The sequence below is a fragment of the Duganella caerulea genome, assembly GCF_040362985.1.
Lineage (GTDB): Bacteria > Pseudomonadota > Gammaproteobacteria > Burkholderiales > Burkholderiaceae_D > Rugamonas > Rugamonas vulcania.
This window is the reverse complement of the sequence record NZ_BPWJ01000002.1, coordinates 843,067-900,737: the sequence shown is the minus strand read 5'-3', so window position 1 is coordinate 900,737 and position 57,671 is coordinate 843,067. Positions and strand designations below refer to the sequence as shown.

Annotated in this window: 47 protein-coding genes (2 of these 47 only partly in view); 24 read left to right on the top strand and 23 right to left on the bottom strand. The window is 66.8% G+C overall.

Features of this window, described 5'->3' with window-relative positions:
- From ACUJB0_RS08945 to ACUJB0_RS08910, 8 genes are all read left to right on the top strand, one after another.
- On the top strand, positions 1–260 hold the final stretch of the coding sequence (locus ACUJB0_RS08945) for a PEP-CTERM sorting domain-containing protein (protein WP_444844903.1). 325 nt of this gene lie to the left of the window's left edge; the window shows 260 of its 585 coding nt (coding positions 326–585); the start codon falls outside the window, past its left edge; it ends in the stop codon at positions 258–260.
- 28 nt (positions 261–288) lie between these two features.
- On the top strand, positions 289–3,858 hold the full coding sequence (locus ACUJB0_RS08940; protein WP_444844902.1) for a pectinesterase family protein: 3,570 nt from the start codon (positions 289–291) through the stop codon (positions 3,856–3,858).
- 95 nt (positions 3,859–3,953) lie between these two features.
- Positions 3,954–5,627 carry an alkaline phosphatase family protein gene (locus tag ACUJB0_RS08935; RefSeq protein ID WP_444844901.1) on the top strand — a complete coding sequence of 558 codons (1,674 nt, stop codon included), beginning with the start codon at positions 3,954–3,956 and terminating at the stop codon, positions 5,625–5,627.
- A 92-nt stretch (positions 5,628–5,719) separates the two neighbouring features.
- The gene (locus ACUJB0_RS08930; RefSeq protein WP_444844900.1) at positions 5,720–6,436 is read left to right on the top strand and encodes a PEP-CTERM sorting domain-containing protein; all 717 of its coding nucleotides are present in this window, start codon (positions 5,720–5,722) and stop codon (positions 6,434–6,436) included.
- A gap of 110 nt (positions 6,437–6,546) precedes the next feature.
- Complete coding sequence (locus ACUJB0_RS08925) at positions 6,547–8,076, top strand: carboxylesterase/lipase family protein (RefSeq protein ID WP_444844899.1); 1,530 nt, start codon at positions 6,547–6,549, stop codon at positions 8,074–8,076.
- Positions 8,077–8,189: 113 nt separating this feature from the next.
- A complete protein-coding gene (locus tag ACUJB0_RS08920; RefSeq protein ID WP_444844898.1) occupies positions 8,190–10,559 on the top strand; it encodes a M1 family metallopeptidase in 2,370 nt (789 codons plus the stop codon).
- Positions 10,556–11,050 carry a DUF6702 family protein gene (locus ACUJB0_RS08915; protein ID WP_444844897.1) on the top strand — a complete coding sequence of 165 codons (495 nt, stop codon included), beginning with the start codon at positions 10,556–10,558 and terminating at the stop codon, positions 11,048–11,050. The genes ACUJB0_RS08920 and ACUJB0_RS08915 overlap by 4 nt, the downstream gene beginning before the upstream one ends.
- On the top strand, positions 10,992–13,064 hold the full coding sequence (locus tag ACUJB0_RS08910; protein WP_444844896.1) for a TonB-dependent receptor: 2,073 nt from the start codon (positions 10,992–10,994) through the stop codon (positions 13,062–13,064). The genes ACUJB0_RS08915 and ACUJB0_RS08910 overlap by 59 nt, the downstream gene beginning before the upstream one ends.
- Before the next feature lie 114 nt (positions 13,065–13,178).
- Here ACUJB0_RS08910 and ACUJB0_RS08905 read toward each other — a convergent pair whose 3' ends face one another.
- Both ACUJB0_RS08905 and ACUJB0_RS08900 read right to left on the bottom strand, forming a co-directional pair.
- Positions 13,179–14,900, bottom strand: a complete 1,722-nt coding sequence (locus tag ACUJB0_RS08905) for a methyl-accepting chemotaxis protein (protein WP_444844895.1) — start codon at positions 14,898–14,900, stop codon at positions 13,179–13,181.
- 152 nt (positions 14,901–15,052) lie between these two features.
- On the bottom strand, positions 15,053–17,326 hold the full coding sequence (locus tag ACUJB0_RS08900) for a TonB-dependent receptor (protein ID WP_444844894.1): 2,274 nt from the start codon (positions 17,324–17,326) through the stop codon (positions 15,053–15,055).
- A 91-nt stretch (positions 17,327–17,417) separates the two neighbouring features.
- Between ACUJB0_RS08900 and ACUJB0_RS08895 the strand changes: the two genes are divergently transcribed.
- Positions 17,418–17,615 carry a hypothetical protein gene (locus ACUJB0_RS08895; RefSeq protein ID WP_444844893.1) on the top strand — a complete coding sequence of 66 codons (198 nt, stop codon included), beginning with the start codon at positions 17,418–17,420 and terminating at the stop codon, positions 17,613–17,615.
- Between the two features lie 14 nt (positions 17,616–17,629).
- Here the strand turns inward: ACUJB0_RS08895 and ACUJB0_RS08890 are convergent, their stop codons facing one another.
- Entirely contained in the window at positions 17,630–18,367 is a 738-nt protein-coding gene (locus ACUJB0_RS08890) for a Crp/Fnr family transcriptional regulator (RefSeq protein ID WP_161085614.1), read from the bottom strand.
- Between the two features lie 169 nt (positions 18,368–18,536).
- Complete coding sequence (locus ACUJB0_RS08885; protein ID WP_161085615.1) at positions 18,537–18,779, bottom strand: hypothetical protein; 243 nt, start codon at positions 18,777–18,779, stop codon at positions 18,537–18,539.
- 126 nt (positions 18,780–18,905) lie between these two features.
- Between ACUJB0_RS08885 and ACUJB0_RS08880 the strand changes: the two genes are divergently transcribed.
- The gene (locus ACUJB0_RS08880; protein ID WP_444844892.1) at positions 18,906–19,859 is read left to right on the top strand and encodes an MBL fold metallo-hydrolase; all 954 of its coding nucleotides are present in this window, start codon (positions 18,906–18,908) and stop codon (positions 19,857–19,859) included.
- Positions 19,860–19,876: 17 nt separating this feature from the next.
- Here the strand turns inward: ACUJB0_RS08880 and ACUJB0_RS08875 are convergent, their stop codons facing one another.
- From ACUJB0_RS08875 to ACUJB0_RS08840, 8 genes are all read right to left on the bottom strand, one after another.
- Positions 19,877–22,837, bottom strand: a complete 2,961-nt coding sequence (locus ACUJB0_RS08875) for a TonB-dependent receptor plug domain-containing protein (RefSeq protein WP_444844891.1) — start codon at positions 22,835–22,837, stop codon at positions 19,877–19,879.
- A 109-nt stretch (positions 22,838–22,946) separates the two neighbouring features.
- Entirely contained in the window at positions 22,947–23,435 is a 489-nt protein-coding gene (locus ACUJB0_RS08870; RefSeq protein ID WP_444844890.1) for a gluconokinase, read from the bottom strand.
- A gap of 298 nt (positions 23,436–23,733) precedes the next feature.
- The gene (locus tag ACUJB0_RS08865; protein WP_161090356.1) at positions 23,734–24,420 is read right to left on the bottom strand and encodes a hydrolase; all 687 of its coding nucleotides are present in this window, start codon (positions 24,418–24,420) and stop codon (positions 23,734–23,736) included.
- A 131-nt stretch (positions 24,421–24,551) separates the two neighbouring features.
- Positions 24,552–25,673 carry an alpha/beta hydrolase fold domain-containing protein gene (locus tag ACUJB0_RS08860; RefSeq protein ID WP_444844889.1) on the bottom strand — a complete coding sequence of 374 codons (1,122 nt, stop codon included), beginning with the start codon at positions 25,671–25,673 and terminating at the stop codon, positions 24,552–24,554.
- A 64-nt stretch (positions 25,674–25,737) separates the two neighbouring features.
- Positions 25,738–26,118 carry a GFA family protein gene (locus ACUJB0_RS08855; RefSeq protein WP_444844888.1) on the bottom strand — a complete coding sequence of 127 codons (381 nt, stop codon included), beginning with the start codon at positions 26,116–26,118 and terminating at the stop codon, positions 25,738–25,740.
- A 59-nt stretch (positions 26,119–26,177) separates the two neighbouring features.
- Complete coding sequence (locus tag ACUJB0_RS08850) at positions 26,178–26,552, bottom strand: hypothetical protein (protein WP_444844887.1); 375 nt, start codon at positions 26,550–26,552, stop codon at positions 26,178–26,180.
- 140 nt (positions 26,553–26,692) lie between these two features.
- Positions 26,693–28,105, bottom strand: a complete 1,413-nt coding sequence (locus ACUJB0_RS08845) for an ATP-binding protein (protein WP_444844964.1) — start codon at positions 28,103–28,105, stop codon at positions 26,693–26,695.
- On the bottom strand, positions 28,098–28,787 hold the full coding sequence (locus ACUJB0_RS08840) for a response regulator transcription factor (protein WP_161092876.1): 690 nt from the start codon (positions 28,785–28,787) through the stop codon (positions 28,098–28,100). The genes ACUJB0_RS08845 and ACUJB0_RS08840 overlap by 8 nt, the downstream gene beginning before the upstream one ends.
- A gap of 159 nt (positions 28,788–28,946) precedes the next feature.
- Here ACUJB0_RS08840 and ACUJB0_RS08835 point away from each other — a divergent pair, with 159 nt between their 5' ends.
- From ACUJB0_RS08835 to ACUJB0_RS08825, 3 genes are read left to right on the top strand one after another with little or no spacing between them, the layout of a single operon-like run.
- Positions 28,947–30,068: an efflux RND transporter periplasmic adaptor subunit gene (locus ACUJB0_RS08835; protein WP_444844886.1), complete on the top strand. Its 1,122-nt coding sequence runs from the start codon at positions 28,947–28,949 to the stop codon at positions 30,066–30,068.
- Positions 30,061–33,180 carry an efflux RND transporter permease subunit gene (locus tag ACUJB0_RS08830; RefSeq protein ID WP_444844885.1) on the top strand — a complete coding sequence of 1,040 codons (3,120 nt, stop codon included), beginning with the start codon at positions 30,061–30,063 and terminating at the stop codon, positions 33,178–33,180. The genes ACUJB0_RS08835 and ACUJB0_RS08830 overlap by 8 nt, the downstream gene beginning before the upstream one ends.
- Positions 33,170–34,456: a TolC family protein gene (locus ACUJB0_RS08825; RefSeq protein WP_444844884.1), complete on the top strand. Its 1,287-nt coding sequence runs from the start codon at positions 33,170–33,172 to the stop codon at positions 34,454–34,456. The genes ACUJB0_RS08830 and ACUJB0_RS08825 overlap by 11 nt, the downstream gene beginning before the upstream one ends.
- 182 nt (positions 34,457–34,638) lie before the next feature.
- On the opposite strand, the gene ACUJB0_RS08820 is transcribed toward ACUJB0_RS08825, so the two are convergent.
- The 4 genes from ACUJB0_RS08820 to ACUJB0_RS08805 all read right to left on the bottom strand — a co-directional run bounded on the left by ACUJB0_RS08820 (position 34,639) and on the right by ACUJB0_RS08805 (position 38,087).
- A complete protein-coding gene (locus tag ACUJB0_RS08820; RefSeq protein WP_444844883.1) occupies positions 34,639–35,499 on the bottom strand; it encodes an alpha/beta hydrolase in 861 nt (286 codons plus the stop codon).
- Between the two features lie 72 nt (positions 35,500–35,571).
- The gene (locus ACUJB0_RS08815) at positions 35,572–36,579 is read right to left on the bottom strand and encodes an NADP-dependent oxidoreductase (protein ID WP_444844882.1); all 1,008 of its coding nucleotides are present in this window, start codon (positions 36,577–36,579) and stop codon (positions 35,572–35,574) included.
- A 24-nt stretch (positions 36,580–36,603) separates the two neighbouring features.
- Complete coding sequence (locus tag ACUJB0_RS08810; protein WP_444844881.1) at positions 36,604–37,410, bottom strand: oxidoreductase; 807 nt, start codon at positions 37,408–37,410, stop codon at positions 36,604–36,606.
- A gap of 68 nt (positions 37,411–37,478) precedes the next feature.
- The gene (locus ACUJB0_RS08805; RefSeq protein ID WP_444844880.1) at positions 37,479–38,087 is read right to left on the bottom strand and encodes a TetR/AcrR family transcriptional regulator; all 609 of its coding nucleotides are present in this window, start codon (positions 38,085–38,087) and stop codon (positions 37,479–37,481) included.
- Between the two features lie 80 nt (positions 38,088–38,167).
- Between ACUJB0_RS08805 and ACUJB0_RS08800 the strand changes: the two genes are divergently transcribed.
- The 4 genes from ACUJB0_RS08800 to ACUJB0_RS08785 all read left to right on the top strand — a co-directional run bounded on the left by ACUJB0_RS08800 (position 38,168) and on the right by ACUJB0_RS08785 (position 39,738).
- The gene (locus ACUJB0_RS08800; protein WP_444844879.1) at positions 38,168–38,605 is read left to right on the top strand and encodes an ArsR/SmtB family transcription factor; all 438 of its coding nucleotides are present in this window, start codon (positions 38,168–38,170) and stop codon (positions 38,603–38,605) included.
- Positions 38,506–38,949 carry an SRPBCC family protein gene (locus ACUJB0_RS08795; RefSeq protein ID WP_444844878.1) on the top strand — a complete coding sequence of 148 codons (444 nt, stop codon included), beginning with the start codon at positions 38,506–38,508 and terminating at the stop codon, positions 38,947–38,949. The genes ACUJB0_RS08800 and ACUJB0_RS08795 overlap by 100 nt, the downstream gene beginning before the upstream one ends.
- Position 38,950: 1 nt before the next feature.
- On the top strand, positions 38,951–39,298 hold the full coding sequence (locus ACUJB0_RS08790) for a GFA family protein (protein WP_444844877.1): 348 nt from the start codon (positions 38,951–38,953) through the stop codon (positions 39,296–39,298).
- Positions 39,299–39,360: 62 nt separating this feature from the next.
- Positions 39,361–39,738 (top strand): gamma-glutamylcyclotransferase family protein, encoded by a 378-nt coding sequence (locus ACUJB0_RS08785; RefSeq protein ID WP_444844876.1) that lies wholly within the window; start codon positions 39,361–39,363, stop codon positions 39,736–39,738.
- Between the two features lie 10 nt (positions 39,739–39,748).
- Here ACUJB0_RS08785 and ACUJB0_RS08780 read toward each other — a convergent pair whose 3' ends face one another.
- Positions 39,749–40,465: a hypothetical protein gene (locus ACUJB0_RS08780; RefSeq protein ID WP_444844875.1), complete on the bottom strand. Its 717-nt coding sequence runs from the start codon at positions 40,463–40,465 to the stop codon at positions 39,749–39,751.
- Positions 40,466–40,790: 325 nt separating this feature from the next.
- Positions 40,791–43,022 (bottom strand): NADP-dependent isocitrate dehydrogenase, encoded by a 2,232-nt coding sequence (locus ACUJB0_RS08775; RefSeq protein ID WP_444844874.1) that lies wholly within the window; start codon positions 43,020–43,022, stop codon positions 40,791–40,793.
- Positions 43,023–43,403: 381 nt separating this feature from the next.
- On the opposite strand from ACUJB0_RS08775, the gene ACUJB0_RS08770 reads away from it, so the two are divergent.
- The 7 genes from ACUJB0_RS08770 (at position 43,404) to ACUJB0_RS08740 (ending at position 49,014) form a co-directional block, all read left to right on the top strand.
- A complete protein-coding gene (locus ACUJB0_RS08770) occupies positions 43,404–45,104 on the top strand; it encodes a methyl-accepting chemotaxis protein (protein ID WP_444844873.1) in 1,701 nt (566 codons plus the stop codon).
- Between the two features lie 15 nt (positions 45,105–45,119).
- Positions 45,120–45,749, top strand: a complete 630-nt coding sequence (gene cysC / locus ACUJB0_RS08765) for an adenylyl-sulfate kinase (protein WP_161087598.1) — start codon at positions 45,120–45,122, stop codon at positions 45,747–45,749.
- A gap of 7 nt (positions 45,750–45,756) precedes the next feature.
- Positions 45,757–46,743 (top strand): hypothetical protein, encoded by a 987-nt coding sequence (locus tag ACUJB0_RS08760; protein WP_444844872.1) that lies wholly within the window; start codon positions 45,757–45,759, stop codon positions 46,741–46,743.
- Positions 46,744–46,745: 2 nt separating this feature from the next.
- Positions 46,746–47,855 (top strand): sulfotransferase family protein, encoded by a 1,110-nt coding sequence (locus ACUJB0_RS08755; RefSeq protein ID WP_444844871.1) that lies wholly within the window; start codon positions 46,746–46,748, stop codon positions 47,853–47,855.
- A 72-nt stretch (positions 47,856–47,927) separates the two neighbouring features.
- Positions 47,928–48,164, top strand: coding sequence for a hypothetical protein (locus tag ACUJB0_RS08750; RefSeq protein WP_444844870.1), 237 nt, complete (start codon positions 47,928–47,930; stop codon positions 48,162–48,164).
- Positions 48,165–48,205: 41 nt separating this feature from the next.
- A complete protein-coding gene (locus ACUJB0_RS08745; RefSeq protein WP_444844869.1) occupies positions 48,206–48,550 on the top strand; it encodes a zeta toxin family protein in 345 nt (114 codons plus the stop codon).
- A gap of 23 nt (positions 48,551–48,573) precedes the next feature.
- A complete protein-coding gene (locus ACUJB0_RS08740) occupies positions 48,574–49,014 on the top strand; it encodes a hypothetical protein (protein ID WP_444844868.1) in 441 nt (146 codons plus the stop codon).
- Positions 49,015–49,038: 24 nt separating this feature from the next.
- On the opposite strand, the gene ACUJB0_RS08735 is transcribed toward ACUJB0_RS08740, so the two are convergent.
- The 5 genes from ACUJB0_RS08735 to ACUJB0_RS08715 form a co-directional block, all read right to left on the bottom strand.
- Positions 49,039–51,558 carry an ATP-binding protein gene (locus ACUJB0_RS08735; RefSeq protein WP_444844867.1) on the bottom strand — a complete coding sequence of 840 codons (2,520 nt, stop codon included), beginning with the start codon at positions 51,556–51,558 and terminating at the stop codon, positions 49,039–49,041.
- Between the two features lie 9 nt (positions 51,559–51,567).
- On the bottom strand, positions 51,568–52,590 hold the full coding sequence (locus ACUJB0_RS08730; RefSeq protein ID WP_444844866.1) for an ABC transporter substrate-binding protein: 1,023 nt from the start codon (positions 52,588–52,590) through the stop codon (positions 51,568–51,570).
- A 69-nt stretch (positions 52,591–52,659) separates the two neighbouring features.
- Positions 52,660–53,880: a hybrid sensor histidine kinase/response regulator gene (locus tag ACUJB0_RS08725; protein WP_444844865.1), complete on the bottom strand. Its 1,221-nt coding sequence runs from the start codon at positions 53,878–53,880 to the stop codon at positions 52,660–52,662.
- 69 nt (positions 53,881–53,949) lie between these two features.
- A complete protein-coding gene (locus ACUJB0_RS08720) occupies positions 53,950–57,204 on the bottom strand; it encodes an EAL domain-containing protein (protein WP_444844864.1) in 3,255 nt (1,084 codons plus the stop codon).
- Positions 57,205–57,323: 119 nt separating this feature from the next.
- On the bottom strand, positions 57,324–57,671 hold the 3' portion of the coding sequence (locus tag ACUJB0_RS08715; RefSeq protein ID WP_444844863.1) for a putative bifunctional diguanylate cyclase/phosphodiesterase. Its footprint extends 1,548 nt past the window's final position; only the last 348 of its 1,896 coding nucleotides appear in the window; the start codon falls outside the window, past its right edge — the gene reads right to left on this strand; the stop codon is at positions 57,324–57,326.

The following is a 57,671-nucleotide window of genomic DNA, read 5'->3' as shown; positions in this document are numbered from 1 at the left end:
ACTTCGGCGCCACGCTGGACGCGCCCATCGCCGGCTTCCGCGTCATCGACAGCGGCGCCACCAGCGGCACGCCGGTCCTGACCATCATCGACAGCCACACCATCGCCATCGACCTGAGCGCGGTGAACTGGAACGGCGACTTCAGCCCGCTGCAGACGGCGATCACGCCGCAGGCCGCGCCGGTGCCGGAACCGGCCGCCGCGTGGATGCTGCTGGCCGGCATGGGCGCGCTGGTCCGCCGCCGCAAGCCACAGCGCTAAACCGCCCTCACCTCTCAAGGAGCACCATATGAAACGCTACGGTTTCAGGGCGGCGCTACGCCTGTCCCTTTGTTTATCGCTGTCGATGACGGCGGCACTGGGCGGCCAAGCGGCCGCCGCCGACACCGCGCTGCAGACCGCGCCCGCGGACGGCTTCGCCGCGCTGGCCGGGGGCACCAGCGGCGGCGCGGCCGCGCTGTCGTCCAACATCTACACCGCCACCAACCGCGTGCAGCTGCTGGCCGCCATCAAGCATGGGGGCATGGCGCCCAAGATCATCAAGTTAAGCGGCACCATCGACATGAGCGAGGGCGTCCCCTACGCGAACACCGGCGACCAGGCGATACGCGGCCTGATACGCCTGCCCAGCAACACCACGCTGATCGGCGACGGCGCGGCGTCCGGCATCGTCAACGGCCATATCGTCGTGGCCAACGTCTCGCAGGTCATCATCCGCAACCTGAAGATCGTCAATCCCTGCGACGTCGGCCCGATCTGGGATCCGAACGACGGCCCGCTGGGCAACTGGAACTCGGCCTACGACGGCATCGGCATCACCGGCTCGGACCACATCTGGATCGACCACAACACCTTCACCGACGGCGCCATGACCGACGACCTGCTGCCGATCGAGAACGGCCAGCCGAAGCAATGCCACGACGGCGCGCTGGACATCACCAACGCCTCCGACTACGTGACGGTGTCGTACAACGTCTTCGGCCAGCACCGCAAGAACAACCTGATTGGTTCGAGCGACAGCGCCACCGCCGACAGCGGCAAACTGCACGTCACCTTCAGCAACAACGTGTTCCGCGACGTCGTCAGCCGCGCGCCGCGCGTGCGCTATGGCCAGGTCCATGTGGTCAACAACTACTTCGTCGGCAGCAAATCGCATCCGGCCTACCCGTACGAATACAGCATCGGCGTGGGCCAGGCGTCGCAGATCCTGTCCAACAACAACGTGTTCGAGATCGCCGGGGTCTCGCGTTGCGACGATGTGGTCGAGCCGATCGGCGGCACCGTGCCCGGCGCCTTCCGCGACACCGGCTCGATGCTGAACGGCGCGCCGCTGGCCGGCTGCTCGGCGCCGAGCAGCGTCGCCTACACCGTGCCGTATGCGTACACGGCGCGGCCGCTGGCGCTGGTCAAGGCCAACGCACTGGCGCAGGCCGGCGGCGGCAAGCTGACCACCGCCATCACCGGCAGCGGCAACGTCACGCCCGATGTCGGCTTCACGCTGACCTGCCCACCCTCCGGCCTGTACTTCTGCGACGACTTCCAGAACGGCAGCGCGGCCAACTGGAACCTGCTGCCGGTGGCGGGACCCAACGGCAGCTTCAGCGTCAAGCCGGAGACGGTCGGCGGCACCAACGTGGTGATGCAGTACACGGCGGCCACCACCGGCGGCGTGCTGGCGCTGCTCAAGCCCGCGGCCATGGCCAACGTGCCGTCCGCCGATTACTACGTCGAGGCGCGCATCAAGCCGCTGACCAACAGCACCACCGGCAACAAGCAGCTGTACCTGGTCACGCGCTACAAGGACGCCGCCAACTGGTACGGCGCCGGCCTCAATGTGCAAAGCAGCACCGCCAGCACGCAGGTGGAAATCGCCAAGATGCTGGCCGGTTCGCTGTCGCGCCCCAGGCAGGTGAAGAAGCCCATCGCGCTGGACTCGCAGTTCTACACGGTGCGCTTTGAAATGATCGGCAGCGCGCTGACGGTCTACCTCGACGGCGAATCGCTCGGCACCGTGACCGACGCCGCCTTCGCGGAGCGCGGCCAGGTCGGCCTGTACACCGCCAACAAATCGTTCCAGATCGACGACGTCCGCATCGGCGATCCGGCGCTCAAGCCTTCGCAGCTGACGCTCAATCCTTCGTCGCTCAGCTACACGGCGGAGGTGGGCGACGCGCCGCTCAGCATCGGCGTCACGGCCCTCAAGCCGGACGGCACGCTCGACACCTTCAGCGCCAGTTCCAGCAATCCGGCGGTGGCGGCGGTGGCGGTCAACGGCACCACGCTGACGGTCACGCCGGTGGGCGCGGGCAGCGCCAATATCATCGTCACCAGCGATTCCGATCCGACCTTGCAGCGCGCGATCGCGGCCACCGTCGGCGCGCAGTTCCAGCAGCCGACGCAGACCTACCCGCTGACCGGCGCCACCCTGCCCGCGCAAGCCGGCGGCGCCAACATCGATGTCTCGCTCAAGCTGACCTTCGACACGCCGCCCACGCTGGGCAGCATCGGCAGCATCCGCATCTTCCGCAAGGCCGACGATGCGCTGGTCGACGTGATACGCCTGTCCGGCGAGACCGACATCCTTGGCTATGCCGGCCAGCCGGTGATCCGCAAGGTCAACACCACGCCGGTCAGCATCAGCGGCAATACGGCGACGATCAAACCGCACAGTAACAAGCTGGCCTATGGCACCGAGTACTACGTCGCCATCGCCAACGGTGTGTTCAACGGCGCCACGCTGGGCGGCGTGCCGTTCGCCGGCATCGGCAAATTGGGCGACTGGTCGTTCACCACGCGCGCCGCCGGCCCGGCAGCGGGCAGCACCAGCTTGACCGTGGGCGCTGGCGAAGATGCCGACTTCAATACCGTGCAGGCGGCGCTGAACTACGCGATGAAGGAACTGGGCGCCAACGATCCGGTCACCATCACCGTGCGCAATGGGGTCTACAACGAGCTGCTTTACCTGCGCGGCAAGAACAATGTCACGCTGACCGGGGAGAGCCGCGACGGCGCCGTGATCCAGTACGCCAACTACGACACGCTCAACACCGGCTCCGGCGCCAGCCAGGCCAATGGCGACAGCGCCACGCCATCCGGCGGACGCGCGGTGATGCTGGTCGAAGCTGCCGACATGCTGACCATCGATACGCTGACGCTGAAGAACACTACGCTGCGTTCGGGCGCCATCTCGGCGCAGGCGGAAACGATTTACTTCAATAGCGATGCCGGCCGCCTGCTGGCGAAGAACGCCAACTTCTACAGCGAACAGGACACGCTGAACCTGAAGGGCTGGTCGTGGTTCTACCACTCGCTGGTGGCCGGGAATGTGGACTTCATCTGGGGCGGCAGCCACGCCGCCTTGTTCGAAGAGAGCGAGATCCGCTCGGTCGGCGACACCGCCAACGCGGCCAGCGGCGGCTACGTACTGCAGGCGCGCGTGCCCAGCGCCGCCGACAAAGGCTACGTCTTCCTCAACAGCAGCCTGACGCACGGCCCCGGTCCCGGCCCGCTGCACGGCGACGTGCCGGCCGGCGCCACCTACCTGGCGCGCAGCCCTGGCGGCACCGCGACCTGGGACAACGTCGCCTTCATCAACACCCGCATGGACACGCACGTGGCCACGGTGGGCTGGGCCGGCGCCGGCGTGAACGGCCAGCCGGCGCCCAACCCGGTGGTGCCGACCGCCGCCAGCGGATGGCGCGAATACGGCAGCACCACGCTGGCCGGCGCGCCGGTCAACCTGGCGGCGCGGGTGGGCGGCTTCCAGTTGAGCGCCAGCGACGTGGCGGCCGGTTTCGCCGACCGCGCCAAGGTGTTCGCGGCGTTTAATGGCGGCGCCGGATGGAACCCGCAACCGTAGGCTGTCATCGAGCCGTCACAAGGTTGGGGTAGGATATCGCGGGCGCATGGTAGGCTGTGCGCCCACGATCCCTCACAACCAGACGACGAACCAACATGACCAAGAAACTGTCCCTGCCCGCACTCGTAATCGCCACCTCCTGCCTTGCGCTGCAAGCCGTGTATGCAGCCACCCCGGCCGCCAACCCGGCCGAGGCGACCCAGCCCAAGCTGGTGGTGGTGCTGGTGGTGGACGGCCTGCCGAACGAACAGGTGCTGCGCTACCGCGACCAGTTCGGCCAGGGCGGCCTGCGCCGCATGCTGGACCAGGGCGCGTCGTTCAACAACGCCCACCAGGCGCACGGCATCACCGTCACCGCGATCGGCCACAGCGCCGTGCTGACCGGCGCCTATCCTTATGTGCACGGCGTGATCGGCAATAACTGGATCGACCCGATCACCAAAAAATCCGTCTACTGCACCGAAGACACCAACTACACCTACATCGACGAAGAGACCAAGCCTAGCGACGGCACCGCGCCGACCCGCCTGAAGGTCGACACGCTGGGCGACCAGCTGCGCTACGCCACCGGTGGCCGCAGCAAGGTGGTCACCGTGTCCGGCAAGGACCGCGGCGCGATCCTGTTGGCCGGCAAAACCGGCACCGCCTACATGTACATGGACAAGAGCGGCAACTTCGCCAGCAGCACCTTCTACATGAAGGCGCATCCGGCCTGGGTCAAGCAGTACCAGGCCACCAAGCCGCAGGACCGCTACTACGGCAAGTCGTGGACGCCGCTGCTGCCCGAAGCGGCCTACGCCAACGACGCCAGCGAGGACCTGAACCAGGTCAAGGCCGGCACCCACAACCGCCTGCCCTACGCCTACTACAGCGAAAGCGGCGGCATCGACGCCGACTACTACAACCGCCTGAAGACCGGCCCCTTCCTCGACCAGCTGACGCTGGACTTCGCGCGCGCCGCGGTGGAAGGCGAGAACCTCGGCCGCAATCCGGCCGGCGTGCCGGACCTGCTGGGCGTGAGCCTGTCGGCGCACGACTACGTCAACCACGCCTTCGGCCCGGAAAGCAAAATGTCGCACGACCACCTGCAGCGCGTGGACCGCATGCTGGCCGACTTCTTCAACTACCTGGACAAGCGGGTCGGCATGGACAATGTGCTGGTGGTGCTGACCGCCGACCATGGCTTCCCCAACACGCCCGAGTTCTCGCGCACCCAGCACATCGATGCCCAGCGCATCGATGGCGACAAGCTGATGGCCGCGCTGGACAAGCACCTGTCGGACAAGTTTGGCGGCGCCAAGCTGCTGAGCGCCTGGTCGCTGCCCAACATCCACCTGGACTACGCGCAGATCGACAAGAGCGGCCTGAAACGCGAGGACGTGGAAAACGCCGCCGCCCGCTACCTGCTGGCGCAGAACGGCATCGTCGAAGCCTACACCCGCACCCAGCTTGAAAACGGCGCGGCCAACACCACCCGCATGGCCACGCTGATGCGCCGCGCCTGGAATCGCGAGGAGTCGGGCGACCTGATGGTGGTCACCAAGCCTTACTGGTACTTCGGCACCGGCACCAGCGGCACCTCGCACGGTTCGCCCTACGCCTACGATACCAACGTGCCGCTGCTGATCATGGGCAAACGCTGGATCAAGCCGGGCGCCTACGGCCAGTACGCGGAAGTGGTCGACATCGCGCCGACGCTGGCCAACCTGCTGCACGTGCGTCCGCCGGCCGGCGCCGAGGGCCGCGTGCTGACCGAGACGCTGCGCTAAGTAAATATCATATTGATATTTAAAAATAATATATTGGCAATATTGTTAAACGGTGGTAGCTTGTCATTTCTCACAACAAAGATGGGGAAATGATGAAAAAAATCGCATTCGCAGTACTCGCTTTGGTTGCCGGCGTCGCCAACGCCGGCGTGTTGTTCAACAATGGCCCGGTGGTCGATGGCGACGGCAAGTCCATCCTGGCGCCGGACGCCTCGACCCTGGGCTACGGTAACCAAAGCGACGCCGGCAATTTCGTCGCGGACGACTTCGATGTCACGGCCGGCAAAAGCTGGAACGTCTCCAGCCTGAGCTTCTACGGTTACCAGACCAACGCCGGAAAATTCACATTTACCTCGGCCACCTGGAGCATCGTTTCCGGCGACGACGTCAACACCGGCAAGGTGGTGGCCTCGGGCACCAGCGCGGTCACCAACGGCGGCCTGGCCGGCTATCGCGTCACCGACACCACTCTGGACAACAAGCAGCGCGGCATCTACCAGATCAACGCGGATATCGCCGACGTCACGCTGGGCTCCGGCCATTACTGGCTGACCTGGGGCGTGACCGGCACCGCCGCTTCCGGCCCATGGCAGCCGCCGACCTCCGACGCGCGTGAAGGCAACGCGGCCCAAGCCGGCGCCGGCCTTCCGTTCGTGACCCTGTTCGACGACAACAACGGTCTGACGTCCGAACTTCCGTTCACCGTCAACGGCACCGTCTCCGCCGTGCCGGAGCCGGAAACCTACGCCATGATGCTCGGTGGCCTGGGCCTGATCGCGCTGGCACGCCGCCGCGCGCGCCGCGGCTGACCTCCAGCCTCGCTTTGCGGGCGCCGCTCCGGCGTCCGCAAATAAAGTATCGCCAGTGGAAGTGCTTCCAGCTATAGTAGGCGTCGACATTCAACTTCCGCGATGACGACATGCATAAATACGGTTTGCTGCTGGCTGCCTTCGGCGCAATAGCCGCCCCCTCCTTCGCGGCCGCGCCGCGCGCCACCACCGCCACCGGTGTGGTCGAAGGCACGCTGGAAGCTTCCGGCGTCGCATCGTACAAAGGGATACCGTTCGCGGCGCCGCCGGTCGGCAATCTCCGGTGGAAGGCGCCGCAGCCGGCGCAGAAGTGGCGCGGCGTGCGCAAGGCCGACCACTTCGGGCCGCGCGCCATGCAGCTGCCGCTGTTCGGCGACATGGTATTCCGCTCCGACGGCGTCAGCGAGGACTGCCTGTACCTGAACGTGTGGACGCCGGCCAAATCGCCCAAGGACAAGCTGCCGGTGCTGGTCTACTTCTACGGCGGCGGCTTCGCGGCGGGCGACGGCTCCGAGCCGCGCTACGACGGCGCCAGCATGGCCGCCAAGGGCATCGTCACACTGACCGTCAACTACCGCCTGAACATCTTCGGCTTCCTCGCCCACCCCGAACTGACGGCCGAATCGCCGCACAAGGCGTCCGGCAACTACGGCCTGATGGACCAGGCGGCGGCGCTGCAATGGGTGGCGAAGAATATCGCGGCTTTCGGCGGCGACCCCGCGCGCGTGACCATCGCCGGCGAATCGGCCGGCTCATGGTCGGTCAGCGCGCAGATGCTGTCGCCATTGGCCAAGGGATTGATCGCCGGCGCCATCGGCGAGAGCGGCGCGCTGCTTGGCCTGGAGCCCCCGCAGCCGCTGGCGGCCGCGGAAAAGAAAGGCGCCGCCTTCGCCGCACAAATCGGCGCGCCGACGCTGTCCGCGCTGCGCGCCATGCCCGCCCAGCAGCTGCTGGACACGATGAAGCGGCCGGACGCCCCATGGTTCTCCGCCATTCAGGACGGCTACGTGCTGCCACGCAGCCCGGTCGACATGTACGCGGCGGGCGAGCAGGCCAAGGTGCCGCTGCTGGCGGGATGGAATTCGCAGGAGGGCTACTACAAGCAGGTGCTGGGCGAAGCCGAGCCGACGCCGGAGAACTTCGGCAAGGCGCTGCAAACCATGTACCGCGACCGCGCCCCGGCCGCGCAGCAAGCCTACAGCGGCGACGTGCTGCAGGCCGCGAACGACCTGGCCGGCGACCTGTTCATCGCCCACGGCACCTGGAAATGGATCGACACGCACGCGCGCACCAGCGGCCAGCCGGTCTACCGTTACTACTATTCGCGTCCGCGTCCGGGCCAGACCGGCGCCGGGCATTCGGTCGAAATCGAATACGCGCTGGGTAACCTGCCATCGAATAAAGTGTATTCATGGACCGCCGACGATTTCGCGCTGTCGGCGCGGATGCAGGACTACTTCGCCAACTTCATCAAGGCCGGCAATCCCAACGGCGCGGGCCTGCCGGAATGGCCGCGCGCCAGCAGCGGCAAGGGTTCGCGCCTGATGCGGCTGGACGTGCCATCGGCAGCGATGACCGCCACCGACGACGCCCACCACGATTTCCTGGAGCAGCAGCGGCAAAATCAAATAAGCAAATAAGCAAAAATGGAAACCGCCACTTAGTTTGTATTTTTTTGTATCACCCGGTAATTCTTTGAAAAGTTGCTATACACTAGCTCCCTTTATTTGGCCAAACATCGGGAATGCAAACTATGCGCAAAACTTTCGGCTTCGTGGTTCTTTGCTTTACGGCGTCCGCGTTCGCGGCGGAGCCATTCGACGACAAGTTCCGCCAGCTGGACGAGATACTCCCCACCGCCAACTCCTACCGCACCGCATCCGGCGCGCCCGGCGCCGCCTACTGGCAGCAGCGCGCGGACTACACGATCCGCGCGTCGCTCGATGAAGCCAGGCGCGCCATCACCGGCAGCGAGCAAATCAACTACCACAACAACTCGCCCGATACGCTCAGCTACCTGTGGGTGCAGCTCGACCAGAACATCTACAAGAAGAATTCCGACGCCCGCATGATGCTGACGCAGCCCTCGCGCGAAGCATGGGCCAAGGCGCACACGCCGGAAGACGGCTACAAGTTCGAAGGCATGCGCGGCATCCTGGCCGGCCGCGAGTTCGACGGCGGCTACAACATCAAGACCGTGAGCGCCGGTGGCCAGCCGCTGAAGTACACCATCAACCGCACCATGATGCGCATCGACCTGCCGGCGCCGTTGAAGCCGGGCCAGAGCTTCGCCTTCAACATCGACTGGTCCTACAACATCAACGAGCAGCAGGTGCTGGGCGGGCGTTCCGGCTACGAGCACTTCGAGGACGACAAGAACGACCTGTTCGAAATCGCCCAGTGGTATCCACGCATGGCGGCCTACTACGACGTGATGGGCTGGCAGCACAAGCAGTTCCTGGGCTCCGGCGAGTTCACGCTGGAATTCGGCGACTACGACGTGCAGCTGACCGTGCCGGCGGACCATGTGGTGGCCTCCACCGGAGAACTGCAGAACCCCAACGAGGTGCTGAGCGCGGCGCAGCGCGACCGCCTGGCCAAGGCCAGGACCGCGTCCGCGCCGGTGGTCATCGTCACGCAGGAGGAAGCCGAGAAGGCCGAGAAGTCGGTCAGCACCGCGTCGAAGACCTGGCACTTCAAGGCCGCCAATGTACGCGACTTCGCCTGGGCCTCCAGCCGCAAGTTCATCTGGGATGCGCAGGGCTTCAAAAAGGATTCCACCAACGTGATGGCGATGTCCTACTATCCGAAGGAAGGCAATCCGCTGTGGGGCAAGTACAGCACCCAGGCCATCATCCACACCATCGACCAGTACAACAAGTACAGCTTCGATTATCCGTATCCGACCGCGATCTCGGTCAACGGCCCGGTGGGCGGCATGGAGTATCCGATGATCTCCTTCAACGGCCCGCGCCCCAGCAAGGACAAGAAGACCGGCGCCCTCACCTGGTCGCAGCAGACCAAGTATGGCCTGATCGGCGTGATCATCCACGAGGTGGGCCACAACTACTACCCGATGATCATCAACTCGGACGAGCGCCAGTGGACCTGGATGGACGAGGGCCTGAACACCTTCGTGCAGTACCTGGCCGAGCAGGCGTGGGAAGACAACTACCCGTCGCGCCGCGGCGAGCCGCGCAACATCGTCGACTACATGCGCAGCCAGAACCAGGTGCCGATCATGACCAACTCGGAGTCGCTGCTCCAGTTCGGGAACAACGCCTACGCCAAGCCGGCCACCGGCTTAAACATCCTGCGCGAGACCATCCTGGGCCGCGAGCTGTTCGACTACGCGTTCCGGGAATACGCGCGCCGCTGGAAGTTCAAGCGCCCCACCCCGGCCGACTTCTTCCGCACCATGGAAGACGCTTCCGGCACCGACCTTGACTGGTTCTGGCGCGGCTGGTTCTACACCACCGACGCGGTGGACATCAGCATCGACGGCATCAGCGAGTACGGCGTGAGCACCAAGGATCCGGAAAAGGAAAAGGCATGGAAGAAGGCGCAGAAGGAGGCGCAGCCGATTTCGATCTCCGAGCAGCTCAACAAGCCGCTGCCGAAGCGCCTGGACGCGCATCCGGAGCTGAAGGACTTCTACAACGAGCATGACGAATTCACCGTCACCAACAAGGACCGCAACAGCTACGCCGAGGCGATCGAGAAGCTGGAGCCGTGGGAGAAAAAGCTGCTGGACCAGGGCAAGCACCTGTACCTGGTGGACTTCTCCAACCTGGGCGGCATGGTGATGCCGCTGATCCTGGAGATTGAACTCAAGAGCGGCAAGAAGTACATCGAGCGCATTCCGGCCGAAGTATGGCGCTATTCGCCGAAGAAGATCACCAAGTTGATCGTCACCGACGAGCCGATGGTGGGCCTGACCCAGGATCCGTTCTGGGAGACCGCCGACATCGACACCAGCAACAACGCCTGGCCGCGCAAGGTGACACAGTCGCGCCTTGAGCTGTTCAAGACCGACCGTGACCGCAACAACCTGATGCGCGACTACAACACGCCGCTCAAGGGCAAGGGCGACAAGTCGTCCAAGGACTCGTCGGCCGAATGATGGTGCGTGCCCTGCGACTGGCCGCGGCGGCGGTGCTGGCATGCGCCGCCGCGGCGGCCGGCGCCCATAATTTTCACATGGGCATAGCGGACATCAGCTACAACGCCCGCACCGGCAACACCGAGATCGTGCATACCTACACGGCGCACGATGTCGCCACGCTGCTGACGAATCTCTACGGCCGCAATTTCGACCTGGGCCAGGCGGACAGCGAAGCCCCGCTGCGCCGCTACGTGGAGCGCCAATTCTACCTTGAGGGCCCGGACGGCAAGCGCCTGCCGCTGCACTGGGTAGGCATGAAGGCGGATGCCGACAGCATCGTCATCTTCCAAGAGGTGGAAGGCAGGAAGCTGGCGCCGGCGACGCGCATCCACAACGCCCTGCTGGTAGACTTCCTGCCATCCCAAAAGAACACCGTGAACCTGCAAGCCGATGGCCCCGTCCAGACTCTCATTTTCGATCAAGGCAGCGTCGATCAAGCCATCCACTAAGTACCTGCTGCTGTTCGCATTGGGCTCGGCGCAGGCCGACGACCAGATCCTGCAACGGGTGCTGGTCGATGGCTCGCGCGTCAACCAGTTGGGCGTGGCCGATGCCGCCAGCGCGGGCAGCGTGTCGCAGCAGGAGCTGGCGGCGCGCACCGTCTACCGCCCCGGCGAGATCCTCGAAGCGGCGCCCGGCCTGATCGTCAGCCAGCATAGCGGCGAAGGCAAGGCCAATCAGTTCTATCTGCGCGGCTTCAACCTGGATCACGGCACCGACCTGCGCACCACCGTCGACGACATGCCCGTCAACCAGCGCAGCCACGCGCACGGCCAGGGTTGGACCGACCTCAATTTCCTGATCCCCGAGCTGGCGGTGCGGCTCGATTACAAGAAGGGTCCCTACTCCGCCGCAGAAGGCGACTTCGGCTCGGCCGGCACGGCGTCGGTGGTGTACGCCAACCGCCTGCTGCAAGGCGTGGCCTCGGCGTCGGCCGGCCAGCACGGCTACGGCCGCGCGCTGCTGGCCGACTCGCTGGAGGTCAGCAGCGGCAGCCTGCTGTACGCGGTGGAGGCGCTGCACAACGACGGCCCCTACACGCATCCCGACGACTACCAGAAACTGAACGCGGTGCTGCGCTACAGCCAAGGCTATGCCAACAACGGCTTCAATGTCAGCCTGATGGCCTACCGCGCCGACTGGAATGCGACCGACCAGATTCCGCTGCGCGCCGTGCGGGACGGCCAGATAGCCCGCAACGACGCCGTCGATCCGACCGACGGCGGCAAGTCGCACCGCTACAGCCTTTCCGGCGCGTGGCGCCGCACCAATGACGACAGCGCGTCCAGGGTCAGCGCCTACATCATCGCCAACCGGCTGGACCTGTTTTCCAACTTCACCTACTTCATGGACGATCCGGTGCACGGCGACCAGTTCGCGCAGCCGGACAAGCGCGTGACCAGCGGCGTCAACGCAAGCCACAGCTGGCACCAGCACACGGAGAACGGCAACAGCGCCACCACCATCGGCATCCAGCTGCAAAACGATAATATCTTTAACGGCCTGCTGGCCACGCAGGCGCGCGAGCCGCTGTCGGTGACGCGGCGGGACCACATTGTCGAATCGAGCATGGGGCTCTACGTCGAGAACAACACGCGCTGGAACGGCGCCTTCCGCACCGTGGCCGGCGCGCGTATCGACAGCTACCGCTTCGACGTGCGCAGCAGCCTGGCGGCCAATTCCGGCAAGGCCAGCGACCATCTGGTGAGCCCGAGCCTGAGCCTGATCTACGGCCCGTGGCAAACGGCGGAACTGTACGCCAACATCGGCAACGGCTTCCACAGCAACGACGCGCGCGGCGCCACCATCCGCATCGATCCCAGGACCGGCGCGGCTGCCGACAAGGTGGCGCCCCTGGTGCGCTCACGCGGCATGGAGCTGGGCGCGCGCGGCAACTGGCTGCCAGGCTTGCAGACATCGTTGTCGGTGTACCGTCTGGATTTCGATTCGGAGCTGACCTTCGCCGGGGACGCCGGCACCACCGAGGCGGGACGCCCGAGCCGTCGCCATGGCGTGGAGATTTCGAACTACTACAAGCCGCTGAAATGGCTGTCGGTCGATTTGGACCTGGCCTACTCGCGCGCCCGTTCGCGCGACGCCGCGCCGGAAGGCGATTACATCCCCGGCGCCATCGAAGGCACCGGCCAGCTGGCGCTGACCGTGGACGACGGCGGCCCCTATTCCGGCTCGCTGAAGCTGCGCTACTTCGGCCCGCGCCCGCTCATCGAGGACAACAGCGTGCGCTCCAAACCAAGCCTGACGCTGAACGGTCGCCTCGGATGGAAGCTCCGCAAGGGCCTGACGCTGGAACTGGAAGCCTTCAACCTGACCAACCGCCGCGATTCCGCCATCGACTACTACTACCCTTCGCAACTGAAGGGCGAAGCAGCGCCGGTCAACGACATCCACTTCCACCCCATCGAATCACGCTCGCTGCGCGCGACGCTGGTCAAGAACTTCTAGCCATCGTCGCTCAGGTGGTCACAGATTGTGACCACCTCTCCAGGCTGAAATTCTCAAAAGCGCTGCTATTCGCGTTCACCGAACACGGCGCGATCCAAGTCGCCAATGTATTGATTAGAACTCTTCCCACTCGTCGTTGCTCGCTGTGCTGGCCTTGAGTTTTTTCGGCGCGGGTGCAGCCGGCTTGGCGGCCGGTTTCGGACGAGCGGCGGCCTTCGGCAGCGACGCGACCACCGGCGCGGCGGCGCGCACCAGCACCGGACGGGCCGCCGGTGCGGCTTGCGCGGCATACGAGGCGTTGATCTTGAACGCGCTGACCACCCGTTCCAGCTTGTCGGCCTGCTCGCGCAGGGTCTGCGCGGCGGCGGCGGTCTGCTCCACCAAGGCGGAGTTCTGCTGCGTGGTCTGGTCCATCTGCGTCACCGCCTGGTGCACCTGCGCGATGCCATCGTTCTGCTCCTGCGTGGCGGCGCTGATCTCGCCGACGATGTCGGTCACCTGCTTGATGCTGGCGACCACTTCGTGCATCGTCGTGCCGGCCTGCTCCACCAGCTTGGTGCCCGAGCCGACCTTCTCCACCGAGTCGTCGATCAGCGCCTTGATCTCCTTGGCCGCAGCCGCCGAGCGTTGCGCCAGGTTGCGCACCTCGGTCGCCACCACCGCGAAGCCCCGGCCCTGCTCACCGGCGCGCGCCGCTTCCACCGCCGCGTTCAGCGCCAGGATGTTGGTCTGGAAGGCGATGCCGTCGATGACCGAGATGATGTCGACGATCTTGCGCGACGACTCATTGATCGAGCCCATGGTCACCACCACCTGTTCCACCACGCTGCCGCCCTGCGCCGCCACGTCCGACGCCGAACGCGCCAGCTGGTTGGCCTGGCGGGCGTTGTCGGCGTTCTGGCCGACGGTGGAGGTCAGCTGCTCCATGCTGGCCGCGGTCTGCTCCAGCGCGGCCGCCTGCGACGAGGTGCGCTGCGACAGGTCGCCGGTGCCGCTGGCGATGTCCTGCGAAGCGCTGCCGACCGCGATGGTCGATGCGCGCACGGTGTCGATCACGCCGGCGATCTGCTCCAGCAGCTTGTTGAACGCCACGGCGGTGTGGCCGATCTCGTCCATGCGTTCGATCTTGATCTGGTGCGTCAGGTCCAGCGACTGGCTCACGTCCTCCAGCGTGCCGCGGATCGACGCCAGGCTGCCCTTGATGATGATGTACAGCTGCCAGGCCAGCGCGCCGGTCACCAGCAGGCCAAGCACCACCGCGCCCACCATCAGGCGGAAGGCGAACTTGTAGGCGGCGTCGCTGGCTTCGCGCACGTCGGCGATCAGCTTATTGTTGTAGGCGATGTGGTCGTCGAAGCCCTTCTTGACGGCGGCGGCGGACAGCGCCAGCGGCGTGCCGGCCAGCAGCGTGGCGCGCACCGCGTCCATGTCGCCGGCGTGGGCGCCGGCCAGGAAGGGAATCAGCGCCTGGCGATAGGCCGCCATGTTGGCCTTGTCGGCCTCCAGCATCTTGCGGTCGGTGTCGTCGAAGATGCGTTCCTTGGCGTAGGTCTCGATGACCTCGTCGAACTTGGCGTGGGCGTCGCTGTAGGCCTTGTCCAGCGCGCTCTTGTCGGCCAGGTTGGAGAACACCGACAGGCGGTAGCCGGCCAGGCGGCTATCGGCAAGATAACCTTTTGCCATATTCAGGCCGGCAATGCTGGGGATCAACCGGTTCTGCACCATGTCGAGGCGCTGCTGCGCTGTGGACAGTTGAGTAAGGCCGGTAATACCGACGAAGATCAGCGCAAGTAACGCCAATGACAGAGTCAAGATCAAGCGCTTTGTAATAGTCATGGTGACTGTTCCCATAGTAGTGACGAAGAAGCCAGCCGTCTTTGCGGCCACGGACCAGTATAACGGAACAGTGTTACCTCAAAATAACAATGCGGCAACTTCCACCATAATTTCTACGAAAACACAACGCATGCAAGACGCTAGCCCCTCGCTCAGAAGCGCGCCTTGGCGCGCAGGCCCACCGTGCGCGGACGCACCATGAACAAGGTGTCGCCCGGCTGGATGGCGATGGTGTTTGGCGTGACGTCGCTGACCTTGGCGCCGTTGGTCAGGTTGGTGCCGAACAGGCCGAACTCGTAGGGCCCCGTCTTGTAGGTGATGGTGGCGTTGAGCGTGTTGGACGACGGGATCTGCGCATAGCTGCCCTGCGCCGCCGCGAAGTTGGTGTAGGCGTCGCTGTGGTAGGCGTAGCTGGCGGCGATGCCCACCTCGTCGTTGCCGCGCACCGGGATGGTGTAGCTGGCGGTGGCGGTGGCCGACAGGTGCGGCGCGTACGGCGCGCGGCTGCCTTCCGGGATGTTCTGCGCGGCGATGCCGGTGACCACGGTGCGGGTGGCGTAGGCGTGGTTGTAGGCGGCGCTCAGGCCGAGCGTGGCATGGCGCGTCAGCTTGAGGGCGGTCTCCAGCTCCAGGCCTTCGCTGCGCAGCTTGCCCGCGTTCTGCGTGAAGTAGTAGGTGCACGGCAGCTTGTTGAACACCTGGACGTCCTTCCACTCGATCACGTAGGCGCTGGCGTTGAGGGTCATGCGCTGGTCCAGCAGCGTGTTCTTCGAGCCGACCTCGTAGTTCCACAGGCTGTCCGGCGCGAACGTGGCCGGCGCGTTCACGCCGCAGAAATTGAACGGCACCGGCTGGTTGTTGCCGCCGTAGCGGAAGCCCTTGCCGGCCGAGGCGTACAGCATGTGCTCGCGGTCGACGCGCCAGGTGGCGGCGAAGCGCGGGTTGGCGCCGCGCGAGGTGGCGCTGCTGTTGCTCACTTCCGGCTGGCCCACCGGCGCCGACGGCGTGGCGCCGATCAGGTTGCCGAACAAGCCGGTGAAGCGCAGGTCGAAGTCTTGCGTGCCTTTGAACAGGCGCAGGCCGGCGGTCAGGTCCAGCTGATCCCAGACGGTGTAGGTGCCCTCGGCGAACAACGCCACCTGGCGCGATTTGGTGTTCTGCGTGCCGGAGAAGAAATCGTTTGGCTGGAAGGCCAGGTCGTTGGCCTGCGAGTTATAGCCGGGGAAGTTGTGGGCAACGGCGAAACGCTCGTCGAAGCCGGTGGTCGGCTCGTCCTGGCGCGTGTCGCGCTTACCGCTTTCGAGGAAGGCACCGGCGGTCCACTTCAGCGGCCCGCTGCCCTTGGAGTTGAGGCGGAATTCCTGCGCGAAGTCCTGCACCGCGTTGCCGATGGTGTAGGCGGCCTGCATCAGCGGGTTCTTGCCGCCGAAGATGAAGGCGGTGGCCGGGTACTGCGCCGAGGTCACGTACAGCGTGTCGCGGTGCAGGTAGGAGGTGGACGACACCAGCTGCGCGCCGCCCATGTCGTAGCTGACGCCCAGGTTGTAGAGCTGCAGGTTGTCGTTGCTGGTCTGCGGCAGCAAGGCGATGGTGGTGAACGGCGCCAGGCCGGCGTAGGCGTCGTTGACGCCGCCCTTGATGTTGGAGGCGGTGATGCTGGCGTCGATCATCAGGTCGGGCGAGGCGCGCAGGCGCAGCGCGGCGCGCGCCTGGTTGGTGGAGACGTCGTTGGTGGTCTTGCCGTTGAGCTGGTTGCGGATGTAGCCGGAATCGTTGCCGGTGTAGCCGGTCAGGCGTAGGCCCAGCACGTCGGCCTTGAGCGGCAGGTTGACCATGCCGCGCAGGTTGCGGTTGACGCCGCCGAAGCCGGAGGTGTCCGAGCCGACCGCCTCGACAGTGCCGAACAGCTCGCCCAGCTCGGGCTTCTGCGTGATCTGGCGCACCGCGCCGGCCATGGCGCCGGCGCCGAACAGCGTGCCCTGCGGGCCCTGCAGCACTTCCACGCGCTCCAGGTCCAGCACCTTGAGGTCGGGGTTGGAGGACTTCAGCGTGACCGGCATGTCGTCGATGTAGACCGCCACCAGCGAGGCGTCCTGCACCTCGGACGGGACGATACCGCGCACGACCAGTCCGCGCATGGTGATGTTGTTGACGCCAGGCGCTTGCTGCTGCACCGACATGGCCGGCACCAGGTTGGCGATATCGGCCAGGTTGCCCTGTCCGTAGCGAGACAGGCCTTCCGGCTTGAGCACGGTGATCGCGGCCGGCACCTGCTGCACATCGACCGCGCCGGCCGCGCGCGTGGCGGTCACTTCGACCCGCTCGATTTTTTCGGTGCCCACTTCCGTCTCGGCCGCCTGCGCTGCCGCCAGCGCGCCCATCGACCACAGCGCCAACGCGCGATATGCCTTCACTTGCTTGCCCATCCTGCCCTCGTGTCGTTTTAAACAGCGCGCAGTATAACGTTAGGTGAGACAACGCACAGCGGAGGCGGCAGGACGGCGGGAGAATGCCCTCATGGACAAGTCACCCACAGGCTCGAAACCGCCACCCGCCGCCTACGCCCTGCATCGCCAAATGCGCGCGGTGCAGCGCTGCATCGCGGCGTCAACAGTGGAGGAATCGGAACGGGCGACCAGATGGGCGACTGCCTGGTACCGGCTGGTGCAGCGCAAGCTGGAACAGCTCCAGCATACGCCGAGGTATTTGCATTAGGTGATGGCGGAACATCAGGCGGGGACGTAGCAGCCGCCGGCGCGGTGCTCCATGGCGCTGCGGTCGAGCACGATGACGGTGCCGCGGCGGTATTCGATCATGCCCTCTTCCTGCAGCTTGCCGGCGCAGCAGGTGATGCTTTCGCGCCGCACGCCGAGCAGGTTGGCGATCATTTCCTGCGTGACCTTGAGCTCGTTCGACAGCGAGCGGTCCAGGCGTTCCAGCAGCCAGCGGCACAGGCGCTGCTCGATGCTGCCGTGGCGCACACCGGCCACCGTCTGCGCCAATTGGGCGAACAGCGCGCTGGTGTGGCGCATCAGCTGGCGCGCCAGCGCGCCGCCGTCGAAGAAGGCCGAGCGCAGCACGGATGCCCTGACGCGGTAGCCGTAGCCGGCGGTCTGCACCACGGCCGAGCAGTTGGCGCGTTCGCTTTCGTACATCGACACGCCCACCACGCCCTCGCGGCCCACCACCGCGATCTCGGCGGCGCCGCCGTCCTCGGTCACGTATTGCAGCGAAACGATGGCGTTGGTGGGGAACCAGGCGTAGTCCATTTTCTCGCCGAAGTCGAACAGGTGTTTGCCCGCGGGCAGCGGCACCAGTTCCAGATGTTCAAACAGGCTGATCAGTTCTTCGCGCGACAGGGCGCGCAGCAATTCATTCTGCTGGGCGCCGGTCAAGCTGATGGCCGGAGTGGATGCCTCGGCTTGCTCGGTATCCTGCGTTGCGGTAGGGCGAGTGAAGTGGTACATGGCAAACCTCTTAGAGTTGTTGATCGATGCGACCTGATGAACAACACTATAGGCCCGCCCTGGGTGGCCGATTATCGGAGCACGCACCGGCTCTATGTAGGTTGGGAACATAGGGTGGTGTGGTCCCAGTCCTACGGAGGCCGTTGCCCACGGCCACCACCGCGGCGCATCACACCTTGAATTTGAAGCGCGAGGCCTCTTCCAGCAGGCGTTCGTCGCGGCTGCGCAGGCGGCCCGGGTTGCGGCGGTGATTGGGTTCGGAGACCACGCGCTGGATCACGGTCTCGGCCACACCGCGCTGGCTCAAGTAGGCCGCCGCGCTGTCCGGGCCTTTACGATCGGCAACTTCTATGCCGGCTTCGACGACTTCCGCGCCAACGTAGTCGGGACGGAATGTATGCGTGGTGGACATGGCAACCTCCAAAACGGGTAATGGATGGTGAACGTTCCGATTGTATAGCAGACTGGACCTATGGTAGGTGCGCGCCGGAAATGAGAGGGCTAATATCGCAACACTATCGTGACCCGGAAACCACACATGAACCTTACTCCCATCGCCCGCGCGCTGCTGGCCTGCATGCTGCTGGGCGGCACCGCACAGGCCGCCGCGCCGCAGGTGCGCACGCAGGCGCCCGGCTACTACCGCATGATGCTGGGCGACTTTGAAATCACCGCCTTGTCGGACGGCACTCATCCTTTCCCCATCGATACGGTGATGACCCATATCGGCCCGGAACAGATCGCCCGCGACCTGGACCAGGCCGGGCTGCGGGCGCCGGTGCAGGGTTCGATCAACGCCTTCCTGGTCAACACTGGCAGCAAGCTGGTCCTGGTGGACGCCGGCGCGGGCAGCCTGTACGGCGATTGCTGCGGCAAGCTGCTGGACCATCTGCGCGCCGCCGGCTACCGGCCCGAGCAGGTTGATGAGGTGCTGCTGACGCATCTGCACAAGGATCACGCGGGCGGCATCGTGGCGCGCGGCGCGCCGGCCTTTCCCAACGCCGTGGTGCGGTTGTCGCAGGCCGAGGCCGACTACTGGCTGACGCCGGCCAACAAGGACTCGGCGCCGGCTTTCCTGTCGAGCTTTTTCGACAGCGCGGCGGCGGCCGTGGCGCCATATGGAAAGCGCCTGCAGCCGTTCGGCGCCTTCGGCCAGATCGAGTCCGGCATCGAGGCCCTGCCCGCGCCCGGCCACACGCCGGGGCACGCGATGTACCTGGTGCAGAGCAAAGGGAGGAAGCTGCTGATCTGGGGCGATATCGTCCACGTGTCGGCGATCCAGCTGCCGCACCCGGACGCCACCGTCAAATACGATACCAGCGAGGCCAACGCGCAGGCCACGCGCCGCCGGCTGCTGGACATGGCGGCCGGCGGCCAGCTGACGATAGGCGCCGCGCATATCGCCTTCCCCGGCCTGGGCCGGATCCGCGCGTCGAACGGCGCCTACCAGTGGCTGCCGCTCAACTACGACGGCGCGCCCGCCGCCGATTGACCTGCCCCGCGCCGCGCCTAGAAGCTGTAGCGCAGGCCGGCGCGGTACACGCGGCCCACCACGTCGTACAGCGTCGGGTTGATCGCGAAGCTCAGGTTGGCCTGCGGCGCCGCCACCGGATCGACGTTGCCGAGGTTGTCGATCTTGAAGTAGGCCGTGGTCTTGTCGCCGAGCTTGTAGGTCCCGCCGAGGTCGACGTAGAAAGCGCCCTTCATCTGGTTGTTGTAGATGGTCGGATGGATCACGGTCGAGACCGGGCAATTGGTCTGGCACTCGATGAACTCGTTGCTGTAGACGCCCTTGCTGATCCAGCGCTCGCTCAAGGTCAGGCTGTACTGGCTGGTGTCCCACGACTGCGACGCCATGCCCTTCCATTTCGGCGTGCCGCCCAGGTTGCTGCCCGCGCCCTCGGACGGGATGGTGCCCACCACGCCGGGATCGGTCAGGAAGCTGATGGTGGGGGTGGCCAGCGCGCGCAACGTCAGGCGGCCAGGCAGGCCGAAGTCCTTCAGGTTCATGCGGTAGGACGCCTCGAGGTCGTAACCCTTGTTGCGCAGCGAGGCCAGGTTGAACGCCTGCACCGTCACGTAGTTGCTGGTGGGCGTAGGACTGTTGAGCACCATCGCCGAGCAGATTTCCTGGTTGCCGGCCACGCACAGGTCGACTTCCTGCTGCGCCGTCAAGGTCGAGATCACGCCATCGACCTTGATGTCGAAATAGTCCGCCGACACGCTGAAGCCGGGCGCCCAGTGCGGGCGGTCGAGCACCACGCCCAGCACGGTGTTGCGCGCCAGCTCGGGCCGCAGCCGGGTGTTGCCGACGGTGCGCTGCTGCACGGTGATGGTGTTGCCCTGGTAGCTGACCACGTTGTTGACCACGACGGCCGCCGCATACAGTTCGCTCAGGTTGGGCGCGCGCACGTCCTTGGAGGTGACGGCGCGCAGGCGCAGGCCGTCGATGCCGGTCTTCCAGCTGCCGCCGATCTTCCAGCTTTCCACGTTGCCGGAGGTGCTGTAGCGGGTGCGGCGGTCGGCCAGGTTCAGGTTGGCCTCGCCCCACGTGGCGGACTTCAGCACCGGGATGTTGAGCTCGACGTAGGCTTCCTTCACGTCGTAGGTCCCGGACGCGCTGTGGTAATTGCCCGCGTACCAGTTGTTGCCGACCGCGGTGTTGAGCAGCGGATCGGCCGGGTAGTCGGCCGTGTTCGGGCTGCCGGCCGAGACGCCGTTGCCGTACGGGTCGCCCGTCACGCTGTAGTGTTCACGGCGGTACTCGGCGCCGGCCGCCACCGCGACCGGCCCGGCCCACGAGGAAAAGGCCTCGCCGTTGAGGTTGAAGCTGGCGACCTGCTGGGTCTGGCGGGTGTGCTGCTGCGGCCCCATGGCCGGCTCGACGTAGGCCATCGCGGCCGGATCGGCCGGCACGTCGCCAATGATGTTCAACGGCCGGCAGCCGGACGCCGCCGCCACCGGATTGCGGCAGACGATGGTGCCGTTCGGGCCGCGCACGGCGTCGATGGCGGCGTTGTAGCGGGCGTTGAGCGTGATGTCGTGGACCAGGATGTCGGTGCGGTTGCGGCCGTATTCGGCGTAGGCGTCGTACGACCATTCCTTGCCGGCCAGCGGGAACTTGCCGTCGGCGCCCAGCACCACGCGCTCCATCTGGCGGGTCGGGTGGACGTTGATGTTGGCCGGGAAGCCGGCGTTGGCGGTGCCGTACTGGAAGCTGGTGATGTTGTTGGCCGCGCAGGCGGCGGCGATGGACGCCGGCAGGAAGGGATTGTCGCACTGGATCGTCAGGTTGGCGTTCTTGGCCGCGCCGGGGTTGGGCGAGAACACCGACCTGACCTTGCCGGCATTGGCGGTCAGGTAGATCTCGTGGTCGGGCGTGAGGTCGAAGCCGACGCGGGTGTAGGCCACCTGGCGCTCCAGGTCCATCGCCAGGTTGGTGCCGGCGCCGACGCTGCCGCTCAGGTCGCCTCCGACGCAGAAGGGATTGACGCAACCGGTCACGGCGCCGGTGCCGGTCGGCTTGCCGTTGGAGCCGTAGTTGAACTGGTAGGGCGCGCCGCCCGGCCCGAACGCCGTGCCCTGCAATGGGCCGTTGGTGATCAGGCCATACTTGGCGTACTGGTACTGCTGCGCGTGGTCGATGACGGTGTACTGCGGCTTGCCGTCGTTGGTCTGGGACAGCGGACGGATCTGGTAGGCGGTGTTCTTGTACCAGCTGCGGCCATTGGCGCCGACCTCGCCGAAGCCCGGCGAATCGATGCCCTGCTCGCGGCCGTATTCGCCGCTCACCGCCACATGCAGGCGGTCGTCCATGAACGCCCTGCCCCAGGCCGCCTGCAGCGTGGCGTTGCGGTCGTCGCGGTAGGTGGTCTGGCCGCCCTCGACGTTGACCTTGAAGCCGGTGAATTTCTTGTCGGTGATGAAGTTGACCACGCCGCCGATCGCGTCCGAGCCGTAGGATGCCGAGGCGCCGCCGGTCACCACGTCGACGCGCTTGACCAGCAGCTGCGGGAACTGGCTGACGTCGGTCACGCCGGTGACGTTGGCGCCGACCACGCGCTGGCCGTCGAGCAGGGTCAGCGTGCGGATCGGGCCGAGGCCGCGCAGGCTCAGCGAACTGAGCCCCTGGATGCCGCTGCTGGTGCTGTTGGTGCTGGTGGTGCGGCCGGTGCTGCCCTGCAGGGCCGGCAGCTCGGCAATCGTGTTGAACAGGTTGGGCTGGGCGCTCTTGGCCAGGTCGTCCGCGTTGAGCGTGGTGGTCGGCGTGGGCTGCGTGAAGCCGCGCGCGGCGATGCGCGAGCCCGACACGGTCACGACGGCATCGGCGGCGGGGGCGACGGCCGGCGCCTCCCCGGTCGGGCTCTGCTCACCGGCGGCGGCTTGCTGGGCGTGGGCTGGCATGGCGAGCCAGCAGCAGGCGCTGGCGACGGCCAGGCTCATCATGTTGTTACGGCTTCGGATCGGCATTGTAGTCTCCTGCTATTTTTTTATGGGAATAATGGCCGGCGCGCGGATTCCTGACGGCTGCGCGAAGGTAGTGCCTGTTGCATGGTCCGGCCCGTCACGCCGGACAACATCAGAATCCGGCGAGTATCCGCGCCACCAGCACGCGCGGCGGCAGGAGGATGTCCAGCACCATGCCGGCCTCGTCCACTTGCAGCGGCTCCAGGTCGCGCAGCTGGCTGTCCAGCAGCGACAGCGGCATGTAATGGCCGGCCCGCTCCCGCATGCGGCTGGCGATCAGCGCACGGTCGCCGCTCAGGTGCGCGAAGTGCAGCGCCGGGTCGGCCAGCCGCAGCTGGTCGCGGTACTTGCGCTTGAGCGCCGAGCAGGCCAGCACCAGGCCGCCGTCCGCCTGCCCGATCCGCTCCCGCAAGGCCAGCAGCCAGCCCGCGCGGTCGGCGTCGTCCAGCGCGACGCCGGCCGACATCTTGGCCACATTGGCCGGCGGATGAAACTGGTCGCCCTCGATGAAAGGCACGGCCATGGCGGTGGCCAGCGCCTGTCCAACCGTGCTCTTGCCACAGCCACTAGCCCCCATGACCACCCAGCGGGTTTGCTTCATTCATCTCTCCAAACAAAGGTAGCGCTAACATTTCTGCTGAACCGAAATCGCGCAGATGTTACGCGCAATCATTCAGCCAGACAGAGGATTCAACAAGGTCGATGGCTACGCAAAGGTAGCGTTATCATTTTTGTAGACTTTAGACTAACGTAGGTATTTGTAAAGAAGTATCTGCGCTGCGGCGCAGCACGGCAGGACGCCGTGTCAGCTTGAAACCGCCGCCGTGCAGGGGCTACGGCGGCGCAGCATCGTTGCGGCGGGCGTGGACAGAAAGCCACGCCCGCCGCTGATGGCGGTCTTACTTGGCAGGCACGGCGGCCAGCATCTCGTGGCTGCCGGCGGTGCGTTCAGGCGCCTTGTGCACCATGGTGTAGGCGTAGTCCACGCCCATGCCGTAGGCGCCCGAGTGTTCGCGCACGATGGCCATGACAGCGTCGTAGGTTTCGCGGTGCGCCCAGTCGCGCTGCCATTCCAGCAGCACCTGCTGCCAGGTCACCGGCACCACGCCGGCCTGGATCATGCGCTGCATCGCGTAGTCGTGCGCTTCCTTCGAGGTGCCGCCGGAGGCGTCGGCCACCATGTAGATCTCGTAGTCGCCTTCGGCCATGGCGCACAGCGCGAAGCTGTTGTTGCACACCTCGGTCCACAGGCCCGAGACGATGACCTTCTTCTTGCCGTTGGCCTTGAGCGCGTCGCGCACTTTCTGGTCGTCCCACGAGTTCATCGACGAGCGTTCCAGCAACGGCTTGCCCGGGAAGACGTCCAGCAGCTCAGGGTAGGTGTGGCCGGAGAACGCCTCGGTCTCGACGGTGGTGATGGTGGTCGGGATGTTGAACACCTTGGCGGCCTTGGCCAGTCCCACGGTGTTGTTCTTCAGCGCCTGGCGATCCATCGATTGCACGCCGAAGGCCATTTGCGGTTGATGGTCGATGAAGATCAACTGGCAGTTAGTCGGGGTCAATACTTCAAGTTTGGGGTTGGTCATGATAGCGTCCATTTCGATGAGGTGGGTACGGCGCCCGCTGTGTTCAGCGCGGCTGCGATCATCTTAGGGCGGGCGCCAAAGCCGCACCACTGGCTAAATGGAGAGGCCGGACTAACCTTTTACAGGCCGCGTCAGCGCGCCGGCATCTGCTGGTTGAGGAAGGCCACGGTGGCGTCAACCGTGGGTTGCAGCCAAGGGTCGAACAGCCAGAACGAATGTGGTGTATCCGGCAATACCAGCGTGCGGCTGGGCACGCCGGCTTGTGCCATGCGGGCCGCCATGTCCTCGCGGCCGGCGGAGAAGCGAGGCTGCGCGCTGGCGATGAACAGGATGGGCGGCATGCCGGGACGCACGTAGCGGATCGGCGAGGCCTCGCTCCAGCGCTCGGGCTGCTCGGCGTAGCGCCCTCCCAGCCAGGCGCCGGCCGCCGAGGGGTGCTTGGCGGGGTCGTCCTCGTGCGTCAACGCTAGTTCCGTGGTGAAGTCGGACAGGCCGTCGATGTTGACGATGGCTTGCACCGCGCTCGATACGGCGCCCTCCTCCGCACCGGGGTCGAACTGCGCGAGGTGGCCGGTGACGCCGGCCAGGCTGGCGATCTGGCCGCCGGCCGAGCCACCCGCCAGCGCGATGCGTTGCGGGTCCAGGTGGTACTGGGCGGCGTGGGCGCGCACCCAGCGCACGGCGGCGCGCGCGTCGTGGATGGCGGCCGGATATGGCGCCTCGCCGGACAGGCGGTAGCTGATCGCGGCCGCCGCGTAACCCTGCTGCGCCAGCCGCACGGCCATCGGCGCGAACTCGGTGCGGAAGCCGGAACGCCACCCGCCGCCATGCACCAGCACCACCACCGGCATGCCGACATCGGCGCGCGCGGCAAGCGGCAGGTAGAGGTCGAGCTTCAGGCAGCGGTCGCCGTGCTGCGCGTAGGTCAGGCCGTCGACGCGGTTCACGTCCACCGGCAGCGCCGCGCTGGCGATGCGGATGGCGGGATAGTCGCGGGCCAGCTTGGCGTAGGTGTGTGGCGCGTCGTAGGTGTTGGCGGGATCGGGCGGCGGCTCCACGCAGGGCGCGGCGGAGGCTGCGGCGTGCAGGCACAGCGCGGCTAGCGCGGACAGGACGCGGACGGCGGCGGCGCTGGCAGTGGCGATGGCCATGGTGGCGGTGCCCGTGGTGATGGCGGTGCCCGTGGTGGTGGCGATGGTCGTGGTGGTGGCGGTGGCGGTGGCGGTGGCGGTGGCGGCAGGAGCGGGCGTCATAGTCGCCGAGTATGCCACACGCGGCGGTTGGCGGAGTGACGCTCGCGCGACTGCTCGGCGGCGGCTAGCGCAGCGGCAGCCAAGCCGGCTTGGTGTCGGTGTGCAGTTCGCGCTCCACAGGGCCGTCGTACTCGGGCTCCAGCGTGCCGAGCGTGATGGCGATGCGGTCCGGCGCCTGTGTGCTGCGCCAGAACAGCGTCGAGCCGCAGACTTTGCAAAAGCCGCGCCGCGCGTGCGAGGACGAGGCGTATTCGGTGATCAGGTCGGCGCCGCGTTCGACCACGTAGCCGGCGGCGGCGACGTTCGCATACGTGCCGGCAGCGGCGCCGTGCTGCTTCTGGCACATGGTGCAGTAACAATGGCTCGCATGGCTGACCGGCAGGTCCGCCCTGTATGCCACGCCTCCGCACAGGCAACTGCCGTGCAACTGGCCGGTTTCATTCATGGTGTTCGCTCCGTCATCGTGGCGCCAGCCGCCATGATGCCAACGGCGCGCATGCCGCGTCAATCCCGTTTTGACGTGTCCGGCCTGCCCGGCTTGACCTGCGCAGCCTCGGCCACCGGTTCGCGCGGACGGCGCCGGCGTTCGGGGAACAGGAAGCCCACCCGCTCGCCCACCGCCGAACAGGCGGCGATCAACTTGAGCGCGGCCATCGGCTCGGTGAACGCCACCGAAGACGCGGCGGCCAGGGTCTTTTCCGTGGTTGGCAATTCTGTGGTGAACAGGCCATCGATGGCGAGGAAGCGCACACCCCGGATCTGCAGTTCGCGCGCGATGGTTTCCTGGCTGGCGCTTTGGGCGAGCACGTTGCCGCCGGCGCTGAGCGTCATCGTGACCGCACCGAGTTCCCGCGAAAACGCGACTTCTGCGTTTTGCATTCCACTTCCTTCCAAAAAAAGACCGCCTCGATGCGAGGCGGTAAGGGTAGAGACCACAGGACGAGGCCTTCAGGAATGGATATTGCCATTTAGAAATTACGAGCGTATGACATGCCCCCGCATTTGCGCAGGAATTTGGATCAGGCGCCGGCGCTGGGCAGATGGACAGTGAAGGCGGCGCCGCCGGCCGGCAGGTTGGCGGCCTCGATGCGGCCGCCGTGGCCCTGGACGATGGTCTGCGTCAGCGACAGCCCGAGGCCGACGCCAGCCGCCGCGCCTGAACGGGCCGAGGCGCCGCGGTAGAAGCGCTCGAACAGGTGCGGCAGCTCGTCGATGCCGATGCCGGGGCCGCTGTCGGACACGCACAGGCAAGCCTGATCACCATCCCGCCAGATGCGCACTTCAACCGTGCCGCCGGCCGGCGTGAACTTGACGGCGTTCTCCAGCAGGTTGACCACGATGAGCGTGGCCGCGCCTTCGCCGATGGCGGCAAGCACCGGCGCGTCGGCCGCCTGCAGCGTCAGCCGCACCTGGCGTTGCTGCGCCGTGGCCTGCGCGCGGCCGATGGCGGCGGCGGCGATCTCGCCGATCGAGGTGGAGGCCGATGCGTCGCGGCCCTGGCCGGCGTCGTAGCGGGCCAGCGCCAGCAGCTCTTCCACCAGCAGCGTCAGGCGCTCGACCTCCTCCATGCAGGAGCGCAGCGTGTCCACGTACTCGGCGGCGTCGCGCGGGCGGCGCAGCGTGATCTCGATCTCGGCCCGCAGGCGCGACAGCGGCGAGCGCAGTTCGTGCGAGGCGTCCGAGGTGAAGCGGCGCTGGATCTGGAAGCTCTGGTCGATGCGGTCCAGCATGTCGTTGAGGGTGTCGACCAGGTGGCCGATCTCGTCGCGCGTGCCGGGGTGGATGAGGCGCTGGTCCAGGTTGCCCTCGCCGATGCGCTGCGCCTGGCCGACGATGTCGTCGATCGAGCGGAACACCCAGCGCGTGATCGAGGCGCTGGCCACGGTCAGCGCCACCAGCAGCGCCAGCGCCAGCGCCAGGAACATCACGCTGGCCGAGGCCACCACATGGCGCACGTCGTCCAGCGAGCCGGCCACCTGCACCGTGTAGCGCAGCGGCGTAGGTGGCCCAACCCGCACCGGCAGCGAGACAATGCGCACCGGCTCCTCGGCGAAATGGTCGAGCGTTTCAAACACGGTGTCGCCGGCGGCCATGCGCGTCATCAGCGCGGGCGGTGCCGGCAGGCTGGCCGCGCCCAGGTTGGCGCTGCGCGCCAGCACCCTGCCCTGCGCGTCGACGATCTGCACCCAGCGGTCCAGCCGCGCCAGCGATGGCGGCGCGGCGCCCTTGGCGGCATCGTGCACCTGCACCGGCTGGTCCGGCGCGGCGCGCAGCATGGCCGCCTCGGTTTCGGCCAGCGCCAGCAAGGCGCCGTCCAGCTGTTCGTTGACCGCGCCCGACAAGCTCAAATAGCCGGACATGGCGGCCACCGCCAGCACCGAGACGATGACGGCGGTCTGCACCAGCGCCAGCCGGCGGCGGAAACTAAGCATCGTCATCGGCCACCTCCGCCAGCCGGAAGCCCTGGCCGCGCACCGTGTGGATCAGGCGCGGCAGGCCTTCGGGGTCGATCTTGCGGCGCAGGTTGCGCATGTGCGAGTCCATCAGGTTGTCGAGCGCGATCAGGTCGGCGGTCCAGATGCGCTCGGCCAGCTGCTGGCGGCTGACCACGTGGCCGGCCTGGCGCATCAGCAGTTCGACGATGGCGTATTCCTTGGGCGTCAGGTCCAGCGCCTGCCCGCCGCGCTTGACGGCGTGGCTTTGCGGGTCCAGCGTGAGGTCGGCCACGGTCAGCAGCGCCGGGCGCACCAGCGTCGAGCGGCGCAGCAGCGCGCGGATGCGGGCCAGCAGTTCGTCGAAGGCGAAGGGCTTGGTCAGGTAATCGTCGGCGCCGGTGTTGAGGCCGGCCACGCGGTCGCCCAGGCCGTCGCGCGCGGTCAGCATCAGGATGGGCGTGAGCAGGCCGCGCGCGCGCAGCTCGCCGCACAGCGTGATGCCGTCCTTGGCCGGCAGCATCCAGTCCAGCACGATGAGGTCGTAGTCGCCGGCCAGCGCGGCCGGTTCGCCCTCTTCCGCGCTGTGCACGGCGTCGACGGCGAAGTCCTCTTCCTCCAGGCCGCGCTTGAGCAGGCGGGCGGCCTTCTGGTCGTCTTCGATCAGCAATATCTTGGTCATGCGGCATTTTACTGCCGTCCGCCGGGCACTGGATGTTTCCTGAAGGAAGATTCAGGATCGCCTGGCGCGCATCTCGGTACACTGCGGCCATTCCTCTTACCCATGGACGACAGCGGCGCAATGGCGCGCCGGGGACTCCTTTCGCCTTCAGGAAACGCCATGATCAAATTCGACCCACGCCGGCAAGTGCTGGCCCTCCCCCTGTTGTGCGCGGCCATCGCCGGCTGCGGCCATGCGCCCGAGACCGATTCCGCCCCGCCCGCCGCCGTGGTGCGCAAGGGCGCGTCCATCGCCGTGCCGGCCGGCTCGCCGCTGCGCCAGTCGCTGCAGGTGGCCAGCGCCGCCGAACAGAATGTGGCGCGCGTCATTCCGGTGCCGGGCGTGGTGGAGGCGGATTCGGCCCATCTGGTGCGCGTGGTGCCGCCGGTGGCCGGGCGTATCGAGCAACTGCTCAAGCATCTGGGCGACACGGTCAAGGCCGGCGACGCGCTGTTCACCATGGACTCGGCCGACGTGGCCGCCGCCCACAGCGACGCCACCAAGGCGCAGGCCGGCCTGACGCTGGCGCGCCGCAACCTGGAGCGCCAGAAGGAGCTGCGCGCGGCCGACATCTCGGCGCACAAAGATCTGGAGCAGGCCGAGAGCGAGTACGCGCAAGCCCTCAGCGAAAGTGAGCGCAGCAAGGCGCGCCTGGCGCAGCTTGGCGGCACGCTGAACGGCGGCAACGGCCGCGTGTACACGCTGCGCTCGCCGCTGTCCGGCCATGTGATCGAACTCAATGGTGGCCAGGGGGGATTCTGGAACGACACCAATGCGCCGGTGATGGTGGTGGCCGACCTGTCGACCGTGTGGCTGACCGCCAGCGTGCAGGAGAAGGATCTGTCCGCCGTGTTCGCCGGCCAGGTCGCCGACATCGAACTGAACGCCTATCCCGGCCAGCACATCGCCGGCAAGGTCGGCTACGTCGGCGAGGTGCTGGACCCGGACACCCGCACCGTCAAGGTGCGCGTGGCGGTCGACAACAAGGACGGCCGCCTGAAGCCGGGCATGTTCGCGCAGGTGACCTTCAGCGCCGCGCCTCACCAGGGCGTGGTGGTGCCGGCGTCGGCGCTGGTGCAGAGCGGCACGCACACCCAGGTCTACGTGGAGACGGCCGCATGGACCTTCGAGCCGCGCACCGTCGCCACCGGCGTCCACAACGGCGAGCTGGTGGAGATCGTCTCCGGCCTGAAAGCCGGCACCCGCATCGTCGCCAAGGAAGGAGTGCTGCTCAATGATTGATCGTCTGGTTGCCATCAGTTTCCAGCGGCGCGGCATCGCCTGGTTGGTGTTCGTGCTGGTCGCGCTGTACGGCGTGTTCTGCTGGCAGCAGCTGCCGCTGGAAGCCTATCCCGATATCGCCGACACCAGCTCGCAGGTGGTCACGCAGGTGCCCGGCCTGGCGGCGGAGGAAGTCGAATCGCAGATCACCATTCCGCTGGAACGCGAGATCATGGGCACGCCCGGCATGCATGTGATGCGCTCGAAGAGCACCTTCGGCCTGTCGCTGATCACCGTGGTGTTCCGCGACGGCGTGGAGGATTACTGGTCGCGCCAGCGTTTGCAGGAGCGCATCGCCAGCGTGACCCTGCCCTACGGCGCGCAGCCGGGGCTCGATCCGCTGACCTCGCCCATCGGCGAGATCTACCGCTACACGCTGGAATCGAAGACGCGCTCGCTGCGCGAGCTGTCCGAGCTGCAGTTCTGGACCGTGATCCCGCGCCTGAAGCAGGTGGCGGGCATCGCCGACGTCGGCAATTTCGGCGGCCTGACCACGCAGTTTCTGCTGGAGTTCGATCCGGCCAAGCTGAGCAAGTACAACCTGTCGCTCAAGCAGGTCACCGACGCCGTCAACGCCAACAACGCCAGCGCCGGCGGCAGCATCCTCAATCGCGGCCAGCAGGGCTTCGTGGTGCGTGGCGTCGGCTTGATCCACAACCTGGACGACCTGGGCAACGTGGTGGTCACGCAGAAGAACGGCGTGCCGGTGCTGGTCAAGGACCTGGGCGAAGTGCGGCTGGGCAGCAAGGAGCGTCATGGCATCCTGGGCAAGAACAATAATCCGGATGCGGTCGAGGGCATTGTGCTGCTGCTTAAGGGCGAGAATCCGTCGCTGGTGCTCAAGGATGTGCATGCGGCCGTGCAGGACCTGAACGATCATGTGCTGCCGAAGGATGTTCGCATCGTGCCTTACCTGGACCGCACCGGGCTGGTGGACGCCACGCTGCACACCATCGGCAAGACGCTGGTCGAGGGCATGCTGCTGGTGACGGTGGTGCTGGTGCTATTCCTGGGCAGCCCGCGCGCGGCGGCCATCGTCGCCGTGACGATTCCGATGGCGCTGCTGACGGCGTTCATCTTCATGCACCATTTCCATATTCCGGCCAACCTGCTGTCGCTGGGGGCGATCGACTTCGGCATCGTGGTCGATGGGGCTATCGTGGTGATGGAGAACATCCTGCGCAAGTACGAGGAGAACCACGGCGCCGCGCTGCGCGCCAAGGACGTGATGAAGGCCACGCTGCAGGTGACCAAGCCTATCTTCTTCGGCATGATCGTCATCATCACCGCCTACCTGCCGCTGTTCACCTTCCAGCGGATCGAGTACAAGCTGTTCTCGCCGATGGCGTTCGCGATCGGCTTCGCGCTGCTGGGTGCGCTGGTGGTGTCGCTGACCTTGATACCGGGGCTGGCCTACCAGGCGTATCGCAAGCCGCGCAAGGTGTTCAACAATCCGGTGCTGGTCAAGGCCAAGCAGTTGTATGAGCCGTTTCTGGCGGCCGTGGTGGGCCAGTCGCGCGTGACCCTGGCGGCGTTCGCGCTGGCCTCCGCCGCCGTGTGCGCGCTGGGCGGCACCATCGGCCGCGACTTCCTGCCGTATCTGGACGAGGGCTCGATCTGGCTGCAGGTGACGCTGCCGCCGGGGATATCGCTGGAGAAGGCGGCCGAGATGTCGGACGAGCTGCGCAGCGCGGCGCTGGAGTTCCCGGAGGTGGCCACCATCGTCACCCAGTTGGGCCGCAACGACGAGGGCACCGATCCGTGGACGCCGTCGCACATCGAGGTCAGCGTGACCTTGCATCCGTACGACACATGGAAGTCCGGCCTGAGCAAGCAGGAGCTGATCGTCAAGATGGGCCAGCGCTTCGCCAAGCTGCCCGGCACGCGGGTGGGCTTCACGCAGCCGATGATCGACGGTGTGCTCGACAAGCTGGCCGGCGCGCACAGCGACCTGGTGGTGAAAATCTACGGCAACGACTTCAAGGAGACGCGCCGCATCGCGGCCGACGTCGAGCGCACGCTGGCCGCCGTGCCGGGCGCGGAGAGCGTGATCATCGACCAGGAACCGCCGCTGCCGCAGGTACGCATCGAGGTGGACCGGGCCGCCGCCGCGCGCTACGGCATCAACGCCGCCGACGTGGCCGACCTGATCGGCACGGGCATTGGCGGCAAGCCGGTGTCGCAGGTGTTCATCGACGACCGGCAGTACGACATCGGCGTGCGCTTCACCGATGCGTCGCGCAGCAATCCCGACACCATCGGCGATTTGCTGCTGACCTCGGCCACGGGGGCGCGCATCCCGCTGGCGCAGGTGGCGACGATACGGCTGGACGACGGCGAGAGCACCATCACGCGCGAGATGGGCAAGCGTCACCTGACGGTGCGGCTGGACCTGCGCGGGCGCGATCTGGCGTCCTTCCTGGACGACGCCAAGGCGCAGATCGAGGCCAAGGTGCGCTACGACCACGGCCGCGTGCAGCTGGCCTGGGGCGGGCAGTTCGAGAACCAGCAGCGGGCGCAGGCGCGCCTGGCGCTGATCATGCCGATGGTGGTGGCGCTGATGTTCGTGCTGCTGTTCGCGCAGTTCAAGAATCTGCGCCAGCCTGCCATGATTCTGGCGGCGGTGCCGCTGGGTGCGCTGGGCGGGCTGGTCGCGCTGCATCTGCGTGGCATGACGCTCAATGTGTCGAGCGCGGTTGGCTTCATCGCGCTGTTCGGCGTGGCGGTGATGGACGGGATTTTGATGGTGTCCAACCTGAACCAGCTGCGGGCCGAGGGCGGGCTGACACTGAAGGATGCCGTGCTCAAGGGTGCCTACAGCCGCTTCCGTCCGGTGCTGATGACGGCCAGTGTGGCGGCGCTGGGCCTGCTGCCGGCCGCGCTGGCGCATGGCCTGGGCAGCGATGTGCAGCGGCCACTGGCCACCGTCGTGGTCGGCGGGCTGGTCACAGCCACCGGGTTGACGCTGGTGTGGCTGCCGGCGCTGTACTACCTGGTCGAACGCTATTTCGAGAACAAACCCAAGCAGGCCGAGGATGGCCTGGTGCAAGCGGAGCAAGTCCATGACATTTAAACTCAACCCCTTGTGTGCGCTGCTGGCGATGTGCGTCGCCCTGCCCGCTGCCGGCCAGGTGACGTTGCGCGAGTACGCAGCGGCTGCGGCCCAGAACAGCCTGGATTTGCAGATGCAGCGCGAAAATGTGAGCAGCGCGCAGGCCGGCGTATCGGTGGCCGGCGTGCGGCCCGATCCGGTGCTCACGGCCGGCATCGACTCGCGGGAATTGAACGCGGCGAACAAGCCGAACGCGCCCACCGCCACCACCATGGGCGTGGCGCTGACCATCGAGACGGCGGGCAAGCGCGGCCAGCGCATCCGCGCGGCGCAGGCGGCGGTCAAGCTTGGCGAGGCGACGCTGGACGGCGGCCGCCGGCAGTTGTACGCCGACGCGGTCGCGGCCTACACGGAATCGTGCCGTGCGCGCCAGGCGCTGGTGCGGCAAGAGGCGACATTGCGGGCGCTGGACGATATCGTCAAGGCCAACAGCGTGCGGCGCAAAGTCGGCGATATCGGCGGGCTGGAGTTGTCGCAGTCGCAGGTGGAGCGCGACCGCTTCGAGGCGGATGTGGTGTCGGCGCGGGCGCAGGTGCTGGCGGCGGCCGAGTCGCTGTCGATTCCGTTGGGGCGGCGTTACAGCGAGGTGTTCGGCAGCGCGGAGCTGGCTTGCGATGCGCCCGCCGCCACCGGCCTGGACGATGTGGAGCAGCTGGTGCGGCAGGCGCAGGATGGGCGCGACGACATCCGCATCGCGCGCGCGGCGCTGGATGCGGCGCGTGCCTCGGCTGACCTGGCGCAGGCGAATCGCTGGGTCGATCCGGTGGTCAACGTCAGCTTGAAGAACACGCCGTCGGTGCATGCGCTGACCGATGCGGGCGGCACGGTGACGAATTCGCCGACGCAGCGTTCGCTGAGCCTGGGCTTGACCGTGTCGGTGCCGATTCCGCTGTCGCGCACGCAGCGCGGCGAGGTGCTGCAGGCGCAATCGGCGGTCACGCAGGCCACGCTGGCGTTGCGCTCGGCCGAGCTGAAGGCGCAGATCGACGTGCGGCGTTTATACGCGCAGTTCCGCGCGGCGCAGGCCAACGAGCAGCGCTACCGGGAATCGGTGCTGATGCAGTCCGACAAAGTCGTGGAAGGCATGCGCCTGTCGTACAAAAAAGGCGCGGCCTCGCTGCTGGAACTGCTGACCTCGCAACGCTCCGCCGACGAAGTCTACCAGGCCTACCTGCAAGCAAAGGCTGACCTTGCCACCGCCACAGCGCAATTGCAACTAGCCGCCGGCGCCAACTAAAAACATTGGGGTCAAGTCTGGCATTCGGACACGAGCTCTGCCAAACCACTGGGGTCAAGTCTGACATTCGGACACGAGCTCTGCCAAAACCGTTGGGGTCAAGTCTGACATTCGGACACGGACTCCGCCGTAGTGGCCAGCTACGGCGGAGCTCGTGTCCGAATGTCAGACTTGACCCCAATTTAATTTGGTGGCTTGAACATTGTGCGGAATGCTTGCAGGGCGGCGGGTTGGTAGATCGTGGCGTGGGTTTCGGCGGGCAGCGGCTGGTAGTGCCAGCGCAAGCCTTGCGGTGCGCGGGTGGTCAGCAGCGTCGACAATTGCGCGCTGCCCTTGTCCATGCCGGCTGTGCCGCTGCTGGCGAAATATAAAGTTTGCGGTTTGGCCGCGCGCTGTTCCAGCAGCGTTGGCGCTTCGGTCAGCAGCTTGCCGTCGTTCCACCACAGGCTGGGGTCGATCGCGATGTAGTGATCGAACAGCCCAGGTTCGCGCAGGAAGGTTTCGACCACGAACAGGCCGGCCAGCGATTCGCCGATCAAGGCGGTCTCACCCGTGGTGCGGTAGCGCTGCTTTACCGCCGGCATCAGCTCTTCGCGGATGAAGCGGCGGAACTGCGCGGCGCCGCCTACAACCGGGGCGATTTTCTTGTCCTCCGCGTTGTCGGTCGGGCCGGTCATGTCGCGCCGGCGCTGGGTGTTTTCTATGCCAACCAGCATGAACGGGCGCATGGTGCCGTTGTCGACCGATACTTGCAGCAGCCCGGCGATGTGCAGGAAGTCCTCGCGCAGGCCGCCGTCGGGCATGTACAGCACGGGCAGCGGCGCGTCGGCTGGCAAGGCGTAGCCGCGCGACATGTAGACGTTGATGTGCCGCGTTTCGCCCAGCGCCTTCGATTCGATGTTGAAGCTTTCGCCGATCACCAGGGGCGTGGCGGCCGCAACCACAGGCGCGGCGTGCAACGAGCCGCCGAGGCCGCCGCCCAGCAGCGCCGCCGCCAGACATGCGCTTGCATGAAACTTGTTGAACATGACGATGTGCTTCACTTTCCGCCCTTCGCTTGGTTGTCGAATGTGCGGGAGTCTGGCGCAAGCGGACGCGGCGGTCAAGGCGTGAGTTCAGGAGTCCATCAATTGCACCACCACCTTGCCTTTGGCGCGGCCTTTTTCCAGATAGGCCAGGCCGTCCTTGGCTTGCGTGAACGGGAACACCTTGTCAATCACCGGACGGATGCGCCCGGCCTCGATGAGCTGCGTGATCTCGCCAAGCTGCTTGCCGTCCGGACGCATGAACAGGAACGAGTACGTGGCGCGGTGCCTGGCGGCGAGGCGGATAATCTTGCGGCTCAACAGGCTGAACACGAACCGCATCAGGAAGTTCATGCCGCGCGCGCGGGCGAAGGCGGCGTCCGGCGGGCCGATCAGCGAGACCACCGCGCTGGCCGGCTTCAGGATGCCGATGGCCTTTTCCAGTCCGTCGCCGCGCGTGGTGCCCAGCACGGCGTCGTAGCCTTTCAGCACTTGTTCGACTTCCTGCTTGGTGTAGTCGACCACCTCGTCGGCGCCCAGGCCGCGCACCAGGTCGACGTTGCCGCCGCTGGTGGTCGTGCCCACCGTGGCGCCGATCTGCTTGGCCAGCTGGATCGCGAACGTGCCGATGCCGCCGGAGCCCGCCGGGATGAACACCTTCTGCCCGGGCCGCAGCCGCAGCCGTTCCTTGAACGCCTGCCATGACGTCAGCCCCACCATCGGGATCGAGGCGGCCTGCACGAAGCTGAGGTTGGCCGGTTTCAGCGCGGCGGCATATTCGGGGACGGCGGCATATTCGGCCAGCGTGCCGATGCCCAGGTCGAACACGCTGGCGTACACCTCGTCCCCCACCTTGAAGCGGCTGACGCGGCTGCCCGCTTCCACCACGACGCCCGCCACGTCGCTGCCCAGCGTGGCCGGCAGCTGGAATTTCAGGATGGGCTTGAAGTCGCCCTTGGGGATCATGTAGTCGATCGGGTTCAGGCCGGCCGCGTGGACTCGCACCAGGATTTCGTCCGGCTTGATCGCGGGGCGGGGAATGTCGGCGAATTCGACCACGCCGGGCTTGCCATACTGCTTGAGGATAAGTGCTTTCATGATTGCCTTCTTGTCGTTGTGGTCTTATACCAGCCGCAGGTCCTTGCGCATGCCCGCGTCCATCACGCCGGCCGGCGCGAAGGTGCGCAGCAGGCGCAGGCGTCCAGCCAGTGTACCGGAGGTGTAACGCAGTTTCGGCGCGCGGGCCAGCGCCGCTTTCAACACCGTCTCCGCCACCACTTCCGGTCCTTCCGCGGTCGCCATGACTTCGTTCACGCGCTGCGTCACGGCGGTACGCACGTCGCCGTAGGCGTCGAGCTTGGTATCCGCCGCCAGCATGTTGGCGTCGAACGGGGTGCTGGTGTAGGCCGGCTCGATGACGACCGCGCGGATGCCCCAGTTGCGCAGCTCATGGTCCAGCGATTCGGTGTAGCCTTCGACCGCGTGCTTGGTGGCGGCGTACAGCGCGCCATACGGCATCGGCAGGAAGCCAAGCACCGAGCCGATGTTGACGATGCGGCCGGCGCGCTGTGCCCGCATGTGCGGCAGCACGGCGCGCGTCATGCGCACCAGGCCGAAGAAATTGGTGTCGAAGATGGCCTGGGCCTGCTCGATCGAGCTTTCCTCGGCGCCGGCCGGCGCCACGCCGACCCCGGCGTTGTTGACCAGCAGGTCGAGGCGCCCCTCGCGCCCGATCAGCTCGGCGACGGCGGCTTGCACCGAGGCGTCGCTGGTGACGTCCAGCGACAGCATCTCGTAGCCCTGCCGCGCCGATTGCGCACCACGGCGGCTGGTGCCGTACACCTTGAAACCGGCCTCGACCAGCCGCTTCGCCGTGGCGGCCCCTATGCCGGACGAGGCGCCGGTGACCAATGCGATCCTGCTGCTCATGGCATTTCCCTTCAAATGAATATGATGATCATCATATTTTAGTACAAAAAAAACAGCCGCCCACCGCTTCAGGCGGCAGCCGGGCCCAGTTGATTCAGGGTGGCCGCGCACAGCGCCGCCGACAGCTTGGGATCGTCCACCGCGCGCGCCACCATGGTGGTGCCGATCAGCGAGCACACCAGCGCCATCGCCCGCTCGTGCGCCTGCGGCTGGCCCCAGTCCGGCATCTGACGGGCGAACAGGTCGATCATTTCCTTGATGTGGATGGTCGCGGCGCGCCGCACCTCCGGCGCCTGGCGCGGCATTTCCGAGCCCAGCGCGGAGACCGGACAGCCGGTCTCGATGGCGCCGATGTGCTGCGGCGACAGGTAGGCCTGCATCATGGCCTGCAACGCCTGCCCCGGCGGCGCGGCGGCGGCCACCCGCGCCGCCAGCGCGACCGACTCGGCGCCGGCGCGGTCGCCGGCCTCGGCCAGCAGCGCGTCGCGCGATTCGAAGTGCGCGTAGAATCCGCCGTGCGTCAGGCCCGCCTCTTTCATGATGTCGGCCACGCCGGTGCCGTCGTAGCCGCTGCGCCGGATGGCGCGCGAGGCCACCTCCACGATGCGTTCGTGGGTGGCTTCCTTGCGGCTGGCGGCTGCGCGTTTGCTCGGTTTCGATTCCATGATGGTCATCATATCTTATTTTTGAGCGCCGTGCACGCGGCCGCTAAAAAACACGCTTGACATGGCGGCCGTCTTTGACAATACTATACCTTATGGTTAAGTATAACGATTCCCAGCTGGACCTGATCTTCGCGGCGCTGTCCGACGCCACGCGGCGCGGCGTGCTGGCGCAGCTGGGCGACGGCAGTTGCACAGTCACGGAGTTGGCGCAGCAATATGAGATGTCGCTGCCCGGCTTCATGAAGCACCTGGCCGTGCTGGAAACAGCCGGCCTGATCGCCCGCTCGAAGGAAGGACGCGTGGTGCGCTGCGAGCTGCATGCCGCGCCCATGCAGGACGCCGCCATGTGGATCGCCCATTACCAGCGTTTCTGGACCGGCCAGCTCGATGCGCTGGGACGCTATCTCTATCACCAGGAGGAAGTCGCATCATGTCAACCGCCGAACAGCCCGCCCAAGTCAGCCTCCGACGCGTCTACCCCGTCGCCCCCGAAAAAGTCTGGCGCGCGTGGACCGACCCGCAAGCGCTGAGCCAGTGGTTCGGCCCCGGCGAGGCCTCGCTGACCAAGGCGGACATCGACCTGCGCGAAGGCGGCCAATACCACCTCGCCTTCGCCGGACCCGATGGCGGCCTGAACCAGATGACCGGCGTGTACCAGGAAGTGCGGCCGTTCACGCGGCTGGTGTTCACCTGGGCCTGGCACAGCACGCCGGAACGGGTGTCGCGCGTCAGCATCGACCTGGCGCCGGTGACCGAAGGCACCGAGCTGCGCTTCGTGCACGACCGCTTCTTCGACGAACAGGCGCGCATCAACCACGAGCGCGGCTGGGCATTTTTCTTTAGCAGTCTTGATCGTTTCTTACAGGAGGTGTGAAATGAAATACCAGGGAAGCTGCCACTGCGGCAGAGTGAAGTTCGAAGCCGAAGGCGAGATCACCTCGGCCATGTCCTGCAACTGCTCGATGTGCCAGCGCAAGGGCACCTTGATGTGGTTCGTGCCGCGCCCGGAGATGCATCTGCTGACGCCGGACGACAACGCCAGCACCTATCTGTTCAACAAGCATCTGATCAAGCACCGCTTCTGCCCCACTTGCGGCATCTCGCCATACAGCGAAGGCGTGGCGCCCAATGGCGAGACCATGGCGGCGATCAATATCCGCTGCATCGAGGGCATCGACCTGGACGCCATCCCGGTCAAGCACTACGACGGCCGCTCGATTTAATCCGCTCCGTTTGCGGCGCCCTGGCCCACAAGTAAACTCTCCCAACCCATAAGGCAGCGCGAATGAAATCCAGCTCCACCGATGCAACCGAGATGCTGTTCTCCTACGGCACGCTGCAACAACCGGAAGTACAGATGGCGACATTTGGCCGCCTGCTGTCCGGCCGCCAGGACAGCCTGCCGGGCTATCGCCTGTCGGCGGTGGCGATAGACGATCCGGCCGTGGTCGCCACCAGCGGCAAAACGCACCATCCGATCGTGTCCCGCAGCGGCTCGCCGGACGACCAAGTGGCCGGCGCGGTGCTGGCGGTGACGCCCGACGAGCTGCGCGATTCGGACCGCTACGAGGTGGCGGCCTACCGCCGCCAGAGCGTCACGCTGGCCTCGGGCACGCTCGCCTGGGCATACGTGGACGCGCGCGACGCGGCAGTTCTTCCGTAAAAGGAGTTCTTCAGGGATTTCCGAGGATTGGTTTCGCGGCGCGGCGTTTCCTGCGGCGGGCGCTTCTTCCAGAGCCGGACTTGCGCTGATCGCCTCTTTGATGCTCCGCCGGCGCGCTGCCTTGGCCTGTGGCTGGTCGCGGCCATGTTTGGTTGGCCGGAAGATAGCGTGCCGCGGGCTGGCGTGCCGACGGCTGCGGCGGCGCCGGAGTGCGTCCGCCATCGACCGGACTGTTGTCTGCCTGCGCGGCGCCTTCGTGCAGTCGGGCTATCGCGGCTTTTCGCGCCGAGCGGCAGACGTCCGCCAACAACCATTCGTTGCTGCCGGGGAGGCGCAGCCATATGGCTTTCCATGCATTGCGGTTGCCGCTGCCATGCAGGTTCGCGAAGCACGATGGCGATACCGTGTGCCCTTCATACTTGATTTCCGCTCCCTCCACCGTGGCGAAATAGGGCTGGCTGCCGAAGCTGGCGCGCAGCCTTGTGCCTTCGGGGAGAAAGACCTGCTTCCATTGGTACCCCGTCTCGGTTGTCGCTGCAGGCTGCTGCGAGGGTGGTGGCGGAGGGTTGATGTAGTTGCGGATCGCTTCGATAACGAAGGGCTCCTGCGCCAGCGAATCCGACCAGAAATTGCCGGTGAATTCGCCCAGCTCAACCAGCACATCGTCAGGGACGCGGATCGGGAACTGGAGGTTGTACGTGGGCTTAATCTTGGGCGAGGTAGGCATGGGGGGCTCTCTAAAATCGGGTTTTACTAAGCGCTGCTAACCACTACTAACCTGTACTACCCAGCGCTATCTCTTACTAAAAATGCCGGACCGCATGCTAATCACTACTAAATTTTCGGCCTGTACTCGTTAGAGGTGGTTAGTAGTTTTTAGTTCCGAAAATAGCGCGGAGTCGTACGAAATATCGATGGTTAGTATCGGGTAGTAGTGCTTAGCAGGTTTTAGTAAAAGCCGAAAAAACAGACCCCGCCCTGCACATGTCCTTGGGGCGGCAATAAAAAAGGGCAGCCTCGGCTGCCCTTCTTGTTACCTCACCACGCTAGATTCAGAGCGCCGCAATCGCCGCGTTGAACGTCGCGCTTGGACGCATGACCGCTTCGGTCTTGGCTGGATCCGGGTAGTAGTAACCGCCGATGTCCATGGCCTTGCCCTGCACCGAGTTCAGCTCTTCGACGATCTTGGCTTCGTTGGCCGCCAGCGTCTTCGCCAGTGGGGCGAAGTAGGCTTGCAGTTCAGCGTCCTCGGTCTGCGCCGCCAGCGCCTGCGCCCAGAACAGCGACAGGTAGAAGTGGCTGCCACGGTTGTCCAGCTCGCCGGTGCGGGTTGATGGCGACTTGTTGTTGTCCAGCAGCTTGCCGGTGGCTTCGTCCAGCGTCTTGGCCAACAGCTTGGCCTTGGCGTTGCCGGTCTTGATGCCCAGGTCTTCCAGCGACACCGCCAGCGCCAGGAACTCGCCCAGCGAATCCCAGCGCAGGTGGTTCTCTTCCACCAGCTGCTTGACGTGCTTCGGTGCCGAACCGCCGGCGCCGGTCTCGTACATGCCGCCGCCGGCCATCAGCGGAACGATCGACAGCATCTTGGCGCTGGTGCCCAGTTCCAGGATCGGGAACAGGTCGGTCAGGTAGTCGCGCAGGATGTTGCCGGTCACCGAGATGGTGTCCAGGCCGCGGAACGCGCGCTCCAGCGTGTAGCGCATGGCGCGGGTCTGCGACATGATCTGGATGTCCAGGCCCTTGGTGTCGTGGTCCTTCAGGTAGACCTGCACCTTCTTGATCACTTCGTTCTCGTGCGGACGATAGCTGTCCAGCCAGAACACGGCAGGCATGCCGGAGTTGCGGGCGCGCGTCACGGCCAGCTTGACCCAGTCGCGGATCGGCGCGTCCTTGACCTGGCACATGCGCCAGATGTCGCCCGCTTCCACGGTCTGGGTCAGCAGCACTTCGCCGGTGGCCAGGTCGGTGATGTTGGCGGTACCGCCTTCCGACACTTCGAAAGTCTTGTCGTGCGAGCCGTATTCCTCGGCCTGCTGGGCCATCAGGCCGACGTTCGGCACGGTGCCCATGGTCTTCGGATCGAAGTTGCCATGCCATTTGCAGAAGCCGATCATCTCCTGGTAGATGCGGGCGAAGGTCGATTCAGGCATGACAGCCTTGACGTCCTTCGGACGGCCATCGGCGCCCCACATCTTGCCGCCGATGCGGATCATCGCCGGCATCGACGCGTCGACGATGATGTCGTTCGGCGAGTGGAAGTTGGTGATGCCCTTGGCCGAGTCGACCATGGCCAGTTCCGGACGGTTGGCGTGGCAGGCGTGCAGGTCCTTGAGGATCTCTTCCTTCTGCGAGGCCGGCAGCTTCTCGATCTTCTCGTACAGGTTGGCCATGCCGTTGTTGACATTGACGCCCAGTTCATCGAACAGCGCCTGGTGCTTGGCGAACGCGTCCTTGTAGAAGATGCGCACGCAGTGGCCGAACACGATCGGGTGCGAGACCTTCATCATGGTGGCCTTGACGTGCAGCGAGAACATCACGCCGGTCTTGAAGGCGTCGTCGATTTCCTTCTCGTAGAACTCCAGCAGTGCCTTTTTGCTCATGAACATGCTGTCGATGATCTCGCCGGCCTGCAGCGCGACCTTCGGTTTGAGCACGATGGTCTTGCCGGAGTCGGTGATCAGTTCCATCTTGACATCGCGCGCGCGGTCCAGCGTCATCGATTTTTCGCCGTGGTAGAAGTCGCCGTGGTGCATATGCGACACGTGGGTGCGCGATGCCTGGCTCCACTCGCCCATCGAGTGCGGGTGCTTGCGGGCGTATTCCTTGACCGCCTTCGGTGCGCGGCGGTCGGAGTTACCTTCACGCAGGACCGGGTTGACCGAGCTGCCGATGCATTTGCCGTAGCGGGCCTTCAGGGCCTTTTCCTCGTCGGTCTTGGCTTCTTCCGGATAGTCCGGCAGCTTGTAGCCGCGCGCCTGCAACTCGCGGATGCAGGTGGTCAGCTGGCCGACCGAGGCGCTGATGTTGGGCAGCTTGATGATGTTGGTGTCGGCGAGCTGGGTCAAGGCGCCCAGTTCGGCCAGGGTGTTCGGAACCTTCTGCTCTTCGCTCAGGTATTCGGGGAACTCGGCCAGCACCCGCGCCGCCACCGAGATATCGCTGGAGGTCACGTCTACACCAGCCGATGCGGCGAACTTCTTGATAATAGGCAGCAGCGAATAGGTCGCCAGCATGGGCGCTTCATCGGTCAGCGTGTAGATGATTTTAGATTTCTGTGTTGCCATGTTCATTCCATGTCATGCGGGCGATACCCGCCGATTGAATTCTCTCCGTTTCGGATTACAAGATGATGTGTCGTAATCCGGCAACGGCCCCAGACTGCATTTTAGACCTGTTGGCGGCCCATGCCCAGAGGCGGATTCTGCGTATGGCTTTTTTGTCCACCACAAATGCAAAAAGAACACGCACTTAAGTTGCCGCAAGGCATCACTTCTACAACTAAAAGTTTCAAACATTGATCCCCGTACATATTTCATTGTTGCAGCAGTGTTGAAAGTGATTATGTGAGAGATTCCGAGCCACACCGGGCAACTAAGATCGTGGAAGCGTTCCACCAAATTCTCATTTGGATATTTGGAATGCATATATGCCCTTAAGGAGGCGATATGAAATTTCAGAATTGGACCATAGCAAGCCGGCTGGGACTGGGTTTCGGCCTGTGCGCCGTGTTTTTGCTGGTGATCATCGCGTTGGCCCTGAACAGCATGCACCAGATCCAGGGACGCCTGGAGGAGATCACCAAAATCAACGACGTGGAAACCAAGCTGGCCCAAACTATGGACCTGACGGTTACAGAACGCGCGCTCGCCACGCGCAACCTGATCCTGCTCAAGGAAGACAAGGAAATCCAGATCGAGGTCAACCGCATCGCCGAGCAGGAGAAGAAATACGCGGCCGCGCAGGACAAGCTGAGCCAGATGTTCACCAAGCTGGCCGGCACCTCGACCGAGGAAAAGGAATTGCTGGACCAGATCCGCAAGCAGGCCGAGCAGGCCACGCCCTTCGTCCAGCGCGCCGCCGCGCTGGCGCTGGAGCAGAAGCAGGACGAGGCCTACAAGCTGCTGCGCTATGAGTTCCGGCCGGTGCAGAAGCGCTGGTGGGAACTGCTGCGCAAGCTGATCGCGGTCGAGGAGAAGCAGAACACCGAGGCCACCGAGGCGGCCGAGGTGGCCTACGGCCAGGCCCGCACCGTGATGCTGCTGATGGGCTCCCTGGCGCTGGTGACCAGCGTGCTGGCGGCCTGGCTGATCACGCGCGGCGTCACCCGCCAGCTGGGCTGCGAGCCGTCCGAGGCCGCCGAGATCGCCGGCCAGATCGCCGCCGGCAACCTCACCGTGCGGGTCGAGCCCAAGCACGGCGACGAGAGCAGCCTGCTGTACGCCATGCGCTCCATGCGCGACAGCCTGGCGCGCATCGTCAACCAGGTGCACGCCAGCACCGAGACCATCGCGGCCGCCGCCGGCCAGATCGCCTCCGGCAACCTGGACCTGTCCTCGCGCACCGAGCAGCAGGCCAGCACGCTGGAGGAGACCGCCTCGTCGATGGAGGAGCTCACCAGCACCGTGCGCCTGAACACCGACCACGCGCGCCAGGCCAACGGGCTGGCCGAGTCGGCCTCCGACGTGGCGGCCAAGGGCGGCGCCGTGGTGGCCCAGGTGGTCGACACCATGGCCGCCATCGACGTTTCGGCGCGCAAGATCGTCGACATCATCGCGGTGATCGACGGCATCGCCTTCCAGACCAACATCCTGGCGCTCAACGCCGCCGTGGAAGCGGCGCGCGCCGGCGAACAGGGCCGCGGCTTCGCGGTGGTGGCCACCGAGGTGCGCAACCTGGCCCAGCGCTCGGCCGCCGCCGCCAAGGAAATCAAGGACCTGATCGGCGACTCGGTCGACAAGGTGCAGGCCGGTAACCGGCTGGTCGAACAGGCCGGCTCGACCATGCATGACGTGGTTTCCAGCGTCAAGCGCGTCACCGACATCATGTCCGAGATTATGCTGGCCAGCCAGGAGCAGTCGTCGGGCATCGAGCAGATCAACACGGCGGTCACGCAGATGGACGACGTGACCCAGCAGAACGCCGCGCTGGTCGAGGAAGCGGCCGCCGCCGCGCACGCCATGCAGGACCAGGTCAACAGCTTGAACGAGCTGGTCAGCGTGTTCCGCACCGAGGCCCCGGCCGCGCGGCCGGCGCTGCAGCGGGTGGCGGTGGCGGTGCCGTCGGCCATGCGGGCCCCTGCCCTGACCGCGGCGGCCCGTCCGCGCGCCCCGGCCAAGGTCGACACGCAAGAGTGGGAACAATTCTAAACCGGAGGAATGGCAATGGGTAAGCTGGATAAAATCGACGACACGGCCGGGCGCGCCACGCCCCATATTTTCTGGCACGGCAGCCAGGTCGCCCCCGAGGCGCGCTGGCGGCAGGCCGGGCAGCGCGCCGCCACCATCTGGCTGACCGGCCTGAGCGGCGCCGGCAAGTCGACGCTGGCCAGCGCGCTGGAGGACAAGCTGGTGCACGCCGGCCACCCCGCCTACGTGCTGGACGGCGACAACCTGCGCCACCACCTGAACCGCGACCTGGGCTTCTCGCCGGCCGACCGCCAGGAGAACATCCGCCGCAGCGCCGAGGTGGCGCGCATGATGAACGACGCCGGCCTGATGGTGATCTGCGCCTTCATCTCGCCGCTGCGCCAGGACCGCGAGATGGCGCGCCAGATCATCGGCGAGGACAATTTCCTGGAGACCCACATCAGCACCGCTGCCGAGGTGTGCGAGGCGCGCGATCCCAAGGGCCTGTACAAGAAGGCGCGGGCCGGGCTGATTCCGGAATTCACCGGGGTGTCGGCGCCGTACGAGCCGCCGCTGGCGCCGGCGCTGTCGCTCGACACCGGCATGCTGTCGCTGGAGCAGTCGTGCGACCGCCTGTTCCAGCAGCTGGCGCGCCGCTTCGTCTGAGCACGCCATGACGCACCACGACGTCTTCAACGGCGACGCCGACGGCATCTTCGCGCTGCACCAGCTGCGCCTGGACACGCCGCTGGAGGCCGAGCTGGTCACCGGCGTCAAGCGCGAGATCGAGCTGCTGCAGCGGGTGCCGCACGGCTGCGAGGGCCAGGTGACCGTGCTCGACATCTCGCTCGACTGCAACGCCGCCGCGCTGCGCCGCGTGCTCGACGGCGGCGCATCGGTCGCGTATTTCGACCACCACTCGGCCGACTGCGCCTTCGCCCACCCGCGCCTGCGCCTGCACTGCGATGGTTCGCCCGAGGTCTGCACCAGCATCCTGGTGGACCGCCACCTGGGCGGCCGGCACCGGCCGTGGGCGGTGGCGGCGGCCTTCGGCGACAACCTGGCCGGGCCGGCGCAGCAGCTGGCCGACAGCCTCGGCCTGGACGCCGCCGCGACGGCGGCGCTGGCGCAGCTGGGGCGGGTGGTCAACTACAACGCCTACGGCGAGAGCGAGCACGACCTGCACATCGCGCCGGCCGCGCTGTACCGCGCGCTGGGCGCCTACGCGCAGCCGCTGGATTTCATCGCCGACAGCGAGATCCACCGCATGCTGTGCGCCGGCTACCGCGACGACTGCGCCCGCCTGCAGGGCCTGCGCCCGCACGCCGAGCACGACGCCGGCGCGGTCTACATCCTGCCGGCCAGCGCCTGGGCGCGCCGCGTCAGCGGCGTGCTGGCCAACCAGCTGGCGGCCGGGCGCAGCGGCGCCTCGTTCGCCGTGCTCAACGAGCGCGACGACGGCAGCTACCTGGTCAGCGTGCGCTCCGGCGCGCCGCTGGCCCACAGCGCCTGCGGCTTCTGCCAGCAATTCGACAGCGGTGGCGGACGCAAGGCCGCCGCCGGCATCAACCGCCTGCCGGCGTCCGAGCTGGGCCGCTTCATGGACAGCTTCCGCCGCTACTTCACCACCCCGCAAGACCTAATCCTTCAGAAAGAATGACCATGCAGAACACTACCAGCAGCCCGCGCCCGCGTCCGGCGATGATGATCCCGCTGCGCCGCTGCGGCAGCCACGCGCTGCGCCTGCGGCTCAACATGTCGCCGCAGTTCTACTCGCCCTACCCGCTGCACATCGTCGACATGATGCCGCTGCTGCCGCTGTACGGCGACCTGCGCGACGACCGCGCCTACTTCAACCTGGTGGTGGACGTGGTCGGCCTGCAGGCGGTGAGCATGGTCAAGTGGCCGGAGGTGGTGTTCGATCCGGTCGAGATCTTCGAGACGCTGCGCAACCAGCCGCGCAGCATCCACCGCGTGGTGTGGGAACTGCTGCTGCGCGCGGGCGAGAAGCAAGGCGCGCGGGTGGTGATGGACAAGTCGCTCGACAGCGTGCACTACGCCGAAGAGCTGATGACGCTGCTGCCGGACATGGTGTTCGTCAACGTGGTGCGCGATCCGCGCGCGCAGGTGGCGTCGATGAACCGCGCCATCATCCACGACTTCGACACCCTGCTCAACGCCGAGACCTGGCTGGCCGCGCACCAGGCGGCCGACCGCGTGATGCAGCAGTGGCCGGAGCGCGTGCTGACCATCCGCTACGAGGACTTCCTGTCGCAGCAGCAGCACACGCTGGAGGCGCTGTGCCAGTTCCTGGGCATCGAGTTCCTGCCGCAGATGCTGGACGTGGCCGGCTCGCGCGAGGCGCGCCAGCTGTCGCAGATGTCGGCGCTGTGGTCGTCGAACTGCTACCCGCCGATCGCCGCCAACATCGACAAGTTCAAGCAGCAGCTGACGCTCGACGAGATCAACGTGATCGAGACGCTGACCGGCGACTACATGGACCGCTACGGCTACACCCGGCTGGCGGCCGGCGACGCGCTGCTGTCGCCGGCGCGGCGCGAGCAGGCCGCGGTCAAGTCCTCGGGCGGGCGCGAGCAGGCCTGGCGCGACCTCGAGCAGAGCAACTTCCGCGACTACGCGCTGCGCCGCAGCCGCGCCGACTACCTGGCCCGCCTGCGCGCGCGGCTGACGTCGCAGCCGGCGCCGAACGGGCGCGAGCAGCTGGTCACGCTGGACCAGCTCGACCCGGCCGCCTTCGAGCCGGCCGACTGAGACGGCGGGCTCCAGCTGGAGTGCGTCCGTGATTGGACTATAATGGTTTCATCACAGTTGGAGCATGCTGTCATGAAACTCAAAGCCCGTCGTCCTGATCGGTTCCAGGCCCCGACCGCCTTGCAAGGCGACGCCCCTTTCCTGGGCGCCACCGTCAGGCAATGGGACCGGGCCATCGTCGGCAATATGGAGCAGACTCTGGCGCAAATTAAACGGCAAGCCGCATCGGCGCCAAAGCGCGACGTGGCCACCGCCGCGACATTTGATGTCGCCAGTTACGCCAGCCGGCGCCTGCCCGCAGCCAAATAATCCCAACTTGCGTCAACGCGGCTCCGGCCGCGTTTTTTCCGATGGCCGCTCCCCACGACAACGCCGAAGCCGATCCGCTGGCGGTGATATTCGCAGGCCCCAACGGCTCGGGGAAGACATCGCTCATCGACGAGTTGAAGGTCACCGGCATCGCAACGATGCGGGGCACAGTGCGGCTGCCTACGCGCTTCATCAATCCGGATCAGCTGGCGAAGGATCTACAGAACGAGTATGCCGACCAGGATGCCCGCGACGAGGCGGCCCAGCGCGCCGCCATGCGGGCACGGGCCGAAGCGACCACGGCGCGAGAGCCATTCGCCTTTGAAACGGTCATGTCCCACCCCTCGCGCATTAGCGAAATGCTGCTGCTGAAGGAGCAAGGCTAGCGCTGCTGCCGCGCGCAGCCGAGGTGGCCGACGCGGTCTACATCTATGACAACAGTGTCGAAGACAAAAGCGCGACACTGCAGGCAGTCATCGAGCGGGATGCGCAGTTCTCGGTGCTGCCGGATGCCAGGGATTGGACCATGCTGCGCCTGGTGAACGTCTTGCGCGAACGCGAGCGCGAACTGGACCACCTGCTGGCCGCACTTGAAAAAGCCGGCTATCCCTACGGCGACACCGATGAACTGCGAGGGACATACAGCGGCGCGGTCTTATCCAGCACCGATTTCTTCCTCGCGCAATACGACGACGCGGCGAGGCAGGCGGTCATCCATGACCGGCTGATGCTGGAGACGGCACATCACCGCCCCGGCCAACCAGCTGTCAGCTATGCGGTGGGCGAACATCTGACGATCACCTACACGCCAGACGGCGCGCCGGTGACAGCACGCCAGCCAGCGGCCTGACGCCGTCCCGCCCGCGCGCCCCCGCTAGCCCAGCAACTCCACGCACTTGGCCAACGCCACGCGCAGTTCGCGCAGCTTGGGCGGCTTGCTCAGCACCTGGTCCACGTGCACCGGCGCCTCGCCGCTGTCGGGGATCAGGCGCTGGCCCCAGCCGGTCAGCAGGATCACCGGCGTGGCCGGCGCCACCCGCTTGACGGTCTCGGCCACCTTGCGGCCGTCCACATACGGCATGCCCAGGTCGGTGATCACCACCGCGAATCCCTGCCCCGCCTTCTCGGCCGCGCAGAAGGCGTCGATGCCGGCCTGGCCGCCGTCGGCCCGCGTGACCTCGTGGCCGTCCAGGCCGAGGATGGTTTCCAGCGAACCCAGCACATTGGGGTCGTCGTCCACCACCAGGATCCGCAGCCCGGGGCCGGGCGCCAGCACCGGCGCCGGCGCCGCGCCGGCCGGCAGCGCCGGCGCCACCGGGAAGTACATCTTGACCGACGTGCCCGCGTTCAGCCGCGAGGCGATGGCGATGCGCGCGCCGTGCCGCTCGGTCATGCCGTACACCGTGGCCAGCCCCAGGCCGGTGCCGCGCTCGCCCTTGGTGGTGAAGAACGGCTCCAGGCAGCGGCGCTGGGTCGCCTCGTCCATGCCGGTGCCGGTGTCGGCCACCTCCACCAGCACGTACGGGCCGCTGCCGTCGTCCAGCGCGTCCAGATAACCGGTGCGCAGCGTCACCGCGCCGCCGTCCGGCATGGCGTCCACCGCGTTGAAGATCAGGTTGGTCAAGGCCTCGCGGATCTCGCCCTCGACCCCGAGGATGGCCGGCAGCTCGGCGCCCAGCTCCTGCCGCATCTCGATCACGATGCCGCGCTGCTGCGGCATGTCCGACCAGCGCGCGCGCGTCAGGTCCACCACGTGCTGGATCATCAGGTTGACGTTGACCGTGCTGTGCGTGAGCTGCGGCTCGCGCTGGCGGTAGAACTCGCGCATGCGCGCCACGGTCGAGGCGACGTCGTCGATGGCGCGCTCGATCACCTGCAGGCAGGCGCGGCCGTTCTCGCTCAGGCCGTGCTCGGTCTCCAGCAGCGATTCGGCGTACAGGCCGATCGGCGAGATGGCGTTGTTGATGTCGTGCGCGATGCCGCTGGCCATCTGCCCGAGCGCGCGCAGCCGCTCCTGCTTGGTCACCTGCACCTGGCTCTGGTGCAGGTCGTCGTAGGCGCGCTGCAGCTCGCCGTACAGTCTGGCCTGGTTGGCGGCCAGGGCCACGTGCTCGCTGAGCTGGCGCAGGAACTCGCAGTCGGTGCTGGAGAACGCGCCCGGCTCGGCGCGCGCCACCACCAGCACGCCGAACACCGTGCTCTCGGCCAGCAGCGGCGCCAGCACGATCGAGCCCATGCCGGCCCCGGCCAGCCGGCGCGGGAACGGGAAGTCGACCTGGCGGATGTCCGGCTCGTACACCAGCTGGCCGCGCACGCAGCGCGACAGCCCGTTCTCGTCGATGGCGATCTTGGCCGCCTCGTCCATGCCCATGCGCGCCGACAGCGCCTGGCTGCGCAGGCCGACGCAGCTGACCTCGAGCTCGCCGTCCTGGTACAGGCAGATGGCGCCGAAGTCGATCGGCAGCTGGTCCTCCAGGCAGCGCACCACCACCTGGAAGATGCTGGGCAGGTCCTGCCGCTCGCCGATCGAGCGGGTGATCTGGTGGAGCAGGCTCATGCGCGCCAGCTGGGCCACCACCCGGCTCTCGGCCGCCATCCGCTCGGAGATCTCGCGCTGCAGCGTGGCGTTCGCGCGGATCAGCTCGTCGCGCGAGACGGTGGTCTGGCGCAGCCGCTCGACCATGCCGTCGAAGGCGCGCGCCAGGCTGCCGATCTCGTCGTCCGAGCGCACGTCCAGCGCCACGTCCAGCCGGCCCGAGCCGACCACCTCGGTGGCCCGGTGCAGCCGCATCAGCGGCTTGCTGACGCTGCGGATGGTCAGGCCCATCGCGCCCAGCACCACCAGCAGCACCAGCCCGGCCAGCACGGCGCCGGCCAGCACCAGGTCCGACTGCGCGGCCAGCATGTTGGCGCGGCTCTGGCGCGCCAGGTCCTCGGCGTCCGACATCATCGCCTGGGCCCGGTTCATCATCAGGCCCGACAGGCGCGCCTCCAGCTCGCGCAGGATCACGGCGCGCTCCGGCGTGCGCACGAATTCCCCCTGCACCGCCTGCAGCTCGCCGAACAGGCCGCCGAGCGACTGGTGGCGCTCGCGGATGTCGCGCAGCAGCGCCAGCTCGTCCTCGCCGTCGAAGCCGCTGTCGGCCGCGATCACCTGGCGCAGCGACTGGTGGCGCTGCAGCCACTGAGCGCGGGTGCGCGCCAGGTGGTGCTGCACGTATTCCAGCGACAGGTAGCGCAGCGAGGCGGCGCCGCGCAGCACCTCGAAGGTGATCTCGGCCTTGGCGATCTCGTGCCGCATGGCGCCGGCGGTGCGCGCGAACACCACCGCCATGACCGCCAGCAGCACGATGCAGATGACCTGGGCCAGCTTGAGGCGGGTGGAGATCTTCACGCGGCGTCCCTAGTAGATGATGGTCACCTCGGACGGGCTCACGGTCTTGAGCGCGTCGAGGTAGATGTAGTCGAGGAAGTTGGGCACCGCGCGCGCGCCGGTCAGCCCGGCCTTGATCGCCCAGCGCGACTGGTCCTCCAGCACCAGCAGCAGGCTCTGGTCCAGCTCCAGCCCGAAGTGGTGGGCCGGCCACGCCGACAGCATGGCCGTGGCCTGGCCGGCCGACAGCCGGGGGAAGAAGGCCACCGAGGCGCCCGGCTGGTCGCGGCAGAAGCGCTCGCCCTGCTCCAGCGCCCGCAGCAGCCGCACCATGGTGCCGGGACGCTGGTGGATGTACGGCGCCAGCGCCACCATGTTGTAGATGCTCTCGTAGATGTCGGCGCCGCCGAAGCGGATGCCGTTGCCGCCCAGGCTCTCGGCGGCCGCGCCCAGGAACGGGTCCCAGCCGCTGACCGCGTCCACCTTGCCGTCGGTGATGGCCTGCTGCAGCGCGTCGGGCGGATAGTTCACCAGCTGCACGTCGCGGGTGTCGAGCCGCTGGCGGTTGAGGAACACCTCCAGCGTGAAGTGGCCCGAGGTGCTGAGCGTGACGCCGATGCGCTTGCCCTTGAGGTCGCCCGGCGAGGTGATGCCGCGGTCGCGCCGCGCCACCAGCCCGTGGTCGCGCCCGGTGCGGAAAATGGTGCTGACCACCTGGATCGGCGTGCCCTCCATGGCGAAGAACATGATGGGGATGTCGGCCACGGTGGCCATGTCGGCCCGGTGCGAGGTCACCGCCAGCAGCGCCTCGCGCCCGCTGGTGTAGGGCTGCAGCCGCACCGCCAGATGCTGGCCGGCGAAATAGCCCTTGGCCTGGGCCGCCATCACCGGGCAGGCGCCCACGTACTCGGTATTGGTGGCGATGACGATGGCCTCGGGCGCGGCGGCCGGCGCCGGCGGCGCGCGCAGCGCCAGCCACAGCGCCGCGCCGGTCGCGGCCAGCGCCAGCGCGGCGGCGGCCGGCCACATGGCCCGCAGATTGGTGCGCTTCATGGATGCTCCCGGATCACGCGGATCAGCTTGGGGTTCAGGTGGGGATGCAGGTGGTCTCCCGGCATGGGTTCAGCCGACGTGCTGGGTGGCGCCGCGCGCGCCGGACGGCGCCGTGGCGGCGCTGTACAGCGGCAGCTCGACGCGGAAGGTGCTGCCCTCGCCCGGCTTGCTCTCGACGCTGATGCGCCCGCGCATGGCCTCGACCAGGCGCTTGGTGATGGTCAGGCCCAGGCCGGTGCCCTCCTCGCCCTCCTCGTCGCGCCCGGCGCGGCCGAACGGCAGGAAGATGGTCTCCAGCTGCGCCGGGTCCAGGCCGACGCCGCTGTCGCTGACGGCGACGCTGCCGTAGCCGGGCCCGACGGCGCAGTGCACCGTGACGCTGCCGTGCACATGGTTGTACTTGATCGCGTTGGAGAACAGGTTGACCAGGATCTGCTTGAGCCGCATGCGGTCGGCGCACAGCTCGAGCCGGCAATCGGCCGGCGTCATCAGCGCCACCAGGCGCCGCTCGGCCAGCGGCGCGACGATGGCCACCACCTCGCGCAGCACCTCGTCCAGCATCACCGGCCCCAGCACCAGCGACACCTTGCCGGCCTCGATCTTGGACAGGTCGAGGATCTCGTTGACCAGCAACAGCAGGTGCTTGCCGGACGAGACGATGTTCTGCGAGAAGCGCTGGCGCTCGCCCTCGCCCTTGGGGAAGCGGTCGCTGGCCAGGATCTGGGCGAAGCCGAGGATGCTGTTGAGCGGCGTGCGCAGCTCGTGGCTCATGTTCGACAGGAAGGCCGACTTTTCCTCGTTGGTGCGCTCGGCCTCGCGGCGCGCCGCGTCCAGCACCTGGTTCAGGCGGCCCAGCTCGTCGACCCGCTCGCGCAGCGCCGCCTCCAGCTGCAGGTTGTGCAGGCGCAGCCGGCGCGACTCCAGCGCCCGCGTCAGCACCGGCAGCAAGGTGGCGGCCTTGAACGGCTTGATGATGTAGTCGAAGGCGCCGATCTTCATCGCCTTCACGGCAGTGTCGACCGTGCCGGCGCCGGTCATGATGATGCAGGCGATGGCCGGGTCGAGCGTCTTGGCCGCCTCGATCAGCGCCAGCCCGTCCATGCCGGGCATGTTCATGTCGGTCAGCAGCAGGTCGCAGGCGTGGCCGCGCAGGTGGGCCAGCGCCGTCTCGCCGGTGGGAAAGCCGATGGCGTCCAGGTTGTGCTGGCCCAGGATGTCGCACAAGGCTTTCAGATGGGCAGCCTGATCGTCCACGACCACGATCCGCGAACGAGGGACAAGCTCGGACATACCGCCTCCTGATACCATTGTTGGCTCCAGCAATTATGCCTAGTTTACCGGACGGAAAACTCACCAATACTATCCGTCCGGCGCGCGTTCCGGCGCACGTTGCGCCGTTTTGCCGAACATCATTTTCTGATACCGGAAGGCATCCCGAATATTCTCCCGCAGCACCAGGTCGTCCCACGGCTTGGTGTAGAAGCGGTAGATCTCGCCGCGGTTGATGGCGCTCAGCACGGCCTCCAGCTCGGTGTAGCCGGACAGGATGATGCGGATGGTCTCGGGATACATGTCCTTGACGCGGCTGAGGAACTCGGTGCCGTTCATGCCGGGCATGCGCTGGTCGCTGACCACCACCTGCACCGCGTGGCTGGCCAGCAGGTCGAAGCCCTCCTCGGCGGTGTTGGCGCGCAGGATGCGGTAGCCGTCCGGGCGCAGCAGGCGCGTGAGCGCGTTGCGGATGCTGGGCTCGTCGTCCAGCAGCAGCAGGGTCTGCTCGCCGGCCGTCTCGCCGGGCGCCGGCGCCAGCCCGCGCTCCGAGCGCAGCAGCTCGCCGAAGCCGTCCGCCGGCAGCGGCTTGCTGAACAGGTAGCCCTGCATGTCGTCGCACTGGTGGCGCCGCAGGTAGGCCAGCTGGGCCTCGGTCTCGACGCCCTCGGCGATGACCTTGAAGCCCAGGCTCTGGCCCAGCGCGATCACCGAGCGCACGATGGCCGCCACCTTGGGCTCGCTCAGCATCTCGCGCACGAAGGACTGGTCGATTTTCAAATAGTCGACCGGGAACAGCTTCAGGTAGGCCAGGCTGGAATAGCCGGTGCCGAAGTCGTCGATCGAGAGCGCGATGCCCATCCGCTTGAGCTCCTTGACCACCGCCACCGCGCCGTCGACGTTGTGCATCACCAGGCTCTCGGTGAGCTCGAGCTCCAGGTAGCGCGGGTCGAGGCCGCTGTCGGACAGCGCGGCCTGCACCTCGCGGCTCAGGCCGGGATCGCGGAACTGCCGCGCCGAGACGTTGACCGCCACCCGCAGCGGCGTCAGCCCGGCCTGCTGCCACGCCATGTTCTGGAAGCAGGCGGTGCGCGTGACCCAGCGGCCGATCTCGACGATGAGCCCAGTCTCCTCGGCCACGCCGATGAAGCGCGCCGGCGACACCATGCCCAGCGTCGGATGCTGCCAGCGCACCAGCGCCTCCATCCCGACCACGGCGCCGGTGCGCAGGTCGACCTTGGGCTGGTAGTGCAGGCGCAGCTGGTCGCGCGCCAGCGCGTGGCGCAGCTCGGCCTCGATCATGGTGCGCTCGGCGATGCGGCTGTGCATGGCCGCCTCGTAGAACTGCAGCTGGTTGCGCCCGCTTTCCTTGGCGCGGTACATGGCGATGTCGGCGTGCTTGAGCAACTGCTGCGGCTCGCCGCCGTCGGTCGGGAACACGCTCACGCCCATGCTGCAGGTGACGGTGAGCGCCTGGCCGGCCACGGTCAGCGGTGCGGCCACGCTGTCCTGCACCCGCTGCAGCACGGCCGCGGCCGGCGACTCGGGGGTGTCCGACAGCAGCAGCAGGAACTCGTCGCCGCCAAGCCGGGCCACGGTGTCGCTGTCGCCCACGCAGGCGCGCAGGCGCGCGCCGACCGCGCACAGCAGCTCGTCGCCGGCCAGGTGGCCCAGGCTGTCGTTGACCAGCTTGAAGTTGTCCAGGTCGAAGAACACCACCCACAGCGGATGGCCGTAGCGCTCGGCGTAGCCGATGGCCTGGGCCATACGGTCGCCGAACAGCGCGCGGTTGGGCAGGCCGGTCAGCGGGTCGTGGTTGGCCTGGTGCTCCAGCTGCTGCTGGTAGGTGATCGACTCGGTCATGTCGGTCAGCACGCACACGTGGTGGCTGGGCAGGCCGTCGGCGGCCGGCACCGGCGCCACGTGCAGGCGGGCCCACATCAGGTACTGGTCGCGGTGGGCGATGCGCAGCGTGATGGTCAGCTCCTGCACGCCGCTGAGCGCGGCGCGCAGCGCGGCGCGGTCGCCGTCGCGCTGCTCCAGCAGCATGTCGAGCTGGCGCCCGGCCGCCTCGGCCTCGGTGTAGCCGAACAGGCGGGTGAAGGCCGGGTTGGTGTACTCGATCAGGTCGCCGCCGGGACCGTGGGCGGTGATCACCACCGCGTTGTCGCTGGCCTCCAGCGCGCGCCCGCGCAGGCGCAGCGCCTGCTCGGCCTCCTTGCGGGCGGTGATGTCCTCGATCGTCCCGACCACGCCGATGATGCTGCCGCGCTGGTCGTAGAACGGCAGCTTGTTGATCAGGTACCAGTGCACGCGGCCGTCCTCGCGCGGCATCTGCTCCTCCGCGTCGAGGCGGGCACGGCCGGTGGCGACGATGTCGCGGTCGTCGGCGCGGATGCGCGCCGCGTTGTGCGACCAGGGGAAGTCGTCGTCGGTCTTGCCGGTCACCTCGTCCACGCTCGCCAGGCCGGCCGCGGCGGCGAACACGGTGTTGCAGCCGCAATACCTGCCGTCCAGGTCCTTCCAGAAGATTTGATGCGGGATATGGTCGATCACCAGCTGCTTGAGCTCGCGCGAGGCGTACAGCTCGGCCTCCATGCGCAGCTGCTCGGTGACGTCGTGCGACACCACGAAGCGCGACGCCCGGCCGGCCACCGTCAGCGAGTGCGACGAGATCTGCACGTCGATGCGCGTGCCGTCGCGCTTGACGTGGGTCCACACGCCGGCCAGCTCGGCGCCCCGGCGCGGCGCGGCGGCCAGGTTGCGCTCCAGCGCGGCCAGCTGCTCGGACGGGCGGATGTCCTTGATCGTCATCTGCAGGAACTCGGTTTCGCTGTAGCCGTAGTGCGCCACAGCGGCCGCGTTGACCATCAGGAAGCGCAGCGTCTGCAGGTCGTAGATCCACATCGGCTGCGGATGGTGCTCGAACAGGCGCTTGAAGCGCAGCAGCGATTCGTAGACGTCGTAGTCGTCCAGGTCGTAGGCCAGGCACAGGTAGCGCGCCGGCCGCTGCTCGGTTGCAGGTTGCAACTCGATCGATTGCGTGACCGGATGGAAGGTGCCGTCGGCGCCCAGCAATTCCAGCTCGCCGTGCCAGTAGCCGGTCTGGCGCGCGGCCACCAGCGCCGCGTCCTGCAGCACCTGGGCGGCCCAGCCGGTGTACAGGCGCGCCACCGGCTCGCCCAGCCGGTGCGCGCCAAGGCGCTGGCGGCCGTGCAGGTTCAGGGACTGCACCCGGCCGTCCATGCCGGCCGTGAAGACAAAGTATGGGCAGTGGTCGAAGACCGTGTGCGGATCGCCCGCTCCGCCATGCGCGCCCGGCCGCTCGTCGACCGCCAGCGGCATCGACTGATCCGTTAATGAGGGAAGCCTTGGATCGATTTGCATGGGCAGAATGGCGTCAGGGCGCGTCTAGTGCATCGTGCTTCCATCTTAACAGAAGCAAACAATGCACAGCGCGCCGCTCAAGCGGGCGCGGTGAATTGCGGGCGCTGCCGCAACAGGCTTTCCAGCGCGGCCGCCGGCAGCGGTTTCGAGAACAGGAAACCCTGCATGGCGTCGCAGCGCGCGGCGCGCAGGAACTCGACCTGCTGGGCGTTCTCCACCCCCTCCGCCACCACCGACAGCCCCAGGCTGTGCGCCAGCGCGATGATGGCGGTGGCGATCGCCGCGCCGTCGCCCGGCACCGCGCTGACGAAGCTGCGGTCGATCTTGAGCTGGTCGATCGGGAAGCGCTTGAGGTAGGCCATCGACGAATAGCCGGTGCCGAAGTCGTCGATCGACAGGTGGATGCCGGCCGCCTGGATGCGCTG

Coding starts and splice junctions, on each gene's coding strand:
- ACUJB0_RS08890 (WP_161085614.1), bottom strand. CDS start 18,367: ATGTACCACTTCACTCGCCCTACCGCAACGCAGGATACCGAGCAAGCC.
- ACUJB0_RS08895 (WP_444844893.1), top strand. CDS start 17,418: ATGGACAAGTCACCCACAGGCTCGAAACCGCCACCCGCCGCCTACGCC.
- ACUJB0_RS08830 (WP_444844885.1), top strand. CDS start 30,061: ATGATTGATCGTCTGGTTGCCATCAGTTTCCAGCGGCGCGGCATCGCC.
- ACUJB0_RS08725 (WP_444844865.1), bottom strand. CDS start 53,880: ATGTCCGAGCTTGTCCCTCGTTCGCGGATCGTGGTCGTGGACGATCAG.
- ACUJB0_RS08785 (WP_444844876.1), top strand. CDS start 39,361: ATGAAATCCAGCTCCACCGATGCAACCGAGATGCTGTTCTCCTACGGC.
- ACUJB0_RS08775 (WP_444844874.1), bottom strand. CDS start 43,022: ATGGCAACACAGAAATCTAAAATCATCTACACGCTGACCGATGAAGCG.
- ACUJB0_RS08900 (WP_444844894.1), bottom strand. CDS start 17,326: ATGGGCAAGCAAGTGAAGGCATATCGCGCGTTGGCGCTGTGGTCGATG.
- ACUJB0_RS08935 (WP_444844901.1), top strand. CDS start 3,954: ATGACCAAGAAACTGTCCCTGCCCGCACTCGTAATCGCCACCTCCTGC.
- ACUJB0_RS08770 (WP_444844873.1), top strand. CDS start 43,404: ATGAAATTTCAGAATTGGACCATAGCAAGCCGGCTGGGACTGGGTTTC.
- ACUJB0_RS08795 (WP_444844878.1), top strand. CDS start 38,506: ATGTCAACCGCCGAACAGCCCGCCCAAGTCAGCCTCCGACGCGTCTAC.
- ACUJB0_RS08855 (WP_444844888.1), bottom strand. CDS start 26,118: ATGAATGAAACCGGCCAGTTGCACGGCAGTTGCCTGTGCGGAGGCGTG.
- ACUJB0_RS08800 (WP_444844879.1), top strand. CDS start 38,168: ATGGTTAAGTATAACGATTCCCAGCTGGACCTGATCTTCGCGGCGCTG.
- ACUJB0_RS08910 (WP_444844896.1), top strand. CDS start 10,992: ATGGCCCCGTCCAGACTCTCATTTTCGATCAAGGCAGCGTCGATCAAG.
- ACUJB0_RS08730 (WP_444844866.1), bottom strand. CDS start 52,590: ATGAAGCGCACCAATCTGCGGGCCATGTGGCCGGCCGCCGCCGCGCTG.
- ACUJB0_RS08880 (WP_444844892.1), top strand. CDS start 18,906: ATGAACCTTACTCCCATCGCCCGCGCGCTGCTGGCCTGCATGCTGCTG.
- ACUJB0_RS08840 (WP_161092876.1), bottom strand. CDS start 28,787: ATGACCAAGATATTGCTGATCGAAGACGACCAGAAGGCCGCCCGCCTG.
- ACUJB0_RS08850 (WP_444844887.1), bottom strand. CDS start 26,552: ATGCAAAACGCAGAAGTCGCGTTTTCGCGGGAACTCGGTGCGGTCACG.
- ACUJB0_RS08870 (WP_444844890.1), bottom strand. CDS start 23,435: ATGAAGCAAACCCGCTGGGTGGTCATGGGGGCTAGTGGCTGTGGCAAG.
- ACUJB0_RS08760 (WP_444844872.1), top strand. CDS start 45,757: ATGACGCACCACGACGTCTTCAACGGCGACGCCGACGGCATCTTCGCG.
- ACUJB0_RS08930 (WP_444844900.1), top strand. CDS start 5,720: ATGAAAAAAATCGCATTCGCAGTACTCGCTTTGGTTGCCGGCGTCGCC.
- ACUJB0_RS08925 (WP_444844899.1), top strand. CDS start 6,547: ATGCATAAATACGGTTTGCTGCTGGCTGCCTTCGGCGCAATAGCCGCC.
- ACUJB0_RS08745 (WP_444844869.1), top strand. CDS start 48,206: ATGGCCGCTCCCCACGACAACGCCGAAGCCGATCCGCTGGCGGTGATA.
- ACUJB0_RS08825 (WP_444844884.1), top strand. CDS start 33,170: ATGACATTTAAACTCAACCCCTTGTGTGCGCTGCTGGCGATGTGCGTC.
- ACUJB0_RS08845 (WP_444844964.1), bottom strand. CDS start 28,105: ATGCTTAGTTTCCGCCGCCGGCTGGCGCTGGTGCAGACCGCCGTCATC.
- ACUJB0_RS08835 (WP_444844886.1), top strand. CDS start 28,947: ATGATCAAATTCGACCCACGCCGGCAAGTGCTGGCCCTCCCCCTGTTG.
- ACUJB0_RS08875 (WP_444844891.1), bottom strand. CDS start 22,837: ATGCCGATCCGAAGCCGTAACAACATGATGAGCCTGGCCGTCGCCAGC.
- ACUJB0_RS08885 (WP_161085615.1), bottom strand. CDS start 18,779: ATGTCCACCACGCATACATTCCGTCCCGACTACGTTGGCGCGGAAGTC.
- ACUJB0_RS08920 (WP_444844898.1), top strand. CDS start 8,190: ATGCGCAAAACTTTCGGCTTCGTGGTTCTTTGCTTTACGGCGTCCGCG.
- ACUJB0_RS08940 (WP_444844902.1), top strand. CDS start 289: ATGAAACGCTACGGTTTCAGGGCGGCGCTACGCCTGTCCCTTTGTTTA.
- ACUJB0_RS08905 (WP_444844895.1), bottom strand. CDS start 14,900: ATGACTATTACAAAGCGCTTGATCTTGACTCTGTCATTGGCGTTACTT.
- ACUJB0_RS08810 (WP_444844881.1), bottom strand. CDS start 37,410: ATGAGCAGCAGGATCGCATTGGTCACCGGCGCCTCGTCCGGCATAGGG.
- ACUJB0_RS08805 (WP_444844880.1), bottom strand. CDS start 38,087: ATGATGACCATCATGGAATCGAAACCGAGCAAACGCGCAGCCGCCAGC.
- ACUJB0_RS08860 (WP_444844889.1), bottom strand. CDS start 25,673: ATGACGCCCGCTCCTGCCGCCACCGCCACCGCCACCGCCACCGCCACC.
- ACUJB0_RS08865 (WP_161090356.1), bottom strand. CDS start 24,420: ATGACCAACCCCAAACTTGAAGTATTGACCCCGACTAACTGCCAGTTG.
- ACUJB0_RS08720 (WP_444844864.1), bottom strand. CDS start 57,204: ATGCCGCTGGCGGTCGACGAGCGGCCGGGCGCGCATGGCGGAGCGGGC.
- ACUJB0_RS08780 (WP_444844875.1), bottom strand. CDS start 40,465: ATGCCTACCTCGCCCAAGATTAAGCCCACGTACAACCTCCAGTTCCCG.
- ACUJB0_RS08915 (WP_444844897.1), top strand. CDS start 10,556: ATGATGGTGCGTGCCCTGCGACTGGCCGCGGCGGCGGTGCTGGCATGC.
- cysC (WP_161087598.1), top strand. CDS start 45,120: ATGGGTAAGCTGGATAAAATCGACGACACGGCCGGGCGCGCCACGCCC.
- ACUJB0_RS08755 (WP_444844871.1), top strand. CDS start 46,746: ATGCAGAACACTACCAGCAGCCCGCGCCCGCGTCCGGCGATGATGATC.
- ACUJB0_RS08750 (WP_444844870.1), top strand. CDS start 47,928: ATGAAACTCAAAGCCCGTCGTCCTGATCGGTTCCAGGCCCCGACCGCC.
- ACUJB0_RS08815 (WP_444844882.1), bottom strand. CDS start 36,579: ATGAAAGCACTTATCCTCAAGCAGTATGGCAAGCCCGGCGTGGTCGAA.
- ACUJB0_RS08790 (WP_444844877.1), top strand. CDS start 38,951: ATGAAATACCAGGGAAGCTGCCACTGCGGCAGAGTGAAGTTCGAAGCC.